Below are 57127 nucleotides of genomic sequence, written 5' to 3' on the forward strand. Positions count from 1 at the left end.
CACCGGCACCTCACAACCTGCGAGCCAGCCAACCCCGGCCCTCGCAACCGAGTAGGAACAAAACCTGGGGTACTTCACCCAGCCCATGACGGTCTCCTCGACCCAGGTCAAGACCGCACACTGACCACCCCACCCCCCACCCGCCGGCCCCACCAGGGCCGGCGGGTTTATTCGTCCCGGATAAAGGGCCTCACGACCCTCGTCGGCTTCGAGGCGGATGCGAGCACTGCTGAGGAAGCGAAGAGCCGCATAGCGGGAACGCCTGCAGAGCGGCGCCGCTGGGACTTCCGCGGCGTGTTTGCCTCCATGGCCGCGAAGAATCTGCCAAGGTCGCAAGTCTGTACCAATACGCGCGCCAGGCGGTACCCGACGGGAGATCACGTGACCGACACTCGAAGCGCCCGCTACCGACGCGGTGCCCTCGCCTTGTCATCCGTCGCAGTAACGACGGCCATGTGGCTGGGTGCCGTACCGCCCGCTTTGGCCGATCCGTACGACGATGGCGACTCCCCTGAGATCGTCGATGACTCCGGCTCCTACGCCGAACCTGTCGAAGAACCGGCCCCGGTGGACCCAGGCGAGCCGGTCGACGAGGCTCCCGAACCGGAGGCACCGGCGCCCGTAGAGGAACCCGCACCCGAGGCGCCCGACGAACCGGGGCCGGCCGAAGCAACCGACGAACCGGGGCCGGCCGAAGCACCCGACGAGCCGGAACCGGGCGAGGCGCCGGGTGATCCGGGCGATCCGGGCGACCCGGACACGAACATCGCCGACCCGGCCATCGATGCCGACACCGCCGACCCCGACATCGCCGAGGTGTCGCAGGGGGACTTCGACGAGGCTCACGGCGCCGATGCGGTGGACGTCGAGTCGGAGTCCGCGTCGGAGACGGAGGTCACCGAACTCACCGAATCGCTGGAGTCGTTCACCAGCACCACAACCACCACCTCCACTACGTCCTCGACGTGGAGCAGCCCGGTGACGCAATGGAATTCGAGGTGGACCGGCTATGACCGCTGGTACCGGCCCGTCTTCACCAATCCGTACAAAACGCCGATGCAGATCATCTACCCGTACAACAACACCACCCGCGTCGTCGACGTCCCGCCAAGTGGTCGCGCCGTACTCACGGTGCCCAATCCCGGCGTGTACAGCTTCACGGCGGTGAACCGGGATCCCTCCGGCAAGCCGGTCACGGTGTCCACTGGAAGCTTTTCCGGTGGCGGCTATCAGCCGGCCCCCGGTCAGCCGCCCCCGCCAAAACCCAAGCCGCCGACGACCTTCAAGAACGTGCTCGTGCAGCTCAAGTACAAGGACGGAGAGTCGAAGCCGTTCCGGGTCAAGACGCTGGCCGATCTCGGCGATGATCCGTCGGTCGGTGGCCACCGCGTGCTACTCGACGAGGAGACCACCGCGTGGGGGCGCTGGACCAAGACCGGAGGCGGTGAGCGCTTGTTCGAGATCACCAGCACGCAGCAACTACCGGGACTGGTCGCGCCGTCACAAGGCCCCCTCCCCGGGTACCAGGTTCAGTTGACCAACAACGAAACTGCGGCGCCGGCCCAAGATAGGTGGGTGAAGCCGGTGGCCATCGGCGCGGCCATCGCCGGCGCGCTGGCGATCGGCGCGGTGGTGTACTTCCTCCTGTCAGGCCGTCGGCGCAAGCCGGCGCCGTAACGGCCGAACGCGTCGAAGGTCTCGATTCAGCGACATGACGGACACAACCGGGTATTACCGTGTCCCGTCACCGTGAAATGGCCTGACGGAACCGTAGATTCCTGAGTCACTATGACAAAGGCCTTGCACACGTTGGCAATCGCGGTCGCCCTACCGGCTATCGCATGCGTTGCACTCGCCGGGACGGCGTCCGCCGATCCTCCGCTGCTCAACGGGTCCTACACCGAAGTGGACGGCGACTCCATTCTGGTGTTGACCTTCGCGACCAGCTGCGGTCCTGCCGGTTGTACCGGCACGGTCGCGAGTAACCAGGGATGGCGCACACCTGCCACGTTCTCCGGCGGCCGCTGGAACTTCACCGTCTCCAAGCCCGGCGGTCTCACCTGCGAAGACGGCAGCTACGAACCGGCCGTGGTGTCGATGTCGGTCGATCCCACAACGCTCGGTGGCGTGCTCTCCTCGGACTCCAATTACGGCTGCGCGGGCGGCGTCGTGACTCAAAGCCCGTTCCAGCTGCGAAAAGTCGGCTGACCCACAGCTTGAAGTAGCTGCACGGCAAGCACTTTCACGCTGCCGTCCGGAGGGGCGGCGGGAATCGGCTCCCTTACTTCTTCATGGTGAACTGGTTGACGTCGATATAGCCGTCTCGAAAAGCCTTGGCACAGCCTGTGAGATACCGCATGTATCGCTGATAGACCTCTTCGGACTGGATCTCGACGGCTTCAGTGTGGTGCGCCTCAAGCGCCGTGGCCCAGTGGTCAAGGGTCCTGGCGTAGTGCAGTTGCAGCGATTGCCTGCGAGTCACGGTGAAGCCCATTTTCGCGGCGTGGAACTCCACCATTTCGATCGCGGGCAGCTGGCCGCCCGGGAATATCTCCCTGCCGATGAACTCGTTGAAGCTCGCCTGCTCGTCGGACAGCGACAGCCCGTGTTCGACGATCTGCTCAGCGGTCAACATGGTGATCGTGTGCAGCAGCATCACCCCGTCATCGGGCATGACGCGGTGGGCCATGGCGAAGAAGTCGTCGTAGCGGTCGTACCCGAAATGTTCGAAGGCCCCGATGGAGACGATCCTGTCGACGGGCTCGTCGAACTCCTCCCAACCGTGCAGCAACACCCGCGTGGTGCGCTCGGTGTCCAGTGCGTCGAACATATTCTGCACGTGCGCGGCCTGATGGGCCGACAACGTCAGGCCGACCACATTCACGTCGTACTTCTCGATGGCCCGACGCATCGTGCTCCCCCACCCGCAGCCGACGTCCAACAGCGTCATCCCCGGCCTCAGACCCAACTTGCCGAGGGACAGGTCCATTTTCGCGAGCTGTGCCTGCTCGAGTGGAATGTCGCGCTGGCGGTCGAAGTACGCGCAGCTGTAAGTCATGGTGGGATCGAGGAAGAGTCGAAAGAAGTCGTCGGACAGGTCGTAGTGGGCCTGCACCTCTTCGAAGTGCGGTGTGAGGTTCTCAGCCATAGCCGGTATCCGCCTCTCCGGGGGCGAGCTGGATTCGCTGGGGACTTCCCGGATGAAATCCAATGAAACTCCTGGACCAAGCTCAGCACAAGGTCCGTCATGCTTTGTTCACGCGTGCGCGTCAATTCCATGAATTCATCGGCACATTGGCGATAGTCTCGCCTCAGCCTCGCAGTGAGCGCCTCGAATTAGCCAAGGTTTCCTGCCGAGGCTGTCGAAGGAGGTGCCTGATGTCCGAACTCTCAAAACCTATTAGCCGATGCGCCGGTGCGGTGATTCTCGGATGCGCGCTCGCCGCGGTTCCCGTTGTCATTGCGCTGAGCGATGCGCCTGCACAGTCGGTCGGCGAACCGGCATGCAGCGGAAGTGAATCCATTGTCGATGGCACTCCGACGTGCGTTCCGGCGCCCACCGCCCCTGCCGCACCCGACGCCGCTCCGGCACCGGTTGACAGCCAACAGCCCGACGGCGGGCATCACTGACGTGACGATAGGCAGCGACACCCTTCAGCGCAGGTAGGTTTCGTCCCCGGTCGGGTAACCGCCGCCGCGGGTCGTGATGTGCACATGGTCGTAATGGCCGTAGCCGCCTCGCTGTGCGCCATCTGGCGTGTAGTAGACACCGCGCCAGATCGCATCCTGCAACCCGAAGCGCTTCGCGTTGCGCAGAACGTAGGAGACGATCTCGTCGCCGAGGGCGATCCCCTCGGCGCTGCCGGGATTGGGGATCATCACGTCGAGCGCCAGGCCGTTGGGATGCCATCTCAGCGAATCGGGTCGCACGCCACCGATATTGCTGATCTCGGGGAAGGCCTCGCTGATTGCCCGCGACGCCAGGATCGTCTTCACCTGCAGACCGCCCTCGGGTGCGATGCCGACCGGCAGAGATCGATCGACGGTGCGGTAGCGCGCCGCCGCAACCATGGCGTCGGGCGCAATGCCGGGACTGACGTGACCGATGGCGGCCGCGGGTGCTATCGGCGGGGCCGCAACGATCTCCAAACAGCACGGTTGGCTGTCGGCAACCTCTTCGACGACGGGCTTGCTCTCGGGCGCCGGACGAGCTTGAAGGTGGACGTCTCCCCCGACCGCGAAGAAGACGGCGGCCGGGCCGAGCACTGCGGCCACGCCCATTGGTGACGTGCGCCGCTTCTTGGCTACGGAGTGCCGACCCACGCAGGGTTGTATACCAAATCGTTACATTTGCCGCAATCCGGGACGATCCACTGGGCCGGCGCTCGACCAGGGTGGATCATCTCCAAGCGTGGCGGGACTGCTCGAAGAAAAGGTCATCATCATCGCCGGCCTCGGCGGCATCGGAAACGGGCTGGCGCGCAGGTTCACCGACGAGGGAGCCCGTCTGGTGCTCGGCGATATCAACGCTGAGCTGGTAAAACACGTCACCGACGAGATCGACCCGGCGGGAGAGCGGAGCCGCGGCACGCATCTCGACGGCTCCGATGAGCAGTCCGTCATCGCGGCGGTCGCACTGGCTGTCGACACCTTCGGTCGCCTCGACGGCATGCATGTGAACTTCACCAATGCCGCGGACGCCTATCTGCCCGGTGGGGTCGTCGAGCTTCCGCTCGAAGCGTTCGACGAGGTGATGCGCGTCAACACCCGCGGGTTCGTGATCTGCGCCAAGCACGCCATCCCCGCGATGGTCGACAGCGGCGGCGGTTCGCTCGTCTTCACCGCTTCCATCGACGCCTATAACGGCGCAGGCACCCGTGTGTCGTACGCCATGAGCAAGGCGGCCGAGTTGGCGCTGATGCGACACATCGCGCGTCGGTACGGACCCAAGGGCATCCGATGCAATGCGATCGCGCCCGGGTTGATCTGGCACTACAAGTTCGACGAGCAGCCGATGCCCGACGGCGTCGTCGAACAGGCCCGCGCACGGCAGATGATCAAGTCCCGGTTCGGGACGCCGAACGACGTCGCCGCATTAGCCGCGCTACTGCTCTCCGACGACGGCAGCTTCATCACCGCGCAGACGATCAGCGTCGACGGCGGTGTGACGTTCCGCCCGTAGATCCTCGGTTGTTCGGGGACGGACTGATTGGGTAATGCCACCTGCGGGCGGAGTAGCCTCAGAGCCTGATTCACCGCAAGAACGGGGACACGATATGGACCTCGTGCTCGGCCTGTCGATGACGTCCAGCACGGTTCGGTGGGTGCTCGTCGAAGGCACCACCGGCGAAGGAGCCACCGTCGACCGCGGATCGTTCGACCTCGACGCGGAGGTCGATCCCGACGATCTGCTCAACGTGGCGCTCGCCGATGTCGCCGACGGCTCGATCCACTCCATCGGTGTCACCTGGACCAACGAGGCCGAAGCCGTGGCGTCCGATGTGCTCGACGCACTTGCCGCCCGCGGATACGGCAACGCGATCGCGGTCTCCGAATTGGAAGCGGGCGATGTACTTGCGGCGGGCATCGCCGAGATCGCCGACTACGACGACGTCGCGGTGTGCATCGTGGAACCCGACGCCGCGGTGGTCGCGATGGTCGACCGCGACGGCGTGACCGTCGACCGCATCGCACGACCTCTTGACGGCGCGGACGTCGTCGAGCTTCCCAGCAGCGTGATCGCGATGCTCGAGCTCAACGAATGGCGGCCGCAGGCCATTTTCGTGGTCGGGTCGGCCCGTGATGTCGAGCTGATCACCTCCACGCTCGGCGACGTGACGGATTCCCCGGTGTACTCCGCCGCCGAAGCCGACCTGGCGTTGGCACGCGGAGCGGCGCTGGCGTCCGCGCGTGCGGTGAACAGGCTGGACGCCCCGGCGACCAAAGCACCGTCGCGGGTCGGGGCGTTGGCATCGGTTCTCGCCGCCGCCGTGGTGACGTTCGTGGTGTCGACCTCGACAGCAGTCGGCCTGACCCTGACGGGCGACAGCGCGTCCACGCGCCAGGACAGGCACGCCGCCGACGAGGAAGCCGTGGCCGTCGCGGACGAGGCGCCGCGGCCCATCGAGAACGAGATCCACAGCAAGAAGGTCACGACGCCCGCCGAAGCGAAGCCGGTCGTCGCGCAGACCATCGCGGTGGCCGCCCCTCCACCGCCGCCCGCCGCTCCCCCAGCCGAACCGGTCTACGAACCACCGGCCTACGTACCACCCGCCCCGGCGTACACCGCGCCCACCACGACGATCTCTTCCGCCACGGCGACCACCACGCCGATGACGACGACCTATCTGACCGTGCCGTTCGTGCCGGTGCCGATTCCGATCCAGGTGCCGCAGAACCCTTACCAGCCGGTGCCCTAGCCCCAGCTGTCGGATAATGCGGCGATGAACCGGTTACATTCCGTCGCGGCGGCCCTGATGATCACGGCGACGATGGCAGCGCCGTCGGCGGCCGCCACACCCGCAGAGGGCGACATCGAGCGCACCGACCTGGCGAAGGGCACGACGGATGCGCCCATCGCAATCGTCTCCGTGGGCCAGCCGACCACCCTCTACGTGCAGAACCTCGTGCTCGCACCGGAGTCGAGCAGCGGCTGGCACACCCACCCGGGCCCGGAGTACTCGGTGATCAACGGCGGCGAGGTGAGTCTGCAGACGGCCGGCGGCTGCGTACCTGCGGTCTTCGGCGCCGGGCAGGCCATCTTCGTCCCTGCCGGCGTCCCACATGTGGTGTCCAACAAGGGCTTTGAGCACGCAGAGGCGACGGTCACCTACACGTTGCCTGCCGACCGTGCGGTGCGGGACGACGCACCGGCCGCCTGCCCCTAGCGCCTAACGTCCGTACGTGTACTCCGGCTCGTGGAACCGGTTGATGATCGGGATCCGCTCGATGATGCGGTCGCGTAACCGCGGTTTCGGAGGCGGTACATAAGCAGGCGCAGGCGGCGGCGCTTCGGTGGTCACCGGCGGAGGGGGCGGGGCGTTGGTCAGCGTGACGGTCTCGACGGGAGGCGGCGGCGCCTCGGGTGCGGCCGGTTCGGGCGGCGGTGCCGACGGCGGCGGAACCGGCGCGGTCCGCGGCGCCTCAGTCACGCCGGTACTGCCGGTCGCGCTGGTCAGGGCGATCGCCACCCCGCCGACGGCGACCACCGCGATGGCCGCCGCAACGCCCATCACCACCCCCGGCAGCCGCTGCCAGATCCGGGGTTCGTCGATCGGCCCCGTCGTCGCGGCCACGTATTGCACGGGCGGCGGGCGCATCGGCCCGGAGTCATACGGGGTCTCGTAGGGACCCGAGCCGGTGTACGGCACGGGGTCGTCCGCCGCGTCGTCCTGCGACCAGGCCAGCGCGCCGACCGTCGATGTCCCCGGCGACTCGGTCTCCGTCGGCGGCACCGGCGCCAGACCCGTCGGGGCGTCCGCGGCAATCACGGGCGCCAAGCCGGTGCGCGCCTCGGCGGCCGAAGTGTACGCGCCGATCAACGCGGCACCCTTGGCGGCGTCGAGCCCCGGTTGCGCGGTGGCGAACACCGGCATGCCGGAGTGCTCGGCCAGCCGCCGCCGAATCAACGGCATGCCTGCGCCACCGCCGACCACGATCAGCGCGGCGACGTCTTTCCAGCCAATTCTGTTGCGCTGCAACGTGTCATCGATCGCGGCCAAGACACCTTCGAGCGGTGTCGCGACCAATGCCTCGAGCTCGTCTCGGGTCACCCGAACCGCCGAGTGATGGTTCGGCAACTGCACATCGACGTCGGTCGCTTCGTGCGTCGACAACCGTTCCTTGGCGTTGCGGCACTCTTCCCGCAGGAGCGACAGCGCCCCCACGGCGGCCGTGCTCGTGGGGTCGTCTCCGCCCGAAGGCAGCCCTGCCAGGACGTGGCTGAGCAGCGCCTGATCGACAAGGTCACCGGAGAACTCCGTATGACGAGTCGTCTCGTCGATCGGTTCGAACGCGTCGCCCGCATCGGCCAGCGTGATGCCGGTCGCGCCCCCGCCGAAGTCCACCAGTGCCACCACACCCTGTGTCGGGATTCCGAGATCGATCTGTAGCGCGGTCAGCGACGCTTTGGCATCCGAAACGAGTCGGGTGGTCCCGCCCGCGGCCCCGAAAACGGGATGGCCCCTCAGCGCGCTGCGCAGAGTCCGCAGGGTGGCCGGCCCCCAGTGCGCGGGGACGGCGAGCGTGACGTCGGACGGCGACGCACCGCTACCTTCGACGAGATCGGCGAGCGCGGCGACCAACAGCCGGTCGGCCGAGTGTGACGATCCGTCGGCGGCGACCAGTGGCACGTCGTCGCCGACCCGCTCGACGAATCCGGACATCAAGGTGCCGTCCGGCACGGTGAATACCGAACGACGGAGCACGGGCTGATCGGCTCGATTGTCGATGCGTACCGCGACCAAGTTCGTCGTCCCGATCGACAACCCCAACGGGTCGCTCATAACGGACCACACGATAGTCCCCCGACCTCCGGGAACCGGTCAGACACTCCGTGCGAACCCCGTTCGGCCGCCACGGTTTTGGGGTGAGCCAAACGGGTACCTGCAATGCCATGACATCTCTGTGGCTAGCAAACCGCGTCGAGCGGCCGGTACCGCCCGACCCGCTGGTCGAATCGGACCGGTCGGCCGACGTCGTCGTGGTCGGCGCAGGCATCACCGGCCTCATCACCGCGGTGCTCCTGGCGCGGGCCGGCAAGGATGTGTTGGTGCTCGAAGCACAACGCGTCGGGGCCGGCGCCACCGGTAACACCACCGCCAAAATCAGCCTGCTGCAGAGCACCAAACTGTCGAAGATCGTCTCCAAACACGGTGCCGGCACCGCCAAGCAGTACGTCGAGGGCAACCGCGAGGGCCTGGAGTGGCTGGTCCAGCACTGTGAGGCGCACGGGCTGTCGGTGCAACGCGAGGACGCCTACACCTATGCACAATCCGAGAAGGGTGTGTCCTCTGTGCGCCAGGAGCTCGAGGCGTGCGAGGCCGCGGGCCTGGATGTCGACTGGGTCGACGACGCCGACGTGCCGTTCCCGTTCCACGGTGCTGTCCGGTTGGCCGACCAGGCACAGTTCGACCCGATGCCGTTGCTCGACAGCCTGGTCGTTGAGCTCGACGAACGGGGCGGACGGCTGGCGCAAGGCGTTCGGGTGCAGAAGGTTTCGAACGAGGGCGACAAACTGGCCCTGAATATGCGCACCACCGCAGGTGACGAATTCGACGTGCACGCCAAGCAATGTGTCCTCGCGACGGGCATCCCCATCCTGGACCGTGGCGGCTTCTTCGCTCGCCTCAAACCGCAACGCTCCTACTGCATGGCCTACAAGGTGCCCGGCAACATCACACGGGGCATGTACATCTCGGCCGATTCGCCGACCAGGTCGCTGCGTTATGCGCCGACGCCGGACGGCGATCGGTTGATCGCCGGTGGGGCGGGGCATCCCGTCGGCCACGAGAAGAGCCCGGCCTCGTCGGTGCAGGAGCTCGACCAGTGGACGAAGCTGCACTTCCCCGGCGCGATGCAGACCCATTACTGGTCCGCACAGGACTACTCACCCATCGACGAATTGCCCTACGTGGGCCCGATCCTGCCCGGCAACGACAAGATCTTCGTGGCAACGGGTTTCGACAAGTGGGGTATGACCAACGGAACCGCTGCCGCACTGGCGCTGTCGAGCCGCATCCTCGGGGGCCGGATGGACTGGGCGCAGGCCTTCGACAGCTGGAGTCCGCACGAGTTGTCGGGCATCCCCAAGGCGATGCAGACCAACGCGCAAGTGGCGCTCTATCTGACGCGCGGGTGGATCACTCCGGTCACCAGGATCCTCAACCGCACCCCAGAGGAGGGCGGCGTGGTCAGCGGCCCGCCATGGGACCTGGAGGCGCGAAGCGTGGTCGACGGCCGCGAGTACCGCGTGTCGCCGGTGTGCCCACACCTTGGCGGCATCGTCAACTGGAACGATGCCGACGAATCGTGGGAGTGCCCGCTGCACGGCTCACGCTTCGCACCCGACGGAACCCTGCTCGAGGGGCCCGCAACCCGTAATCTCACTGCGGCGCAGTAGATATCGGCTTCTCCGGCAATAGGCGCCGAACAGCGATCGACCCGACGATACCGACCGCAATCAGCGCGATCGCGACGGTGTCGGACGTCGAGTCCGACACCCAGCCGACGATTCCGGTGACGGTGAGAAACGGTGGCAGCCAGTCGATGGCACCCGACCACGAGTTCGACTCTCCGGTCGCGTAGTCGGGATAGAACTCGGTGAACGACGCGGCGAAGACAAGTGCCCCGATGGGGATGATCCAAGCGGTCCAGAAGTTGTCGTTGTCACCCAGGACGGCATCACCGATCCCACCCGAGATCGCCGACACCACGAACGCTGCGGCCCATGCGCCGGTGATCGCGAAGTTGATACGCCGGAACGGTGCGGTGTCCCAATGCTCACGAGGTGTCGTGTCCTTCGCGTAGGCCATGGTGAAGGGGCGGCGCACGATCAGCGTGCCGACGGCGAATACCGCCAGCACGATGTTGCTGAGTTCGCCGGCCCACAGCTGTAGCCAGTCGATCACCCCATCCGGCGCGAGCAGCCCGAGCACGGCGAGCACACCGAAATAAGCGATGGTCAGCGCCTCGAGGGAATGGACCGGCACGCCGCGGCGCGTGCCGACCCACAGCGTCAGCAAGCTGAGGCCGAGCGCCGACGAGGCAGCCTCCTCGAACCGGCCGGGACCTGCCACGACCGCCATGAGGATCCACGGCGCCAGCCCCGCGAACGGAGAGCGGACGTAGGCGTCAAGAAATTTCATGAGCGGAATGTACGCGTTCCGGGGCGGTTGTGCTGCAATGTCGGGCATGGGTGACATCGACGAGATCCAGCAAGTGAAGTACCGCTACCTGCGCGCACTTGATACCAAACACTGGGACGAGTTCGCCGACACCCTCACCGAGGATGTGGTCGGCAAGTACGGCGAATCGATCGGCGAGGAGCATCACTTCACCAACCGCGACGAGTTGGTCACGTTCATGCGGAACTCCCTGGGCCCCGAGATCATCACCGAACATCGCGTCACCCATCCCGAGATCACCGTCGACGGCGACGAAGCGACGGGCACGTGGTACCTGCAGGACCGGGTGATCGCGCCGGACTTCAATTTCATGTTGATCGGTGCGGGTTTCTACCACGACCGGTACCGGCGCACGAGCGACGGGTGGCGGATCAGCGAGACAGGGTACGACCGCACTTACGACGCGTCGATGTCACTCGAGGCGCTGAACTTCAAGGTGAAACCCGGTCGTGCACTGAACATCTGACTCACTGGGCAATCGCGATCAGCGCCCCCGGCCGAAGCCACCGCATGATCTCGACCAGCTTGCCGTCGTCGATCGCCACGCATCCGGCCGTCGGCCCGCCGTCGGTGGCGTGCAGGAAGAACGCGCCTCCATTGCCAGGTACCCGCGCCTTGTTGACCCCCATGACGACCGCGTGCACATACTGAGGGATCTGGAGGTTCTCGGTGCCGCTGGCGGGGTCGGTGTCGAACGGGCACTGCGCCTTCTTGCAGACCTGCATGGTGTTGTAGGTCGGGCTCTTCATGTCACCGTCCCACCAGTGGTCCGGCCCGACCTGCACGTACGGCAGACCTCCGCCGGGGTTGGGTGCGGTGCCGAAGGCGAAGTCCAGCGTGAAAACGCCCATCGGCGTTTTCATTTCGCCGTCATGGCTCTGCGGAGTCAGGCCGTTGGCGCCGATCCAGGCCGGTATGCCCGCGGCGACCGGCTGCCAACCCGCACCGGTCCGCTGATAGACATCCATCTTGGCTTTCGAACCACCCACGCCGACAACGGAAATCACCTGGGTGGCCGAACCCACCGATTTCGCGAACCACGGCACCGTCTGCGCCCGGCCAAGGGGCGCCGCCGCAAGGGCCAGCAGGCTCACGCAGAACAGGGTCAGCAGTCGGCGCACCGACACATGCTAAGTCGCGGTGTCCCGCCCTTCGAGTAAGCCACGCAGCCACGACGACCATTTGTCGTGTTCTTTCTTTGCGATCGCGGCGGCGTCGTCGCCGTAGAGGAAGATGCTGGCCATGGCGCTCGTCTGCCCGGCCAGCGTGCAGGTGCCGAGAACCGCGACGCCTCGCCCGGGTTCGTCGATGCGCAATATCAGGTCACGAACGGTGTTGTCCTGGTGTACGCGTTGGACAACACCGGCGAGACGTGGCGCGTCGAGCGGAGATTCACGATGTTCGCCGACGTTCACGCCCGCGAGGTTCAGCGCCCCTGTGAGTTTCGTCCACGCCTGCGACTCGCCACCCGAATGAACCGACATGACCCGGACACTCGACGCTGGCACGCCCGCGAAATCCGAGAGGTAGATTTTGAGCACTTCGAAGGCGCCTGGCCAACCGGATTCGAAGCTCTCCATCTCGTCGTCCCAGTCGTCTCGATCGGTGAACAGGCTGTGCACCATCCGGACGACGCAGCGGTCCCCGGAGCGGCTGGTGACCGTCACTTCGGTGGCAAGCGGCGGCGCGTCGCCGCTCCAGTCGTGCTCCTCGTAAGCGAAGCGATGTGGAGGCTCCCAGGCGGTCACCTTCCCGCCCGAGGCCTCCGTACCGCAGCTCTCGTCGCCGAAGTCGAATCTGATGGCGCCGCCGACGTGTTCCTCGACCGTCGTCGGCGTGAACCAGGCACCCATGCCGGCGCCGGTGGCAATGGCATGCCAGACCTGCTCCGGCGTTCCGGGCACGAGCACTTCCAACGCTACCCGACGCATACCGGAATCGTCTCTGTACAAAACCATTTCAGTCCTCCTGCGGGGCGGGATAGGCGGCGACCAGCAACCGGTAGCCGCGCGCCCGCGGATCAGATACGTCGTGATAGCGCGCGACCAGCGAGGTGATCGCGTCGGAGAGCTCGCGGGTGAACTCCGCCCGGTCGGACGGTGAGCGGAAGTGGACCGCGGTGTCGATCGACAAGGTTGCCAGCCGCTTGTTCTTCTCACGTGCGACCGCCCAGAGCTCACCCACCTCCCGAACAGCGCGGGCGGCCAGGGCGATCAAGTAGCTGGCAGACAGACGGTCGTTGGTGCGGCCGGGGTCGGCGGCGACGGGTCCCATCGCGCCTGGCGACACGACGTAGGACGCGGCGGTCGCGACCAGCAAGCGCTCGCGCAGGCCACCCCACCGGCGTTCGCCGGCTTCGGCGACGAGCCGGTGCTCCTCGAGTGCGCGCAGGTGATAGTTCACCTTCTGCCTCGATATCCCGACCCGCGTGGCGAGCGCCGCCGCGGAGGCCGGTTCGGTGAGCTCGGCGAGCAGTCGGCCGCGGATCGGGTCCAGCGCACTGACCGCGGCCGCGGGATCGTCGATCACTTCCACGTCGAGCATGACGCCACGATGCGCTTGACAAGATTATTTGTCAATGGTCGTGGATACGTTGGGGAGATGGATGTTGCGCAGGTGGTCGGCCGACCCGCAGGTCTACGGCGAATCACTCACGGTCTCGGCGCGCTCGACCGAGAGATCTTCGAGGCGATCGCCGAGTCACCGACCCCGCTGCTCGACACCGTGATGCCGCCGCTGACCCGCGCGGCCGACCACTCCAAACTGTGGTTCGCGATCGCGGCTGCCCTGGCTGCCACGGGCAACCCGAGCGCGCGGCGTGGCGCGGTGCGCGGGGTGCTCACGCTCGCGGCGACGAGCTTGATCACCAACCAGGGCGCCAAGCGCATCCGGCGACGGCCGCGCCCGCTGTTCGATTCCGTCCCACTGGTGCGCCGCACGCGGCGTCGCCCCACGTCCAACTCGCTTCCGTCCGGGCACTCCGCCAGCGCCGCCGCCTTCGCGGTCGCTGTCGGACTGGAGAGCGCGTCGCTCGGGCTCCCCCTGGCGCTGCTGGCGGGGCTCGTCGGGTTGTCACGCGTCGCCGTCGGCGCGCATTACCCCGGGGACGTGATCGCCGGATTCGGCCTAGGCGCGGCGATCGCGGTGCTGGGCGGGCGGGTGGTGCCTCCAGCGGTGCCGACGAGGCTTCCGACAGCCGACCCGCTGCGCGTGGAGACCCCGCCACGTCCGGAGGGGGCCGGTGTGGTGCTGGTCGTCAATCCGGCATCGGGCAGCGGGACCGGGGCAGACATCGTCGAAGAGGTTCGAGATGCGTTGCCGCGCGCGGAGATAGTCGAGCTCTCCGATGACGATGACTTCGACGCCGCGTTGCGCTCGGCGGCTCAGCGCGCCGAGGTTCTGGCGATCGGCGGCGGAGATGGAACGGTGTCGTGCGCCGCGGCGGCCGCCATCGAGGCGGGCGTGCCGCTGGCGGTGTTCCCCGGGGGAACGTTCAACCACTTCGCGAAGGACATCGGTTGCGACACTGTGGGAAAGACCGTCGACGCGATCCGGCAAGGCAGCGTCGCGTGCGTCGACATGGTGTGTTTGAACGAGAAGCAGATGGTGGTCAACACCGCGAGTATCGGGGCGTATCCGGCGTTCGTGCGCACGCGAGAGAAGTACGAGCGCAAGATCGGCAAGCCGCTGGCCGGGCTCTACGCGATGTATCACACGTTGCGGCACGAGGATCCGGTCCGCATCCGTTACGACAACAAGACGTTGCAGACGTTTCTGTTCTTCCTCGGCAATTCGGCTTATCTGCCTTCAGGATTCGCGCCGTCGCGGCGGGACCGGATGGACGACGGGCTGATGGACGTCCGGATCCTCGAGACCGGTCACCGGTTCAGCAAGCTGCGCATCCTGGTCGACGTCGCGCTCGGCCGGCTGGTACGCAGCCCGTTCTATCACGAGATGCGAGTACCGGAGTTCGAGTTCACCGCAGTCGACGGTCCGACGCTGTTGGCGCACGACGGTGAGATCGGAACCGAGTGCGAAACCGCCAGCTTCAGTGTGCGATACCGGGCGCTTCCGGTGTTTCGTCCGCTTCCGTGATCGGCCGCGACGGCCGCACGAGCAGGAGGCACAGCACGAAATAGGCGTAGCCCAAAGCCCATCCGGCCAGGACGTCGGTCGGGTGGTGGACGTTGAGCACCACACGGCCGATGCCGATGAGGGTGACGATGGCGATGCCCGCGGCGATGAGCCAAGCGCGTGCGGCCGGACGCACGGCGGGCAGAGCGACGGTCAGCAGGGCGAAGACCGCGACGAGCACCCCGAGGGCGTGGCCGGAGGGAAACGATGTTCCCAGCGCGGTGACGAACGCGGTGTCCGGGCGGGGGCGGTCGGCGGCTCCCTTCGCGATCTCGGTGACGAGTCCGGCCAGTTCAACGGTGACGATCAGGAATATCGCGGTGCGAATCCGGCGGCGCACGAACGCGACGACGATGAGAGCAATGGTCACCACGCGGAACATGCCCGGCCCCAGAGCGAGGCAGAAAATATCCCATCCGAGCACCCATCCCGGATGGTCTGCGCCGATCGGGTAGAAGGCGTCGAGCGCTGCGAAATCGATGTCGGCCAACCACGTCCACTGCTGTGCGACACCGATCCACAGCAGGGCATACACCGTGAGCGCGGCCAGTGCCGATACCACCAGCCGCGGTGTGTGTGATGCCATCGTCCACCTCTACCACGTGGGTCATCGGGCCGTTAGGGTGGCTGCTCATGGCGGTGTTCCTGCGCAAGCTGTTCCGTATCGGCGGTCTACCCGACGATATGCGGGCCGAGGTGGAAACCGAGGGTGTGCTCTTCCTCGCCGAGTACATCGCGGTCACCCGACGCTTCAGCGGCAAGATCCCGGGACGGCGCGCGAAGGGGAACGTCACGAGTTACGCGGGATCGCTCGCCCTGACCAACCAGCGCGTCCTCGCCACGATGTCGACGGTGCCGAAACTGGCGGGCCGCACCATCGACCAGCGTTGGAACGGCCCGCAGTCCGGGACCGTCACCGCCGAGCTCGCCACCACCGGCATGCATCTCAACGTCGACATCGCTGCCGTCGATTCGCGCTTCAGCGGCGAACTTTCGATGCATTACAAGGTCTCCATTCCCGAGGACGTTCTCTTGCGCCTCCCCCGGCGATCGCTGTCCTTCGATGTCCCGCCGGAATACGTGTTCCGCGCCGTAGGAGTGCCGTACCACCCCTAGAGAGCCGTTCGGCTAGGCGTTCGTCGGTGATGGCTTTGTCGCGGGCTTGGGTGCGGGTTTGTTTGCGGCGCGGCATTTTCAGGGTGCGCGCCTCGTCGGTGGCGCAGATGGGGGAACAGCACTCGGCTGCGGGGGTGGGTGGTGTAGGTCTGGCCGTGTCGGGAGGTCCACTCGATTCGGCTGCCGGGGTATTGGGTATCGCGCCAGCCGGCGAAGGTCTTCAGCAGCTGGTGGCAGCGACTGGCGGAAGTAGCCCTCAGCGGTCCCGGTTTCAGCTGCACGAACGTGCGTAAGCGCGCTTCTTCGGGAACTACACTTCTGCAATCCTGATTTTCTTCGACCAGCCGGGCACCGGAGCATCCGATCCCGTCACGCCGGACGCGCTGCCGACCTTGGAGCAATGGGGCGACAGCATCACCGCGGTCCTCGACGACCTCGGAAGTGATGAAGCGGTCCTGCTGCCAGGCCCGGGTGCATTCCCGACAGCTGCGCTATTCGCGGCGACAATATCGGCAGGATCGCCGTACACATCGGATCGCGTGTGAGCGCACTGGCGGGACCGAACGAGGTGTTGGTGTCCAGCACGCTGCGCGACCTGGTGATCGGATCAGGGCTCGAGTTCGAGGACCGTGGTGCGCATCGACTCAAAGGCGTGCCCGGGGAATGGCGGCTGTCCGCAGTCGCATCCGCGTAAGAACGTTAGAACGGCGGCGGGTCGTCGTCGTCTGGTGGTCGCGGTCGGGACGGAAAATAGTCCTCACCACAGGCGGTTTCGGACCCCGCACCCTGTTTCCGCGCGTGTGCGCGTTGCTCTGCTTCGGCTTGCAGGACGGCCTCGTTGTGTTGGCGTTCGTCGGTGATGGCTTTGTCGCGGGCTTGGGTGCGGGTTTGTTTGCGGCGCGGCATTTTCAGGGTGCGCGCCTGGTCGGCGACGCTGTCGTGCTCGGTGTCGAGGGTGTGGTCGATGACCGCCGGTGCGGTGGGTCGGCACAGTTGGGGAAACAGCAGTCGGCTGCCGGGGTGGGTGGTGTAGGTCTGTCCTTCGCGTGAGGTCCACTCGATTCGGCCGTCGGGGTATTGCTTGTCGCGCCAGCCGGCGAAGGTTTTCAACAAGTGATGTTGGCGGCACAAACATTTGAGGTTGGCGGCCTGGGTGGGCCCGGCGGGATAGGCCACGGTGTGGTCGATATCGCAGTCGGTGGCCGCCACGTCACAGCCGGGGAACCGACACGTTATGTCGCGGCAGCGCACAAACCACGCCAACTTGGCTGAAGGGCGGTAGCGCGGTTCGGGGCCCGCCTGCCCGGGATGGATGACGGGTTGGAGGGTGGCGGTGGCGGCCAGCTTGCTGGCCAACAGTGGGGCCGGTATCAGGCCCTTGCCCATCAGGTAGCCCGGATCGGTCGCGGCCGGCCCGGCCGGCGGCTGCTCTTGGCTGCAGAGCACATGCCCGTCCAATTGAGCCGGGGTGTCATCGCCCAGCGACTCCTCGCGGGCGATCAGGTGGACGAGCACCGCGCTGGCGGTGGGCGCGGCCGCGTCGCAGTCAGCTCGCCCGCACGCGCAGGCCAGGCGGTCGGCGCCGTGGCCGATGGCGCCCAGGGCATCGGAGCGGCGTTGTTCGGCGGTGCGCGGATCGTGGGCACACACCGCGGCCGCCATGGCGTCCAGGCGTGTGTCGAGGGCGTCGGCGTCGGTGGCCAACAGCGTTCCTTCGATGGTGGCGGTGCCCGATCCGTCGCCTGGATCGTGGATATCGATATGGCGTCCACGCGCGGCGTATTCGGTGCGCCGGACCGCGGCGGGGTCATAGCGGTCCACGCAGATGTCGATGGCGGCGTGCAGCTTCTCAGTGGACAGGGTGCCCCACTGAGTGAGGTGGGTGGCTAGGTCGGTGTCGAGTTTGGCCAGGGCGCCCGCATCGCGCACCAAGCGGCTGCGATGGGCCACTGCGGCCACCGTGCGGTAGGTGATGGCCCCGGTGGCAAACACCTCGGCCACGCGCGGTAGGCGCCGGCGTAGGTCGTCGGCGAGCAGCAGCTGGTGCGAGGCCACCCCCAAAGACACGCCTTGGGCGGCGGCGACCTCGGCGGCCGCAATCGTCCAGTTGTCGATGCACCACTGTTCGCGATCGACGGCCCCGGCTTCGGTGATCAGGCGCTCGAGCACCTCGGCGGCCGCGGCCAGCCGGCGCGCGCAGGCGGCGTTTTCCACCCGCGCCCACGCCCCGATCGCACCCGCACTCCGGGCGCCATCGGCCGCTGCCATCAACTCATCGAACACATTTCGAAGCTATCGACCCGCACGTCACGCAAACAGCGGTCATGCCCCATCTGTGGATGAATCTCGACTTGGGGATAACCCGCCCATCGCCAACTGGACGCTTGTGGATAACGTGCCGATCGAGTCGAAGGCTTGCCCGATCGGCCCCCACACGTTGAAGTGGGGACGTCGACGACGAAAGGACGGGACGTGACAGACCGGCGCCGAGACAACGTGCTGATCGTTCACTGGCACGACCTCGGCCGCTATCTCGGTGCCTACGGCCACCAGGACGTGTCGAGTCCGCGTCTCGACGAATTCGCCGCCGAGAGCATTCTGTTCACCCGCGCGCACGCGACTGCGCCGCTCTGCTCCCCATCGCGGGGTTCCCTGTTCACGGGCCGCTACCCCCAGAGCAACGGTCTCGTCGGCCTTGCCCACCACGGCTGGGAATACCGCGCGGGTGTCCGTACGCTGCCGCAGATTCTGTCCGAATCCGGTTGGCACACCGCCTTGTTCGGTATGCAGCACGAAACCTCGTATCCGGCGAAGCTCGGTTTCGATGAGTACGACGTCTCGAACTCCTACTGTGAATACGTCGTCGAACAGGCGACACGATGGCTCACCGGCCCGCCCGAGAAGCCATTCCTGTTGACGGCGGGCTTCTTCGAGACGCATCGACCGTACCCGCGCGACCGGTACGAACCGGCCGATGCCACCGGCGTCGACGTCCCCGAGTATCTGCCCGACACTGCGGAGGTCCGGCAGGATCTCGCCGAGTTCTACGGGTCGATCACGGTGGCCGATGCCGCCGTCGGCCGTATGCTCGACACCCTTTCGGCGACCGGCCTCGACCGCACCACATGGGTGGTGTTCATGACCGACCACGGCCCAGCACTTCCCCGCGCCAAATCGACGCTGTACGACGCGGGCACCGGCATCGCGATGATGCTGCGTCCGCCGCGCGACGCGAACATCCAGCCGAAGGTCTACGACGAGTTGTTCAGCGGCGTGGACCTGCTTCCCACACTGCTCGAACTCCTCGGTGTCGAGGTACCCGCCGACGTCGAGGGACTCTCGCACAAGGCCGGTCTGCTGGCCTCCCCCGAGGCGCCCGTTCGCACCGAGGTGTACACCACGAAGACCTACCACGACTCGTTCGACCCGATCCGCGCGATCCGCACCAAGGAATACAGCTACATCGAGAATTACGCGGCGCGCCCGCTGCTCGATCTACCGTTGGATATCGCAGACAGTGCGCCCGGGCGCATCGTCGCGCCCCTCACCCGGTCGGAGCGACCGCAACGAGAACTCTACGACCTGCGCGCCGATCCCAACGAGTCGAACAACCTTCTTGGCCAGGACGGCTCGGCCGATGCGGAGTCGATCGCCGATGATCTCGCCCTGCTGCTCAACGACTGGCGGGTCAAGACCAACGATGTGATCCCGTCGGAGTTCGCAGGCACCCGGATATCGGAGCGCTATACCGAAACATATCTGCGTATCAAAGGTCAGCTGCCGAGCCGCTCCGCAATCGCGGCCGAACGCGGCGTCACTGACGAAGACAGCGACCAATAATTACGCTCAGCGTGAGCGAAACCGCATGTGGTGTCGGATGTTTGCCGTGTGGGTAAGCTGCGCGCATGTCAGCCCCGACGGCCTATCTCGTCCTGGCCTCTCAGCGCAGCGGCAGCACGCTGCTGGTGGAATCCCTGCGCGCGACGGGTGTCGCCGGAGAACCCGGCGAGTTCTTTCAGTACCTGCCGAGCACCAGCCAGTCGCCACAGCCCAGGCAGTGGTTCGAGGGTGTGACCGACGAGTCGATTCTCCGCCTCCTCGACCCGCTCGACGAAGGCAAACCCGACCTCGCTCCCCCAGAGATCTGGCGCGACTACATCCGCACGGTCGGCCGTACCCCCAACGGAATCTGGGGCGGCAAGCTGATGTGGAACCAGACTCCGCTGCTGCTCGACCGGGCCAGTGGACTGCCCTACCGCTCAGGTACCGGCCTGCTGTCGGCGATCCGGGACGTCATCGGTAGCGAACCGCTCCTCATCCATGTGTTCCGTCCTGACGTGGTCTCCCAAGCGGTTTCGTTCTGGCGTGCGGTGCAGACCCGGGTATGGCGAGGCCGGCCCGATCCGACACGCGACGCCAGGGCCGAATACCACGCCGGCGCCATCGCCCATGTCGTGACGATGCTGCGCGCCCAGGAAGAAGGCTGGCGCAACTGGTTCGCCGAGGAAGGGGTAGCGCCGATGGAAGTGCCCTACCCGGTGTTGTGGCGCAATCTTTCCCAGATTGTTGGCGACGTCCTCGAAGCACTCGGACAGGACCGCCGGCTCGCGCCGGAACCGGTTCTCGAGCGGCAGGCCGATCAACGTTCCGACGCGTGGGTCGACCGCTACCGGGCGGATGCCGAAAAAGAAGGGCTTCCCACATGACGGCGGACACCGTGCCCGTCGACGCGCTGACAAACGGGACGCTCAGTTCACCTGAGCCACCACAAAAATACGCCGAAACGGGAAGAACGTCGTGCCATCCCTCCGCTTCGGATAAGCCGCGTCCAGCAGCGGGGTCAACTCCTTGCGGAACTCGTCCCACTCGGTGTCGGTGAGCGTACTGCGCACCGGGCGTAGCGCCGTTCCCGCGATCCAGTTCAGCACCGGATCCTCACCGGTCAACACGTGCACGTAGGTGGTCTCCCACGCGTCCACCGTGCAACCGGCGTCAGCGAGCAGGTCTGCGTATTCGACCGGATCCTTCACCGGCGACTCCCGAAACGGAAAGTGGTGCAGTCGTTCTGCCCAGCGGTCCCGCCGGACGAGTTCTCCTACCGTGCGATGTGACGGCGCCTCGAAGTTACCCGGTACCTGCATCGCGATCCACGACCGTGCTGGCAGCTGTCCGGCCCACCTCACGAGTAGGCGTGCGTGGTCGGGCACCCAGTGCAGGGTGGCATTGCTGATCACGACGTCGGTATCGGGTTTCGGCACCCAATCGCCGACGTCACCGACGTTCGCGTTGATTCCTCTGTCCCGCGCGGCCCGCACCATTTCCGGCGAGCTGTCTAACGCCTCTATCCGTGCCTGCGGCCAACGCTGGGCCAACGATGCCGTCAGATTGCCCGGCCCACAACCTAGATCCGCAACCCGCCGCGGGGCGTCGGCTGCGACCCGCGACAACAGGTCGAAGTATGGACGCCCGCGCTCGTCGGCGAACGCCAGATATGCGTCGGGGTCCCACATGCTGACAGTTTGACACCGCCCAATCGGGATACCATGCGGAAGTGAGCCAAACGGAGGCCAACCCGGTCGATCCGCCGATTCCCGTTCCCGATGTCCCCGGTGCAGATGCCAGCACAGGGCTGCCACGACGCGCCGACCTGACGCTGCGCCAGCGGTTCATCGTCGACTCGTCAGCCGTGGCCGATCTCGCATTGCGTACTGCAATCGCATCCCTGCTCGCGACGACGATGCTGCCGACGCTGGCCGGCGGCTTGAGCCGGTCTCAGTCACGCGCCGAACGCGAACAGCTGCAGTTCTACGCCGAACTGGCCTCGGCCAAGGATCCCGCGCAATCGTTTCCCGCGCCCACTTCGCCGCCCCGGGTCGCATCGCGAGCAGCCAACCCGCTGGCCGAATGGATCGCGAAGGGTCAGGTTCAGAACATCCGTTTCGACAGCAGCTTCGAGGCGATCAACCCTGACTTGCGCACCCAGTGCCGCGGATTCGAACGCAACAACGTCGTACACGCCCAGCACTGGCGACACGATGACGGGCCGCACCCCACCCTGTGCCTGATCCATGGATTCATGGGTTCGCCGTATCTGTTCAACGGCTTGTTCTTCTCGCTGCCGTGGTTCTTCCGGTCGGGTTACGACGTCCTGCTGTACACGATGCCCTTTCACGGTCCGCGTGCCGAGAAGGGCTCCCCGTTCAGCGGCTACGGGTTCTTCGCCAACGGGTTCTCGGGCTTCGCCGAGGCGATGGCCCAGGCGGTGCACGACTTCCGTTCGGTCCTCGACTATCTGGAGTTCACCGGCGTCGACCGCATCGCGCTGACCGGCATGTCGCTCGGCGGGTACACGTCAGCGCTCATCGCAGCGGTCGACGACCGGATCCAGGCCGTGATCCCCAATGTACCTGTTGTCGCCCCCGATCAGACGGTGGACGAATGGTTCCCCGCCAACAAAGTCGTGGGACTGCGCAACCTACTGACGGGCACCGACGCGGAACTCACCGGCGGCGCCACCCTGTTCTCCTCACCGCTGAACTACGCCCCGCTGGTTCCCAAGGACCGCCGGTTGATCATCACGGGTCTCGGTGACCGGCTGGCGCCACCGGAACAGGCCGGGATGCTGTGGGAGCACTGGGACCGCTGCGCGTTCCACTGGTTCCCGGGCAACCACATCCTGCACGTCAGCCAGCCCGACTACCTGCGCAGGATGACCCGCTTCATGAAGGGATTCATGTTCGACTGAGTTCGGCCTGATATCCGGCCGGCCAGTCGATGCGCGCCAGCAGATCGACGGCAACCGGCTTAGCCGGAACGTCCAGCCTGCCAACGGCCTTGGGATCCAACGCCGTGAGCAACGGTCCCTGGACTCCGCCATGCGGTGTCAGACCCGACACGGGCGCCCCGCGTACGGGATCGGGCGTGCGAAACGCACACACCGCCGCGACGGTCGGCTGCGCGGCCGAACCACTGAACTCGAGGGCCGTCCATGTCTCAGAGGGTTGAGACCACACCTCGTCGAGGCGCTCACCCAACCGGTCGTCGACGGGAATCCCGAAGGCCGACACGAATCCGCCTTCGTCTTGGACACCGCGCCACTTCTCGCGACCCTTTCCGATCAACGGCGCATCCGCATCGTTGACGGGCACCGCATCGAGGCCCGCCTCCCGTAGGTGATCGGCGAGGCGACGGCCGGCGATCTCGGCAGTCTCGCGCAGCGGCAGCTCAGGTGAACGTGCCTGCAGAGCAACCAGATTCGACTCAGCATCCAGGGTCATGCTGATCCACGTGGTACGAACACCAGCGGAATCGCGGTTCGTCACGCGAACCTTCTCGCTACGGACGCCGAACCTTTCGACGTAGCCCGCCACCAGTGGCAGCGGCACACCGAATCCCGACGGGTCGTCGACCCGCAACACCACCTTGGCCTGCTTCGGACTCTGCGGCTTCGGCTTGGAGTGGTTGCGGCGAAGTACCGCCAACCGCCGGCCGATCATGGTTGTGACGAACTGGCCCCGCCACCATGCGAACACGACGACGACCACGGCGAGCGCGATCCCGAAGATCCACCAATCCGTGGTCGTCTCCCACGGGTATGCCATCGCCGCCAGGACGACGGCCAACGACGCCAGCGCAATTCGAACGGTCACGATGCCTCCGCTTGGTTGTCTAGGTTCCTTCGCCGGTGGACCGCGACCGCGGCCGTGACGGCAGCGATCAGCGCCAGCACACCGGTTCCCACGAACGCGACCACCTTCGGGGTCTCGTCGGGGGCGGCCGGTCGCGGCGGTGCGGCGACGGGCTGGGGCTCCGGCTCACCGTTCCCGGCGACGGCCGCTGTCACATCCCACGTCAGCGCGGCGACCGGATCGACGAGTCCGGCACCGGTCAGGTTCGACGGTGCTCGCGCCGCACCCTGTGCACCGGCCGTGAGCCGGTCCCTGATCTGTTCGGCGGTCAGCTCGGGAAAACGACTGCGTACCAGGGCCGCAACGCCGGATACATATGCGGCCGCGAAACTCGTACCGTTCAGCGGATACAACCGGCCCCGCTCGTCGGGTAGCCCGTTGGCGAGTGCGCCGCCTTCGCCGTTACCCACCGAGACGATGTCCTGCCCGGGCGCGGCTATCCCCACCCACGGTCCCGCCATCGTGAAATCCGATGGACGCCCGGCGCTGTCGAGTGAACCGACCGAAAGCACATAGGGCTGCCAGGACGACGGTATCGACACCGACGTCACACCTGCCCAGTTACGAGGGTCCTCCGGGCGGCTGGGATCCGACAGCGGGTTGGACGGACATGCCGACCCCGGGTTCAACCCCATCTTGTTGTTGCCCGCGGCAGCGACGATCACCGCGTCCTTTTCCACGGCGGCGTAGCGCAGCGCGGCACCGAGTTCGTTCTGGTCGACGTTCTCCGTTGCGGGCAGACAGGTGACGGCGGAGATGTTGATGACTCTCGCACCCAGGTCAGCCGCGCGGACAACCGCACGGGCCAGGGTCGCCACGTCGAGTGCGACCTGTGCCGTCGCCGGATTCTCGCCGATCTCGCGCGGGGAGAACCGCGACGACGTCGACCGGATCGCGAGCACGCGAGCACCTGGCGCCACCCCGGAGAATCCGTCGGCCACCGGCTGTCCCGCGATCAGCCCTGCCACCAGCGTTCCGTGGCCATCGCAGTCACTGAGCCCATCAGTCGACTCGACGAAATCCCCGCCGGGTTCCACGTTCGGCAGCCGAGGTCCTGGTGTGACGCCGGTGTCGATGACCGCCACGAGTTGGCCGTCGCCGCGGCTGTACTCCCATGCGCCATCGAGGTTGAGCAACGTCTGATTGGAGCTCGGCACACCGGGGTCGCTACCGGGCAACACACCAGCGCTGACGCACGGCCCGCGTTGCGACTGTGGTTGCACGGGCCCGGCGGCGCCCGACGGAGGCCGCACAGCAGGATCCACCTGGGGTGGCGTCATCGCCTGCGCGACCGGAGAACTCACCGCCACGACGGCTATCGCCGCCGTGGCCGCGACCACAGTGCGCAACCGGTCGCGCATCACCGATGCCTCATCGGTTGAGCACCCAGGCGAACAGTCCGACGAGATAGGCCAGCACCGGGATCAGCGACGCGTCGATACCGGAGGCCAGGAACCCGACGATGCGACGCATCGGTAGCGAGTAGGTGTCCGGCGAGGCGACCCGCGGGAACGTCGCGACGATCACCCAGACCACCGCCAAGCCGGCGAGCGCCAGCAGCGCCCACCATGCCGATCCGATGCGGTCGTCGACGCTGAACACGACCATGAACGAGATCGCCAGCAGGAACGGCTGGCTCAGCAGCCACGCCTTGCACGGCGCCGAGTCCCACACGCGGGCCCGCAGCACCGATCCGAGCGCCACCGCGGCCACGACGTACCATGCCCACGGCGAAACTCCTTGCGGTGCAGCCAGTGTCAACGCCCCGGCGGTGGACAGCAGTACACCGCCTGCGATGAAGCCGGTTTGGTGCGAATCGCTGATCCGTACGCGGCGCGGCAGATCGGCGAGCACCTTCATCGGATGCGGCGCCGGGGTCGGGTCACCGGGAGCGGGGATGACCGGCATCGGCAGCCGCGCCCATAGGGCGGAGAGTTGGGCCGCCTGGACGGTGACCACGAGCGCGAGCACCACGAGCAGGGATCCGACGACGAGGTGGTTCAGGTGCCAGATCGTCGCGGCGCCCGCAGTGATCAGTGCACCGGTACCGAGGACGGTGGACGTTGTGAAGACCGCGATGGCCCGTTGGGCAACAACGATGCTGACGATCGACCAGGCCGTCACGCCAGCGGCGGCGAGCAGCACGTGTGACGGCCCGAAGTCGCCGGGCACTCCGAGCGCGAGAGCCACGGCGATCGGCCCAAGCGCCGTCACGGCCAACGCCGTGCCGAGCCGGGGTGAACGGCCCCAGGTGAGCAGGGCGGCCAGCACCGTGAGCGCCGCCGCACCGCTGGCCACGGCGAGACCGGCGAAGCCGCCGACGATTTCGTTGTGCGCCGCGGCAAAGGCGGTGGCGATCACGATCAGCGCGATCACCGCCCCGGCCGCGCCCCGCGCGATATGTGCCGCACCCCACGGCTTCTCGCGGGCGGCGGAGAAGATGACGGCCGCGTCGCCGATGTCCTCGACGATCCGCGGCGCAGCTGGACCGGCCGGAAGCGGTTGCAGCGCCAGGAGATCACCGTCGACGACACCGACGGTGTCCAGTGTCGCGTCGAGGCTGAACGGCGCACCGCCGACCGGCGCCAGCGACAGCACCACCGGGGTGGCGTCGCCGTACTCCTCGTCGGCGGGCATCGCCATCCGTCGTACTGCGGGCAGGATCTCGCGCAGTGGGAGCTCGGTCGGCAACGCCATGTCCGTGACTCGACCGCCCGCCTCGCCCGCGGCGAGCACTGCGACGCGAACGATCGGCATCGACCGGGACGGGGCCGGGTCCGCCAAAGACGCTGCCGCGCCGCTCAAACTGTCTGCCATTGGTGTTCCGTTCTCTGGTTGGAGTCGAAGTCTCGGGTCAATTTCAGGTCGGGGAACCACGCCCCGTCGGGCAGCGTCGCGGTGAGCCGCTCGACCGCGGTGGCGATCGCCATCGGCGTGCCTGGCGTGAACGTCGAGACCCATTCGCCGTCGAACGCCTTCGCTGGATGGACGAGCACCCTGCCCTCACGGGTGTCGACGACGCTGACGCCGACATCGGTGCTCACGCGGTGACCGTCGCGGTGGTCGCCGGCCACGATCTCCACATAGCTGCGGTCGGTCGCGTAGGCCGCTTCGACGACTGCGCGTGCGCTCGGCGGGATGCCGAGGAAGTCGATCACGTCGTCCAGCGTCGCGCCGTTTCGCAGCTGTTCATCGGCGCGCGCGCCGATGCGCGCGGGTATCGCGAACTCGTCGAACCTGGCCGGCGGGCGCCCCGACAGGCCGGCGGTCAGGATGGGAACCAACGCCTGCGGATGGTCCACTTCCAACGCGCTGAGCGTCACGAGGCCGCCGCCGCGCAGCGCGACGACGGTGTCCTCGTCGCGGCGCGCAACATGCCCGCGCAGCATCTTGCCCGAGCCGCGCACGAACCGGAGTTCGAGCCAGCGCCTTGCCCGGCATGTCGTCGTGACCCATTGCCGGACATGGGGTTCGACGACACCGTCGGCGGTCATCACACCCATCCCGACCAGCTCGGCCGACAGCCTGGCTTCGAACTCCGCCCGCTCAGCGTGGTCGCTGTAGGGCGGGGTGATTGCCAGCACCCAGGGGTAGTTGCCGGCCCCCGACGCGTCGGCGACAAACCAGGCCTGCTCCGCGGTCAGCTCGACTGCGTTAACTGCCACCGTCGGTTAGCCACCCCATTTGGCGCCTTCGGCCTGGTCCCGGGCGCTCATCGTCATGGTGTTCTGCTCGTGGGTGGCGGCCATCGCACGGTATGCGCGCACCAGTTCCTCGAGGGCAAGGTTCCACTGCGCCTGCCACGCCTGATAGGTCGTACCGGTGTCGCCCTGCCAGGCCCCGGCCAAAGCCGCCTGCTCGCTGGCGATGTCAGCGCCGACGGCATGCAGTGCGCCCGAATATCCGGCCATCTCACCCGAATGGGCCAGCATCGCCGGGTAGTTGTACATGATCTGAGACATCTGGTTCTCCCTTGTCGGTCTAGGTCAGTTCGAAGTTCAGATACCGGTGTAAGTGCTGGCCGCCGCGGCGTCCTGCGCCACGTAGGTGCCCGCCGCGTCGCCCAGGTTGGCCTGCGCGATGTCGAGCAGCATGTTGACCTTCGCGGAGACCTCGAGGAAGCGCGCGTGCGCTGCCTGGAAGGCCGCGGAGGACTCGCCCATGTGGAATGCCTGGGCCGACTGCGCTGCCTGCTCGGCCTGCGCCATGGTGCTACGCATGAGGGCTGCCTTCGCCGAAAACGCGGCCTCGGATGACACGAGCTGCGGGATGTGAGCGTCCAGGAGGCTCATGGATGTTCCTTTCGGATTGTGGTTCTGCGGAATGAGTTTCGGTCAGTTCGGTTCAGTCGTTCTCTCCCCCCTTGTGCTCCCAGTCGCTGGGCAACATGGGTTCGGTGGGTCCACCGCCGAAGGAGTCGCCGGCGAGTTCGGTCAGCCCGCTCGCCTCCTCGGCTTCCGACTTGGTCGCAGCGCCGGTGAAACCCACTGCGCCCGCACCTTTTTCCGATGCGGCGACATGCGGACGCCGGACCGTCTCGCGCGGCGGGGCCGTGTCCTCGGGCTCGTCGGGTTCGTAATCCATGTAGGCGTCGGCGTACTGGCGTTGGTGGATCGGCTGCGGCCGCTTGCGGCGCGCCTTGCGTTTGGCCAGCGACGATGCGGCGGCAGCGGCGGCGGCCGACGCGGCCATGTCAGATGCGGGCGCCTTCAAGCCGGTGCCCTCGCGGAACGTCGGGGAGACACCATCTTCGGGGTCTGGACCGGCAACCGCATACGGCACCACCGGAGCCGCAGCCGCAGCTGGGGCGGCACCCGCAGGCGCCGCACCGGCGGCCACCGACGCCGCGGGAGCGGCCGGAGCCGCCGGAACGGTCGGCGCCACGGTGGCGACCGGCGGAAGCGATTCGGCTCGCGGCTCGGCGACGGACCGGATGGGTGCAGGCGCGGGAGCAGGCGCAGGCTCGGGTGCGGCGGCCGGAACCGGCTCCGGGGTCTGCGACTGGACGATCAGGCCGATCAACAGCGGCAGCCAGATCGGAGCGCTGAAGATCAATGACCACGTGGTCCATCCGAGCGGCTGCGTGATCGCCTGGTAGAGGACGAACAACAGGATCAGTCCCGACGACGGGTTGAAGAGCCATCCGAAGAAGCCGTTCAGGAAGTCGCTGAGGACATCCAGGACGTTGCCGAAAAACTGACGCGCGAAGTTCAGGATCGATTCGAAGAAGTCCTCGAAGAACCTCATGATCTCGCGCAGCAGATCGGCGATGGAGTCGGCGATGTTCCGTGCCCCGCCGGAGTCGGCGGCGGTGGCCGCCGCCCCGGCCTGCATGACGTCGGCCGCGGCGGCTCCCGCCTCGCCCACGCCCGGCGCCAGCAACAGCGGCGCGGGAGGCGTGACCGGCGTGGCCGCCACCGCGGCACCCGACACCGCCTGATAAGTGCCCATTGTCGTCGCGGCCTGGATCCACATCCGGACGTAGTCAGCCTCGTTCAACGCGATCGGAATCGTGTTGATGCCCAGGAAGTTCGTGGCGAGCAGTACGGCGTGGGTGGACTTGTTGAGCGCCAACTCGGCCATCGTCGGCATCGTCGCCACCGCGGTGGTGTACGCCGCAGCCGCGGTCCCGTGCTGCGCAGCGGCGGCCGCGCTGTTCGCGCTGGCCTGTGCCAGCCAGGCGAGGTACGGCGTATGCGCGGCCGCATACTGGGCGGCGCTCGGCCCTTCCCACGCACCGCCCTGCACCGTACCGAGGACAGCGGTCAACTCTGCTGCCGCAGAGGAGTATTCAGCCGCCAACGCCTGCCACGCCCCCGCCGCCGCCAGCAGCGAACCGGGACCGGGCCCGCTGCTCAGCATGGCCGAGTGGACCTCCGGTGGGAGGGCCATCCAGATGGGAGCCGTCACGGTCAGCCTCCGGCGACCAGGTAGCTCGCCGCGGCGGCAGCGTCACCGGTGGCATAGCTGATACCGGACTGGCCGACGCCGAGACCGGAGCGGCCCAGTTCCTCCACCCCGAGGGCGGCCATCGAATTGTGCTGTGCTCCATGGGCGCTCAGGCTGACGGCGGTCTGGATCGACACCGCGTCGACGGCGGGCGGAATCACGGCGGTGACCGCGGGGGCGGCGGCGGCGTGTGCCGCTGCCAACCGGGCCGTCAACGCCTCGACGGCGGACGCCGCCGCGGCGAGGCCTTCGGGAACGACGCGAAGAGTCATCAGTTGAACTCCCTTCCACTGTTGCCGTTGTTACCTGTGCGTCCTGCCACCGCGTCTGCGAACGGGTTGACCAGTTGCAGGAAGGTGGGGGCATCGCCATCGTCCAGCAGCATCGCCCGGCCCGCAGGCAGACGCCGGAACCGATGTCCCCGAATCTTTCCGCTGTCCTGCGGGTTGCCCGACAGCATCAGGATCGCCGCCTGCAGCTCGTTGAGCCTGCGCAGCAGGGGTGCTGTCATCAGGGCGTGTGCCGAACCGGTGGCCCGTGCGGTCACGATGACGCGAAGGCCCAGCTCGCTTGCCTGCGACAGCAATCCGATGATGCCGGTCCACGGCCGCTGCCCGACGAACGGCCCGCTGACCGCCGGCGCATCCGGGATCTGGTCGACGTCGTCGATGATCAGGTAGTGGGTGTGGCCGTCCTCGCCGGACTGGTACTTCCACCTGCTCAGCTCCTGCGGTGACAGGCCCGCAGGCGGTCGGCGCTTCTCCAGCAGGGCGGTGAGCCCGAGCATCGCCGGAGTGATCCGGTCGATGTTCGGGGTGTACTCGTTGTCCGGGAACAGCGGCTCGTCCACCAGATGCAGACGCCGGTCGATCACCGTGAACGCGACGCGGTCCGGGGTGGAGTTCTCCCGGATGGTGCGAATCACGTGACGCAGCAACGTTGTCTTGCCCGACTTGGCGTCGCCGAACACCATCAACAACGGGTTCTGGTCGAACGCCATCGCCACGGACGCGAGGTCCTCCTCGCGTTGGCCGATGACGACCTGTTCCGGCGCCGGATACAGCGGGGCCACGACACCGGGTGCGAGATCGTGCGGCAACAACCGCACCGGCGGCGCGGTGACACCCCGGTGGCGGGCGTTGATCACCCTGATGTCGCGCAGCGCCGGCTCGGCGAACAGGAAGTGCTCGGCGGCCATGGTCAGGCCGCGGCCCGGCTGCTCGGCGGGCACCGCTTCGGCGGGCCGGCGCAGCGCACCGGTGACCCGCACATTGCTGTCGCGCGGATCCGACAGCTTCAGTTCGAGGCGCAGGCCCAGACCGTCGCGCATGGCCAACGGAACCTCGAGCCAGTTCGGTGTCGTGATGACGACGTGGATGCCGTAGGACATACCGGTGTTCACCAGCTCGGTGACCTTCGACAGCAACGGGTTTCGAGTGTTGAAGGTGTCGGTGTTGTCCCGGCTGAACGCGTAGAGGTTGTCGATAACCAGAAAGACCTCGCCATACTCGTCGCGCTGGCCGTTACCCGAGTGCCCCCGCGCCTGGCGGGCACGCAGCAACTGCTCGAGCTCACCGAAGGTGCGCCGGATGCGTTCGGGCTCCAGCGGAGAGGCGACGCTGCCGACGTGGGCCAGGTCTTCGAGCGACCGCAACTGACCGCCGCCGTAGTCCAGGCAGTAGAACGTCACATCGCGCGGCGAGTGCAGGGCTGCCGCCGACAGCATGAAGGTCTGCAGCGCCGTGGTCTTGCCCGACTTCGGCCCACCGTGGATCAGCAGGTTGGCACCGGCGGACCTGGCGTCGAAGATCAACGGATCGCGCCGCATCGAGAACGGGCGGTCGATCTCGCCAAGCGGCCAACGCCATTCGCGCTCGGCCACGTCCGCGCGGGCGAGCAGTTCGTCGAGCGGAATGGGCTCGTCCAGCGGAGGCAGCCACAGCGGAGGCGCCTTAGGACCGTAGTGGGCCAGCTGATCGCCGATGGTGGCGACGAGTTTGCGCGGCGGACGCTCCTCGTGAGCGGCGGGATCGGACACTACGACCGTGTCGGCAGGCGCTTCGACGTGCCCCGCGGTGAACGGCTGCGGCACCGGAACCGACTGCACCACGACGGACCTCTCCGCTCGCGGCGGATCGTAGATGCCGTCGACGTAGGTGCTGCGGAACTTGACCGGCATCGCACCCGGCGCAGGCACCAGGAATCCTTCGCCCTTGTGCTCGGGGCCGGCCTCGATGTGGAACGCGTCCTCCACACCGATGATCTGGCGGCTGATGGCCGGGCTGGCCACCTTGAGCCCGATGCGGTACGAGGTGTTCTTGTCGATGTCCTTGATCCGGCCGACATCCAGCGTCTGCGAGGCGAACAGGATGTGGATGCGGAACGAACGGCCCTTGCGCGCAACGTAGTCGAACAGGTCGGCGTACTCGGGATGGTCGGAGAGCATCAGCGAGAACTCGTCGGCGACGACGAGCAGCGTAGGCAGCGGCGGCAAGTCGTGACCGGCCGCGATGGCCGCCTCGTACTCGAGCACCGAGTTGAACGCACTGCCCTGCACCCGGCGGCCGGCCTCCATAAGAAGTTGCTCGCGTCGTGCCACCTCACCGCGCAGCGTGTCGGCGAACCGGTCGGCGAGCGAACGCTTCTCGGCCATGTTCGAGATGACGGCGACCACCTGAGGGAAGTCCCGGAAGATATCGGCTCCGGCCTCACCCTTGAAGTCGGCGTAGATCACGATCAGCCGGTCGGCGGAGTGGGTTGTCAACAGCGACAACAGGATCGACATCAACGTCTGGGACTTGCCCGAGCCGGTCATGCCGATCATCAGGCCGTGCGGACCCATACCGCCTTCGGCCTCGTCCTTGAGGTCGAAGATCAGCGGCTCACCGGTGGCGGTGACGCCGATGGGCACCCGCAGTTCGTCGGCGCGCGCCCGCGGCGCCCACAGGCTCGCCACGTCCAGCGCCGCGGCGTCCGGAATGCCGAGCAGCGTGGAGAAGGTCGCGACGCCGGTGCTGCCGGTGCGCGCGTGGCTCGGGTTCGAGTCCCACTTCGACAACCGGCGGGCGATATGCCGGGCGGTGGCGACATCGAGTTGATCGGCGGCGTCGACGTACGGTTGCCAGCCTGCCGACTGCCAGCGCTGCAGTTTCCCATCGGTCAACTGCAGGATCGGCCGCTCCGGATCGGGGTATTGCTCGCGGTGCGGCGGCTCGGCGACGCGTTGCACCAGGGTCACACCGGCCAAACCACCGCGCGGGACCAGCGCCGTGGTGTCGACGTCGGGATCGTCGACGATGATGAGCAGGTGCTTGACCTCGGCTTCGTCGTCGCTGCCGAAAGGGGCTCGGTCATCGAGCGCGGAGGCGAGCTGCGAGCGCAGTTCAAGAATGTCCGACGACAGGTAGCGGGCGGGGCCTGCCCCGTCGACGGCATTGGGAATATCGTTGTGCGGCAGCCACTTCAGCCATGACCAGTCGTCGCTCTCGATGTCCGGTGCGAGCAGTGCGACGCCGAGCACCGCGGGGTCGTGCCAGGTGACGGCCTGGGCGATCCAGGCGCGGAGCGCCCCGCGAACCTCGTCGGGCTCGCCGAGGACCGTGATACGCGAGACCTTGCCGAGGTCGATTCCGGTCGGGGCGGCCCGCACCGTCCGCTGTACATCGAGCAGCGCGCGTAACGCGCTGTGCGACACCGGTTCCAGGTCGACCTCGTCGGCGCTGTCCTTCACCCGCAGCGAGGCGTTCAGCGGCGCGTCGTGCAGTCCGGTGCGCACCACAAGGAAGTCGGGGTCGTGCGGATCGCGCTCCCACTGCCTGCGGGTGCCGGGCACGTCGATGAGCAGGCCCGGATCCGGATGCGACCACTCCAGCGCCGCACGCTGCTCGGCGGCATGCGCGCGCACGTTGTCGCGGACCACCGACAGGTAGCGCAGATAGTCGGCCCGCTCGGCGTCGACCTCCTCGGTGCGCATCTTGTTGTCGGTGCCGCGATAGAGCGCGGTCGCGGCCAGCAGCAGGACGAACGGGAAGAACAACGTCGTCGGCGAGATCAGGCGCATTCCCGTGGCGAACAGCGCCACGATCATGCCGACGATCAGGATGACGATCAGGAAGGGCAGCACCCGCCGCAGCAGCGACGGCGGAATCACCCGCGGCAGCTCGGGCGGCGGTTCGATCGTGATGGTGCCTTTGCGCGTCGTCGGCACCGGGATGCGGCGGCGCGCCTCGAATATGAGCCGACTCATTACGGCGTCTCCCTCACGACAGCGGGGCGGGGGTCGGCGGCCAGCGCGTCGTGGGCCAGCAACGCGTCGCCTCGCGACAGCGTCGGGCCGGGCGCGAACTGGCTCAGCATCGACCACGGAATCGGTAGGGCAGGCGGGGTGAGGCCCAGCGCGGCGATGGCGTTCTCGTCACCGTCGGTGTCGAGGCCGTAGCGGACCCCGACATCGCTGAGCCAGAAGGTTGCGCCGCCAACGGGTGAGGTCGACGCGCCCCCGCCGTCCTGCCCGACCGTCTGGACCAGGTAGCCGCGCCCGGGATTCAGCACCACCTGGTTTGCGGTCGTTCCCGAGCCCGCTCCGACCAGCGGCACGGGACGCAGCTGATCGGAGACCGGCAACGTGACACCGGAACGCAGGTTCAGTGTCGCGCTCGTGGCATCGGCGGGGCGCTTCCACTGCGCGCATGTCAACGGCGCATCGGCGGAGTCGACGAGCGAAATCGGTTCGGCGGGATAGGCATCGGTGTCGATGACGTCCGCGACGGGCAGACGCGCGATGTCGTCGGCGCCCAACCGCGGCGGCTGGTCGAGTCCGTACGAGTTCGCATTACGCATGATTGCGGCGATGACCGGTGAAATCGGTTGCAGCCCTTCGCCGAGCACCGCGTAGTGACGCAGGGTGTTGTCGGTGGCGTAGGCCGTGACCACCGCACCGACCGGCGCGGGCACCGGCAACGGGTACCGCGGCGGTTCACCGGCGCCAGGAATGACCGGCGGAATCAACGCGGGAGCTTCGGGCACCGCGTTGAACAAGCCGGGCGCGACGGGCCGCGTGTCGGCGCCTGCGGTACCCAGCCCCAGTGCGCTGGTGACCGCGCGGTCGTTCATGTCGATCGCGCTTCGGCGGCCGTTCCACAGCAGCCAGGTACCCGCATTGGGACCGCTCGGGGTGGAGACCAGGATCGCCTTGTCGTCGGACAGCTGTTTCGCGCGCTCGCCGCCGTCGGTCAGCGGGCCTGCGATCATCGTGACACCGACGGCCGGTCCCGAAACTCCGTCGCACACCGTCCAATCGGCGTCACTGGTGGTGTTCTGCACCATGCGTTCGGGGGCACCGGGGATACCGATCAGATTGCCGCGGGGGAACTGGTCGATCTCGCTGGTCTTGACCTGCGAGGGGTTGTCCGGCCGGCCCGCGATCAGGCGCGCGGACGTCAGGTTCAGCACCGGGTGCAGCTGCTCGCCGAGGCGAACGTAGAGGGCCGAGGTGGTGCGATCGGCAAGGATCGCGTCGTTGCCCGCGACGCCGCCGGGCCGGATCAGCGAGAACACGAAACACCCAGCCATGACGGTGATCAGCACCAGCGCGCCGACGAGCACCGAACGGGCTTGGGTACGAAGCGGGTCAACGAGCATGCGTGTGTCGTGTAGCGCGACACCGGATGCGATGCGCCGCATGATGAATCGCCATCCGCTCACCTGATGACGGGTGACAAACCCGCGGCGGTACACGACCCGGTCGGGGTTCTCGTTGTCCGGGGTGCGCGAGGCAAACGCCCGGCGATCCGAATTGTCCGGAGTGCTCATTCGGGCACCGTCAAACCGAGGCCACGCAGCAGCGGAATGGCGGATTTGGTGACGTCTTCATCGGTAATGGTCATCAGCTCGTCATCTGTGAAGTCTTCGCTATCGGAATGATCGAGTCGGTACTCGCGCTCCTCCTCGGAACGTTCGACCAGGTTGCGGACGAAACGGCCGTTACCGGCGATGTCGAGGTTGCGCCTCTCCACGCCGGTGGCGTCCGGCGTCGTCGCCGCCGCCAATTGCCCGAACAGCGTTTCCATGTGGGCGAGCGCCGCCGGTTCGAAGATACTGTCGCGCTTCTCGGCCATGCGCACCGCGATCTCGACGAGTTCATGCGGTGTGTACGAGGGGAATTCGATGCTGCGAGTGAAGCGGGACCGCAGACCCTCGTTGGTGTCGAGGAACGCGTCGAGATCCTTGCGGTAACCGGCAACGATGACGACCAACCGCTCGCGGTCGTTTTCCATGCGCGCCAGCAGCGTATCGATCGCCACCAGGCCGAAGTCGTTCTTGGCGCCGGTCGACACCAGCGCATAGGCCTCGTCGAGGAACAACACACCGTCGAGCGCGCTGTCGATGATCGCGTTGGTCTTGGCCTCGGTCTCGCCGATGTGCTGACCGATCAGGTCGGCTCGGTGCACCTCGCGGACGGTCTCCTTCTTGAGAATGCCCAGACCGCAATAGATTTTGGCCACGACGCGCGCGATGGTCGTTTTGCCGGTACCGGGAGGGCCCGCGAACACCAGGTGGTTGGTGCGCTGCGCCACGGTCAGGCCGCGCTCCTGGCGGCGGATCGCCATCGCGACCGAACTTTTCAGCCGCGCAACCTGATACTTGACCTCTTCCAGGCCGATGAACTCGGCGAGCTCGGCCTCGGCCTCGAGCAGCAGGTGCGCCTTGCGCTCCTTGGCGCCGGGGTCGACGAACTCGGACTCGCTCGGCTCGGTGGCGGGATCCCACGGATCGGAGCGGCCCTCGATGCGCGCGGCCGTGGTCGTCAGGATGCCGTAGGAGGTGTCCGACAGCGCGATCTCGACCTGCTCGTTTTCGGGGTTCGCGGCGTAGAGCTCGGCGAGCACGTCGGCCGCGTCGAGCTCCTCGCCCTGCGCGCGTAGGCAGAGCGCCTTGACGAGCGTGCCGTCCACCGCGGCGACATCGACTGGGCCGGAGGGGTCCTCGAGGTATGACAGCGCGGGTGCGTACATGCCCAGGCGGGCGAGCGACGTGCCGAGCGCGACGCGTGCCGCGTGTGCGTAGGTCTCGTCCAGCCGCGTGTCGTTGACGATCGGAGTGATCAGCCGGACCACATCCGACCAGCGCTCGGCGCGGTAGTACATCGCGATCCGCACCCACCGCGCGTCCAGCCAGCTGGGGCGTCGGGTGATCAACGGCTCGACGAGTTCGTCGGCGCCTACGTAGTCACCCGCATCGCACAGCGTGACCGCGTAGGCCAGTTGGAAGTCGTCGGGTGTCGACGCCGAAAACTTGAGGTAGAGCCCGGTGTCGTAGGTGAATGCCAGGTCGCCCTCGGCGAGCTGTACGTGGCGCTGCAGCACACCGGCCGTGGCGACCGTCTGCCAGATGGCCTCGAGCACCCGGGCGCTGGTATCCCCCGCCGCGGCCAGACCCGTCCACGCATCGCACTGTTCGCGAGCGATGCGGGTGAGTTCGGTGAAACCGGATCGGGCCGCGACCGGATCCGGCGGGCGTCGACGGTCGTGCACCGATAGCCCGAGGGCTCGGCAACACGTGGCGAACCGACTCACCACGTCGTGGTCGACGCGCGAAGTCGCAGCAAAATCGGTCTGTAGCGGCACGCGCCGTGATCTCCCCGTAGTTATGGCAGGCTAACTTTCCGCCCGAAGTTAGCATTGACTAAGCTAACTTGTACAGACGCACGGGGTCCGCTCAGCGGGTGAACAAGCTCACGCCTTGACAGCGCTCACCAGGCTTATAGTCCCAGTCATCGTCGCGGCCTCCGACCCCTCCTCGGGCACCGGCCGGCCGTGCTCAGACAACCAGTCCTCGAGGCGTGTGGCCTCGGCACGCCACCCGCGGGCACCGAACCACTGCGCGGCGGGTTCATGCTGTTCGTTGTAGACGAGGGTGAAGAACGTGTCCTCCTCTCCGGCGGACCGCTCCTCTTCCCTTTTGGCCTCGAAGGCCCCCGCGTCCATCGGCGCGGCCTCCTCCACCGCGGCGTGACTGCCGGCCGCGGCCAGCGAGTCGATCCCGGTGAACAGCTCGCGTTGCGCGCCGGCCGGCAGATAGATCAGTAGGCCCTCGGCGATCCAGGCCGATGGTTCGTCAGGGTCGAACCCTTCGTCACGCAGCGCGTGGGCCCAGTCGTCGCGCAGATCGACCGGGACCTCACGGCGTTCGGCCCGCGGGGTGTGCGCTTCGAGGACCTGCCGTTTGAACTCGAGCACCCGCGGCTGGTCCAACTCGAACACCACGGTGCCGTCGGGCCAGTCCAGGCGGTACGCGCGCGAATCCAAGCCGGCCGCAAGCAGCACGATCTGCCGAAGTCCCGCGTCAGCGGCCGCGCGGAAGTAGTCGTCGAAGTACTTGGTGCGGACGGCTTGGAAGTCTACGAAAGCGGCGCCGAAGTCATCGGTGGTGAGCGCGTGTCCGGGCGCCCGGCCGTCGAGCAGGTCCGCCCACTCACCACCCACCGCCCGGCAGAACGTCTCGGCGAAGGGGTCGACAGCGATCGGGTCCGGCTTCTGCGCCTCCAGCGCACGGGCGGCCGCAACGAACAACGCGGTCGAGCCGACGCTCGTGGTGATGTCCCACGTGTCGTCATCGGTACGCATGTACCTCTTTGTACGCCGCGATTCTGACAGCGGGCTGAGCAGCCGGGTGCCACCATATTGACGTGGCCGACGGGCGCGTGCACTACGCACGTAACGGCGATGTGCGCCTCGCATACCGGGTCTTCGGAGACTCGGGACCGGTGCTGGTCTGGTCCGCGGGGTGGGCCGTCTCCAATGTGGACACCTTCGATGAGCCCGGCAGCCCCTACAAACCGCTTGTCGACATCGTCGCCGGTTCGTGCCAGTTCGTCATGTGGGACCGACGGGGCACCGGGTTGTCGGATCCGGCCGGCGACATGCTGACCTTCGACGAGAGGGTCGACGATCTGCGAGCTGTCATCGACGCGGTGGGGGTCGACCGACCCGCTCTCGTCGGGTCTAGTGAAGGCGGTTCGATCAGCATTCTCTTCGCGGCGCGTTATCCGGAACGCGTCAGCCACCTCGCGCTCTACGCCACCGCGGCTCGATTCTCCCAGGATTGTCCGGACTTCCCGTGGGGTTTCACTCCGGCGCAGATCGAAGCGCAGCTCGACGAGATCGACAGATGTTGGGGTGAGGGAGCGCTCGCGGACCTGTTCTATGGGCCGATGGCCGACGCACCGGGCGTTCGGCAGATGTTCGGCAAGATGCAGCGTTCGATCGCCAGCCCGGCCATGGCGAAGCTGCGCTGGCGCGCATTCGTGGACATTGACGTGCGCGGTGTCCTTGGCTCGGTGCGCGCGCCCACGTTGGTGGTCGCACGACCCCACGACCGGTTCGTGGCCATCGAGGCCGCGCAGGCGCTGGCGGCCGGCATCCCCAATGCGCGGTTCCATCCGCTGCCGGCCGGCTCGCACGGCGGATTCGATGTCCTGGAGGAACTATGCGAGGTCGTGCTCACGTTCGTCGGCAGGAGTCCCAGCGGCCCCGCCGACGAACGGCTGCTGAAAACCGTGATGTTCACCGACATCGTCGGTTCGACGGAAACGCTGAGCCGACAAGGTGATACACATTGGCGGCACCGACTCGACGCTCACGACGCGGTGACCGACCACGTCGCCGCTCTGCACGGCGGTGTCCGCGCAAACCACACCGGAGACGGAGTGTTTCTCCTCTTCGACTCGCCGTCGAGGGCGGCACGCTGTGCTCTGGAACTCGTTCCGGCGCTGGCTTCGCGCAGCATCCCGATCAGGGTCGGACTTCACACCGGCGAGTGCGAACGCCGCGGACGGGAATGGACCGGTCTCGCCGTGCACACCGGTGCACGCATCGAAGCGATGGCGACGGCTGGCGAGATCCTCGCCAGCCGTACGGTCCGTGACCTGTCCGCGGGTTCCGGGCTGAGATTCGAATCCCTCGGCCTGCACCGGCTCAAGGGCTTACCCGAGGACACCGAAGTCTTTCGGGTATCGCCGCCGGACTGACTACACCAGCGGACGGCCGGTGCGCACGCGCCAGTCCAGATCCTTGAGCAGGACGTTGAACGGAAACTGGCGGACGAATCGCGGCATCACATTGTTGATGCGGCCCAGCATGGCCATCACCCGATTGAACCTGCGCTGTTTCTTCGCATCCCACGGCAGTCGCATTTCGTCACGGAACCGCTGAGGCAGGAAGCCGGTCGTGATGAAGAGGCTGAACGCATCCGTGCGCTTCTGCAGCCATGCCGGAGCCTTGAGCTCGCCGAGCCGGCCCGCGGCGATCGGCCACAGGTACTCCCGCACCGCGTCGTCGATGTGGACCTTGTCCAGCGACTCCTGCCAGTACTCGTCGAAGGCCTTGCGGTCGGCGGGCCACATCTCTTCTGGAACCTGCAGCGTGGTGCCCAGCGCCGCACCGTCGCGGTAGTGGCGGTCGGCCGATTCGTCATCCATCTCGCCGACGAAGACCCGGTATACGTCGACGAAGCCCTTGTACAGGCAAGCCGCCACCCACAGCTGAAGATCCTTGTTGAACGCGTTGTACTCGACCGGGCTGTCCGGCAGCGAGTACACCTCGGCGTGCGACCGGTTGACCGCACGCCGGTACGTGGCCTTCTGCTCATCGGTGCCCGCCAGCGCGACGGCGAGATAGGTGAACGTCGTCCGCGCCCGCTTGATCGGGTGCCGGTCCGCGCGGCCACTCTCGACGCGGCTGTCTTTGACGCCGTATCCGACGCCCGGCCGCGAGAGTTCCATGATCACGTTGGCCGGACCCGACAGCAGGCCGATCCCGAGCATGGCGTCCCCTGGCGCGACGTTGCGACGCAGCTTGCGCCCGGGCAGCGGCGCGTCGTTGACCGGTCTTCCGACGTGGTCGATCGGCTGGGAAACCATCGGGGGACCCCTATCGTAAATGTGAGAACACGTGTTTCCTGATATTGCCTCCGCTCGGTACCGGGTGTCAAGATGGCGGTCATGGCACAGGTACGGCCCTATCGGGGCGTCGCCGCGGTCCAGCGCCTCGCGCAGCGCCGGCTGCGCCTGCTCGACGCCGGCCTCGAGCTGCTCGGCGCGGGTGCGGAAGATCTCGCCGAGTTGACGGTGCGGGCGATCTGCGCCAAGGCCGGCCTGGGTGTGCGCTACTTCTATGAAACGTTCCACGACAAGGACGACTTCGCCGGGCAGGTCTACGACTGGGTGATCGCCGATATCGCGGCGACAACCCAGGCGGCCGTCGTGGCCGCGCCGCCCCGCGAGCAGCCGCGCGCGGCGATGGCGAACATCGTGCACACCATCGCCGCAGATCAGCGCGTGGGTCGCCTGGTGTTCAGCGTTGAATTGTCGAACACGGTGATCATGCGCAAACGCGTCGAGTCGACAGCCCTGTTCGCGCAGTTGCTGCTGCAGCACGCGGGCGCGGTCGGCCCGTACGAGAACGAACTCGACGAAGCGACGGCGCATTTCGCGGTCGGCGGGGTGGGCCAGACGATCAGCACGTGGCTGGCGGGGCGCCTAGATCTAGACGCCGACCAACTCATCGACCGGCTCGCGGCGAACATCAACGCGATCTCGGGTGTGCCGACGAACGACGTCTGACCGACTCAGGCGGTCACCCTCGGGCGTCGGTCCGCGGCGGTCCTCGGCGTCGCCTTCGCGTCGCTCTCGCCGAACTCCTTGGTCCAGCAGGCGAATTCGAGCGTAATGCCGTCGGGGTCGAGGAAGTAGAACGACCTGACGTAAACACCGGGGTGCACCGTCGGCGAGACCTGGGCCTCGCTGTCGTCATGATTGAGCACCGGACCGACCCGCACGCCCTTGGCCTTGAGCCGCTGCCGATATTCGTCGAACTTCTCGGCAGGCACGTGAAATGCCAGATGGTTCATCGTGCTGACGGCGCTGACGATATCCCCGATCCCCGGGATGGCCTCAGGCGAGGAAACACCGGGAACCCGGTCCGGCGCGTCGGCGAACCAGAAGAACGCGACACAGTCGCCGTTACCGGCGTCGAAGAAGAAGTGCTGCCCCATGCCTCCCGGCAGATCGAGCGACTTGATCAACGGCATACCGAGGACGTTGCTGTAGAAGTCGACGGTTTTCGCCATATCCGAGCACACCAGCGCGACATGGTTGATGCCGCCGAGTTCGAACTCGGTGTTGGGATTGTCGGGCCTGATCACTGGCGCCTCCTAGCGCGAATCTCTGGCCAGAAACGCAAATCGAATTTAGCATCAGGGGCAATCACGAGCAATGACGAACGGACCAGCACCGTTATGACGATCGTCCCGCGCGTCCCACCGCCGGTCAGACCGATCATCAAGATCGTTGAACAGCCTGTAGCCCTTGCTTTTTGGCCCGGCAGGGGGCGGTCCGGATGACCAAAACGCCGTCGAGCACCGCAACGCCGGGTGTCATCCGTGAGTTCGTCGGTCTTGATTCCCCGACCGCCAGGCGGGCGGGTGCGGGTGGGCATCCGTGCCAGGGCCTCTATCACCGCGGGGTGGGCCGCAAACCGAAGGTCGCGATGATCGCCACGCACTACCAGATCGATTTCTCCGAGCACTATCTCGCCGATTACATGGCCACCCGCGGCATCGGTTTCCTGGGCTGGAACACCCGCTATCGCGGGTTCGAGAGCAGCTTCCTGCTCGATCATGCACTCGTCGACATCGGCGTCGGGGTGCGATGGCTGCGCGAGGTCCAGGGCGTGGAAACAATTGTGCTGCTGGGAAACTCCGGTGGCGGTTCGCTGATGGCGGCCTACCAGGCACAGGCCGTCGACCCACATGTGACACCGCTTCCGGGAATGCGTCCCGCAACGGGCCTGACCGACCTGCCCGCCGCCGACGGGTACGTCTCGACCGCGGCGCATCCCGGCCGCCCCGATGTGCTCACCGCCTGGATGGACGCGGCGGTCGTCGACGAAACTGACGCGGTCGCAAGCGATCCCGGCCTCGATCTCTTTGACGAGAGTAACGGACCGCCATTTTCGGCTGAGTTCGTCGAGCGGTACCGTGCCGCCCAGATCGCACGAAACGACGCGATCACCGACTGGGCCGAGGCCGAACTCGAGCATGTGCGGGCGGCCGGTTTCTCCGACCGCCCATTCACGGTGTTGCGGACATGGGCGGACCCGCGCATGGTCGATCCTGCCCTGGAGCCGACGAAGCGACCCCCGAACATGTGTTATGCCGGAGTACCGATGCAGGCCAACAGATCTGCACGCGGTATCGCTGCGGCCTGCACATTGCGCAACTGGATCGGCATGTGGAGCCTTCGACACGCCCAGACTCGCGCCGAACCGCACCTCAACCGGATCACGTGCCCGGCTCTGGTGATCAACGCCGACCAGGACACAGGCGTGTTCCCGTCGGACGCCCAGCACATCTTCGAGGCGCTTGCCAGCTCGGACAAGACGCAGTCGTCCATCGACACCGATCATTACTTCACCACTCCCGGAGCGCGCAGCGAACAGGCCGATACCATCGCCAAGTGGATCGTGAAGCGGTGGCATTAGACGCCGACCCGTCGCGCGAACGCTCGCCGCTGAGGGTCCTCGCTCATTTCACTCCCGGTGCGAAGGCCATCGATTTCGTTGCACCGCAGTGCGATTGGCTCGACATCCGCTACTGCGCCGAGGACGACGACACCGCCTTCTACCGGGAGCTTCCCGAGGCCGAGGTGATCTGGCATGTGCTTCGGCCGATTTCGGGAGACGATCTCGCCAAAGCGCGACGCTGCCTGCTCGTGCACAAGATGGGCGCCGGAGTCAACACCATCGACGTGGACGCCGCGACCGCCCTGGGCATCGCGGTCGCCAACATGCCGGGGGCCAACGCACCGTCGGTAGCCGAGGGTGCCGTGTTGCTGATGCTGGCCGCCTTGCGGAGGGTGACCGAACTCGACCGCGCCACCCGTGAGGGACGGGGTTGGCCGTCCGACCCGAGCCTGGGCGAAACCGTGCGCGACATCGGGGGCTGCACCGTCGGTTTGGTCGGTTACGGCAACGTCGCCACCAGGGTCGAGCGAATCGTTCAGGCGATGGATGCCGAGGTCCTGCACACCAGCACGCGCGACGACGGCCATCCGAGCTGGCGTGCGCTACCCGACCTGCTGGCCGCCAGCGACATCGTCTCCCTGCATCTTCCACTGACCGACGCGACAGCGGGCATGATCGACCGCGCAGCGCTGGACCGGATGAAGCCCGGCGCTGTCCTGATCAACACCAGCCGCGGACCCATCGTCGACGAGCCCGCCCTCGTCGACGCGCTGCGGTCTGGAAAGTTGGCCGGCGCGGGACTCGACGTCTTCGCCACCGAGCCCGTAGAGGCCGACAACCCGCTGCTCGGGCTCGACAACGTCGTGCTCACCCCACACGTCACCTGGTACACCGCCGACACGATGCGCAGGTATCTGGAACACGGTCTGGACAACTGCCGGCGGCTGTGGGACGGCCGTGAACTGGCGAACGCCGTGAACGGTATCGTGTCTCCCAACCGACCGGTTAATAGGGACGGTCCGTCACAGTGAGGTGCAGGTATGCCCATCGCCATCAACCCTGAGCACAGCGACCTGGCCGACTCGGTGCGGTCCTTCGTCGCTCGGGTGGCGCCCTCCGAGGTGCTCCACGAAGCGCTGGAGACGCCGATTCCCAATCCGCCGCCCTACTGGAAGGGCGCGGCCGATCAAGGTCTGCAAGGTGTGCACCTGTCCGAAGACGTTGGCGGGCAGGGCTTCGGGATACTCGAGTTGGCCATCGTCGCCGCCGAGTTCGGCTACGGCGCGGTACCGGGGCCGTTCGTTCCGTCGGCCATCGCCAGCGCGCTGATCGCCGCACACGACCCCAACGCCCCACAACTGGGCGACCTGGCCTCCGGCGCGACGATCGCGACCTACGCCATCGACTCGAGCCTGACCGCCACCCGGCACGGCGAAGGCGTTGCCGCCGGTCTGGTCATCCGCGGGGAAGTGCGTGCCGTGCCAGGCGCCGCAGAGGCGTCGCTGCTGGTGCTGCCGGTCGCCATCGAGAGCGGCGAGGAGTGGGTGATCCTCGATGCCGACCAACTGGAGATCGAACCCGTCAAGAGCCTCGATCCGCTGCGCCCGTTGGCACACGTGCGGGCGAACGCCATCGAAGTGAGCGACGACCGGGTGCTGAGCAACCTGAGCCGGCCGCTGGCGCGCGCGCTGATCTCCACGCTGCTGTCGGCGGAGTGCATCGGCGTGGCGCGGTGGGCCACCGACACCGCCGCGGCGTACGCCAAGATTCGCGAACAGTTCGGCAGGCCCATCGGACAATTTCAGGCCATCAAGCACAAGTGCGCTTCGATGATCGCCGACACCGAGCGGGCCACCGCCGCCGTCTGGGATGCGGCCCGCGCCATCGACGAGTTCACCGCGCACGTGCGCAGCGGAGAAGACCCCGAAACCGGCTCTGCCGAAATCGCATTCGAGTTCGCCGCTGCCGTGGCGGCCACCCTGGCACCCGAGGCAGCCCAGCACTGCGCTCAGGACTGCATCCAGGTGCACGGCGGCATCGGGTTCACCTGGGAGCACGACACCAACGTGTACTACCGGCGTGCGCTGGTGCTGGCGGCCGGTTTCGGCAGGCACGCAGACTACCCGCAGCAGGTCGTCGACGCCGCTACCAGCACGGGGATGCGCAAACTCAACATCGATCTCGATCCCGAGACCGAGAAGCTGCGTGACGAGATCCGCGCGGAAGTGGCTGCGCTGAAAGCCATCTCACGCGAAGAGCGCAATGTCGCGATCGCCGAGGGCGGTTGGGTGCAACCGCATCTGCCCAAGCCGTGGGGACGCGCGGCCGGCCCCGTCGAGCAGATCATCATTGCCCAGGAGTTCGACACCGGCAGGGTCAAGCGCCCGCAGATGGGCATCGCGGCCTGGATCATCCCCTCGATCGTCGCGTTCGGCACCGACGAACAGCAACAGCGTTTCCTACCGCCCACCTTCCGCGGCGAAATGATCTGGTGTCAGCTGTTTTCCGAGCCCGGTGCGGGTTCGGACCTGGCCAGCCTGACGACCAAGGCCACCAAGGTCGACGGCGGCTGGCGGATCACCGGGCAGAAGATCTGGACCACCGGTGCGCAGTACTCGCAGTGGGGCGCGCTGTTGGCAAGAACGGAGCCAAGCGCTCCAAAACACAATGGGATCACCTACTTCCTGCTCGACATGGCCAGCGAGGGCGTCGAGGTTAAGCCGCTTCGCGAGCTGACCGGCAACGCGATGTTCAACACGGTCTTCATCGACGACGTGTTCGTGCCCGACGAGATGGTGCTCGGTGAGGTGAACCGCGGCTGGGAGGTCAGCAGGAACACGCTGACCAACGAACGGGTTTCGATCGGCAGCAGTGAGCCGCCGTTCCTGGCCAGCCTGGCCGACTTCATCACGTTCCTTCAGGACGGGCAGTTCGACCAGATCGAGCAGAACCACGCGGGCAGGCTCATCGCCGAAGGGCATGCCGCCAAGGTGCTCAACATGCGCTCGACGCTGCTCACACTCGCTGGTGCCGATCCGATGCCGTCGGCGGCGATCTCCAAACTGCTGTCGATGAAAACCGGCCAGGGCTACGCGGAGTTCGCGGTGTCCTCGTTCGGCACCGACGGCGCGGTCGGCGACCCGGAGCAGGAGCCCGGCCGGTGGGCGGAGTACCTGCTCGGCAGCAGGGCAACCACGATCTACGGCGGCACGACCGAAGTGCAGCTCAACATCATCGCCGAACGCCTGTTGGGACTGCCGCGCGATCCGTAAAGGCGCTTGCTGAAACGGCGTAGCCTGAGATCTGCGGTTGCGTCCAATGGTTGGCGGTAGTCATGAGCGGTCTCGGTGTCCGTAGCGCCCGCGTCGTCGCCGGCACGGCGGCGATGACAGGGCTGTTTCTGGCGCCGACGGTCCTTGCCGACGATCCGACGCCACACGAACAGTCCGCGCCCTGCTATCCCGGCATCATCCCCGGGAACCCCTGGGCGAAGTCGTGCAACTTCGGGCCTCGACCGCCGCGAGTACGTGGTGGCCCGCCCGACCAGACGGCGGTAATCGCCTGCCGCGACATCCCCGGATGCCTGTCCGCGTTCGTCAACAATCCCTGACGAGCGTTTCAATGAACGTACCGACGGCAACATTTCTGTTATGACCAACGACGTCGAGAAACGCTGGGACCGGCCGAAAGCGTTTCGGGCCGCTGCCACCTATGCCGCGGTGGTGGTCGCGGTGGCCGCCGTCGCCTTCGTCATCTACGCCCTTGTGTCGAAGACCTCGGTCGTCGCCGCCTCGACCGTGCCCACAATCCTGTTGCTCGGCGGTATCGGCGCGTTCATCAAGACCTACCGCGAGTGGAGGGCGCAGGGCACCTGGGTCCAGTGGCAGGGCGCCGGATGGTTCCTGCTCCTGCTGATGCTGGTGTGCCTGTCGATTCCCGGCGCGGCCGCGATGGCCGATTAGGGCGCGGCCTGACTATTCCGGCTGGTTGGCTTCCGCCTTCTCGTCGGCCTTCCCGTCCGACTGCTCGTCGGCCTTCTTCTCGCCGCCTCCGTCGGCTTTCGCTTTCTCGCCGCCTCCGTCGACGTCCATCTCCCGGAGCTCACGCTTCAAGATCTTGCCGGTCGGATTGCGCGGCAACTCGTCGAGGAAGACGACCTCGCGCGGCACCTTGTAGCGCGCCAGATGCTCACGGACATAACCCTTGATGTCGTCCTCCCCGATCGAGGCGCCGTCGGTCTTGACCACGAAGGCCCGCAGCCGGTGACCCCATTCCTTGTCCTCGACGCCCACCGCGGTGGCCTCGACAACCTCCGGGTGTCCGCTGATCAGGTCCTCCACCTCGGCGGGGAACACGTTCTCGCCCCCGGACACGATCATCTCGTCGTCGCGGCCACTGACGTAGAGCAGACCGTTCTCGTCGAAATAGCCGACGTCGCCCGACGACATCAGCCCGTCGATGATCTGCTTGTGTCCGCCCCCGGTGTAGCCCTCGAACGGGAAGAAGTTGCCGACGAAGATCCGCCCGACCTCGCCCTGGGGCAGTTCGTTGCCGTCGTCGTCCAAAATCTTGACCTTGACGCCCTTCACGACCGGTCCGACGGTGGCCGGGTTCTTCTCCAGATCCTGGGGTCGCGCGATCGTGGCGAACGCGATCTCGGTCGACCCGTAGAGGTTGTAGATCACGGGTCCGAGCATCTTGAGCCCGCGCTGCGCCATCTCGGCGCCCAGCTGCGACCCCGATACGAACACGATCCGCAACGACGACAAGTCGGGCTTGCGATCCATGTCGTCAAGCGCATCGAGCATGCGCGACAACATCACCGGAACGACCACCACCGCGGTCACTTTGTGCTCCTCGATGTCCTCGAGGACCTTCTGGGCCTTGAACCGCCTGCGCAGCAACAGCGTCGTGCCCAACATCATCGAGATCGTCGCGTGCAGGAAGCCCAACGCGTGGAACATCGGCGCCGGAAGCGCGGTGATCTCGCCACCCTTGAACGGCACATGCGAGAGCACGCCGCCGATGGGAGCGAGGGTGGGCGGTGTACTTCTGTTGGCGCCCTTGGGTGTTCCCGTCGTCCCACTGGTCAGGATGATCACCGACGAGTGCTTGGTCGCCTTGGGCGCCGACTTACCGGAGTGGCGGGAGACGAAGTCCTCGAGCGTCTCGTCGGTGCTGTCCGACGGTTCGTCCTTATCGGGATTTACGCCGAGCGCGCGCAACTTGCCCAGCGGCGGATCCGCCTTGGACACGGCCTGGCAGTACTCGTCGTCGTAGATGATCAGCTTGGCGCCCTCACGTTCGGACACCTCCTTGACCTGGGGTCCGGAGAACTCGCTGTTGAGCAGGATGATCCGCGCGCCGGTGCGGGCGGCGCCGTACAGCGCGACGAGGAACCACCGGTGGTTGCGGGCCAGGATCGCGACCCCGTCACCGCCCTTGACGCCCTTTTCGAGCAGGCCGTTGGCCACTGAATGTGCGGCGTCGTCGAGTTCTTTGAACGTCATCTCGCCGAAGTCGTCGATGATCGCGGTGCGATCGGGCGTGCGGCGGGCGTTCAGGGCCGGGATCATCCCGAACTCGCCCCAACGCCGGATGTCGGCGAGCATTCCGGCGACGTTCTGCGGGGGTTCGATCTTGAACGCGCCCGCTCCGAACATCTTGGTGGCGTAGTGCAGCTCGGCCGACCCGCGTTCGACGAGTTGCTGAGCCTTGGCGAGCGCTTGCGACGGGAGCTCGGAGAGTCTTGCCATGTCCCCACCATATGTGACCCGCGTCGCAGTACGGCCGGGAAACTAGCATGACGCTATGGCCGCACCCCGGTACCTTGAGGTCGAGGGTCACCAGGTGCCCATCAGCCACCCCGACAAGGTGGTCTTCCCCGATATCGGCGTCACCAAGTCGGACTTGATGCACTACTACCTCAGCGTCGCCGACGGCGCCCTGCGCGGTGTGCGTGACCGGCCGATGATCCTCAAGCGGTTCGTCAAGGGCATCACCGAGGAGGCGGTGTTCCAGAAACGCGCCCCGAAGAAGCGGCCTGACTTCATCGACGTCGCCGAGTTGAAGTACGCGTCAGGGACGTCGGCGGCCGAAGCGGTGCTGCGCGATGCGGCCGGCCTGGTGTGGGCGGTCAACCTCGGATGCGTCGACCTCAACCCGCACCCGGTTCGGTCAGACGATCTCGCGCATCCCGACGAGCTGCGCGTCGACCTGGACCCGATGCCGGGTGTCGAGTGGCCCCAGATCATCGACGTCGCGATGGTCGCCCGCGATGTGCTCGAGGACCACGGGCTGACGGCATGGCCCAAGACATCGGGATCGCGGGGCTTCCACATCTACGCCCGCATCCAGCGGCGGTGGCCGTTCAAGTTCGTCCGGCTCGCTGCGCAGGCGGTGGCGCGCGAGGTCGAGCGGCGAGCGCCCGAGATCGCCACCGCGCGCTGGTGGAAGGAAGAGCGCGAGGGCGTTTTCGTCGATTTCAACCAGAACGCGTTCGACCGGACGGTCGCCTCGGCCTATTCGGTGCGCGCGACCCCTGACGCCAGGGTGTCGACGCCGCTGCTCTGGAGCGAGGTGCCCGGATGCCTGCCGGAGACGTTCACGATCGCGACGGTGCCACAACGGTTCGCCGAACACGGTGACCCCTGGGAGGGCATAGACGATTCAGCGGGCTCGCTGGACGCGCTGCTGGACCTCGCCGACCGGCTCGGTCCGGCGGAAAGGGCACCACGCGGGGCCAAACGTTCGAGCGCAGGAACCGGTCGGCGGGTCTCCTCGAAGCCGCTCATCGAGATCGCCCGCACAAAGACCAAGGACGAAGCGATGGCGGCGTTGGACGAATGGCGACGACGGCACCCGACCGCAGCCGAAAAGTTGGAACCGGCAGACATTCTGGTCGACGGTATGCGGGGTCCCAGCTCGATCTGGTACCGCATCCGGATCAACCTTCAGCACGTGCCCGAAGACGAGCGCCCCGCCCAGGAGGAGTTGCTGGCCGACTACAGCCCGTGGGAGAACTACTCCGGACCCCAGTGGATGCGCGATAGTTGACGATTCAAGGCTCTTTCGCTTCTTACGAAAGTATTAGCCGCTGCTCCCGGTGGCCTTAAGTTGGCCGCTTACCTTGAGTACCAAGGTCGAGTTGAGGTGCTACAGGAGGCAGTGATGTACGGAAATCCGTCATTCGAATGCGCCGGCGCCCAGCTTCATGCGGTGTGCCGCCAGCTGGCGACTGTCGTGACCATCGATGGGATCATCGATGAAACCAACATCGAACGGATCACCGCATTCGCGCGCCGGTTCGTCCTCGCGGAAAAGCCGTTCGTCCTTAACCTCAGCGGTGTGAGTTCGTGTGCGCGACAGGTTGTTTCGTTGATGTACGACATCGACGAGTGCTGCTTCGACACCGATGTGGAATGGACTGTCATCCCCAGCAACGCCGTCGAACGCGTGCTGTGCGCTTCCGGAGTGAGTGTGCCGGTCGCCGATTCGGTCCCCGATGCGCTTGCGCAGTTCGCAAGCGACCTCAACCAACGGCGTCGCCCATTGCCGCTGTTGACCCAGAAGACCGCATAGCGGAAGGCGACCAGGTGCTTCTCGATATTCGCTGGCTCGGTTACCTGCTTGGCCGTCGGCATCCGACGGCCAAGCAGACCGGCCACGCCTTCTGAACCCGCTTCACCGTCGACCGACGCCGGTCCTCGACACGCGATGCGGTGGATCGTCGACGGTATGAACGTGATCGGTTCGCGCCCCGACGGCTGGTGGCGTGATCGTCATCGCGCCATGGTGACGCTGGTCAAGCGGTTGGAATCCTGGCGTGCTCACGGCGATGACGTCACCGTGGTGTTCGAACGCCCACCCCAGCCTCCGATCGACTCGTCGGCCGTCACCGTGGCCTATGCTCCGCGCCCGGCGCCCAATTCGGCCGATGACGAGATCGTCCGCCTGGTCCTCGCCGACGACCGGCCTGCCGATATCAGCGTGGCCACGTCCGACCGCACCCTTGCCGAGCGGGTACGCGAGGCCGGCGCGTCCGTCGTCCCGGCGGAGAGGTTGCGCGATCTCATCGATCCGCGGTGACGCCTGCGGGCCGCCAATCGGGCGATCGGCCCAAGTGGCGCAGCACCCGATCCAGGTCGCTCGCCCCGGCCTGAGGTTCCACGGCACGCGCGAACGGTGAGTTGTCCGCGTCTCGAATTTCACCGTCAGGTACCCCCATCGCCAGTGGCACGACGGCCGCAACGACGTCGTCGGGCAATCCGAACGGCACACCGATGCTGCGGGCGACGTCCCACCCGTGCACGACGTAATCGACGAAGTGAAAACCGATCGCCATCGCACCCGGAACCGTGGCGTCCTCGCCGAACTCCGGTAGCACGAACGTCGCCTCCAGCACCCCCTCGCCAGCGAACGCGGCCACCACCTCCGCGGCCGCGGCGGCATAGGCGCCGCCAGGGTTGGCGCGGACCGCGTCCGCGACGGTCAGGGGCCTCCACACCCCGAGATCGCCACCCGCTCCGCGAGCGGAGGCGGCAAACCCCTTGTGCTGCACGGTCATATGAGTCAACAGGTCGCCGAGGTCCCACCCGCCACACGGCGTCGGACGATCGAGGTCATCGACCGTCACTCGCGAGACGATGTCGACGCTGGCGTTGATCGCTGTTCGATGGAACGGTCGGAGATCGGTAATAGTAGACATACGCTTACGATATGCCTCTGCTTATCATTGGTCAACGCTTAATATTCCTGCATGCCGTCCAAGCCGCGACGACGAGACCTCGCGGCGATGCTCGCCCCGCTGATGCGCCGGCTGATCGCCCTGGAGACCCCCGTGCTCGCCGAACACGGCGTTTCGATGTGGGGTTACGCCGTGCTGTCAGCGCTCGACGAGTCCCCGGTGCGCAGCCAAGCCGCACTCGCCGAAGCCATCGGCGCCGACAAGACCCGGATCATCCCCACGCTCGACGAACTTCAGGAGCGCGGCTACATCGAGCGCGTACCCGACCCGGCCGACCGGCGCGTGCGTCTGCTGGAGATCACCGAAGCCGGCCGTGCTCTTAAAGATTCGGTGCAGACGGAGATCCAGCGCGGCGAGGAGCGGTGGCTTTCGGCGCTCTCCCCCGCCGACCGGCGAGCGTTCCTGCGGGCCCTGCACGAGATGACGGGTGTCGAGGACACCCCATAGGGTCTGAGAAATGAACCGCCTCGACCGCTTCTTCGAGATCTCGGCGCGCGGCACGACGGTCGGCGCGGAGGCCCGCGGCGGGCTGGTCACGTTCATCGCGATGGCCTACATCATCGTCCTGAACCCGATCATCCTGTCCAGTTCCACCGACGTCACCGGCGATCGGCTGCGATTCGCCGAGGTTTCGGCGGTCACTGCGCTGGCTGCGGGCGTGATGACGATCCTGTTCGGCCTCATCGCGCGGATGCCGTTCGCGTTCGCCGCCGGTCTCGGCATCAACTCGTTCGTGGCGACGACGCTCGTCGGCTCCCTCACCTGGGCCGAAGCCATGGGACTGGTGGTGATCAACGGGCTCATCATCGTCGTACTGGCGGCGACCGGATTGCGGCGGCTGGTCTTCGATGCCGTACCGATGCAGCTGAAGCTGGCCATCACGGCCGGCATCGGGCTGTTCATCCTGTTCATCGGCCTCGTCGACGCGGGGTTCATCGGTTCGACGGGCGTCGCGTCACCGCCGGTCGGCCTCGGCGGCAACGGCAGCGGCTCCATCAGCACCGTACCCACCGTCGTCTTCGCCTTCACGCTGCTGCTGACGGGCATCCTGGTGGCCCGAAAAGTGCGGGGCGGCATCCTGATCGGACTCGTCGCGGGCACCGTCGTTGCGGTAGTGACCGAGTCGATCTGGCACCTCGGCTCTGCCGCGGACAAGCCCGGAGGCTGGAGCCTGTCGGTCCCGACCCTGTCGGGCTCACCGTTCGCGCTTCCCGACCTCTCGCTCGTCGGCGCCTTCAGCATGGACAGCTTCGGTCGCATCGGCGTGATCGCCGCGACCATGTTCGTGTTCACGCTCGTGTTCGCGAACTTCTTCGACGCAATGGGCACGTTCACGGGCCTGTCCCGCGAGGCCGGGCTCGCCGACGAGAAGGGCACCTTCCCGCGCCTGCGGGCGGCCCTGATCGTCGAAGGCGCGGGCGCCGTGGTCGGCGGCGCATCCTCGGCCTCGTCGAACACGGTGTTCGTCGAATCGGGTGCGGGCATCGGCGAGGGCGCCAGGACCGGGCTGGCCAACATCGTGACCGGCGTCCTGTTCCTCGCCGCGATGTTCATCTCTCCGCTGGCGTCGGTGGTACCCACGGAGGTGGCCGCCGCCGCGCTGGTGATCGTCGGGTCGATGATGGTATCGCACCTGCGACACATTGACATCTCCGAGTTCTCCGTCGCGCTGCCCGTAGTGCTGACGGTGGCCACGATGCCGTTCTCGTACTCGATCGCCAACGGCATCGGCGTCGGCTTCATCGCGTGGGTGGTGCTGCGGTCGGCAGCAGGAAAAGCCCGCGAGATCAGCCCACTGTTGTGGGTGGTCGCCGCGGGCTTCCTGCTGTACTTCGCGCGAGGTTGGATCGAGTCGCTGCTCGGGATCTGACCCCCCCTCAGCGGTCGGCTTGTCGCTTTTCCTTCTCGGCGTCGGCGAGGTCGTCGATCTTGTCGGCCTGCGCACGCGTCGTGGCCGCATCGACGCGCTTGTCCTGCGCGTCGGCCATCTTGGCGCTGGCCACCTTCGCGACGGTGCGCTCGGCCGCGTCGATCTGCTCTTCTTCGCGGCGCTTGGCGGTCTCGACGTTCTTCTTGCGCTGTTCGGCGATCTCGTCAGCCTTCTTCTTGTCCTCGGCGATCTTCTTCTCGGCGTTCTCAACCGCCGCGCGCTTGCGCTCCTGCGCATCGGTGCGCGCCTGGCGGGCTTCGGCCTCGGTCTCCTCGAACGTCTTCTGCTTGTCCTGCAGCGCCTTCTCGCGGGTCACCTTCAGCTCTCGGCCCGCCTGCTTGACGTTCTCGTCGGCGGCCGCGTCGAGTTCTGCCGCGCGGCGCAACGCGTCGCTGCGCTCGACGAGGGTGGCGCCGCGCTTCTGGAGCTCGTGATCACCGAGCGCCGTGCCCACCGCGGTGTCGAGCATCCCCAGGGAACGCTCGTAGAACAGCCGGGCCGGCGCTTCGTCGTCCATCCGGGCGACGAAGCGGTCGTCGATCAACTGCAGCGGCACACGGGCCACCTGGTACTGAAACTTCAGCACCGCCTTCGGAATAGCGGTGAGGCTCATCGGTTCAAGCTCCTTCTACGCCCTGCTCAGGCGTCGTCGTTGAGGTTTTCGGCCTGCCGCCGGATACGGGCGGCCTCCGCTTTCGCGCTTGCCGACTCCTCGACGGCTTCGCGGTGGTCTTCGAGCGCGCCGGCGAGCTGGGTGTCGGCGTCGTGCACCCCCGCCCGCTGCTCGGCCCTGGCTTCGCGCGCCTTGCGCTCGGCGTCGATTTCGGCCTGGGTGCGCTCGCGCTCGAGCTGCTGATGGGCGGCGGCTTCGGCGGCACGCTTCTGGGCGGCCTTCTGGTTCTCCACCGCGCCCTTTTCGGCGGCCGCTTCGGCGTTCGCCGCGGTGCGCTCCTTGGCGCCCTCGCGCTTGGCCTCCACCACATCGCTGCGGGCCTCCCGCGCCTCCGCGTCGGCGACCGCGTCGATCGTGTTGGCTTCTTTACGGCGTTCGGCCTCGGCCTGCTGCAGTTGGCCTTCGGCGGTCAGCGAGTCGTTTCCGGTGATGGCGCCAAACATCTCTTTGGCCTTGCCTTTCACCGAGTCGATCAGGCCTTCGCGTGCCTGGCCGGCCTTGTCGTGGTCCGTCATTCGGGCCTCCTCTCAAGGGTCAAGGTTCCACATGCTGTGGGGTCCGAAACCCTCTGTGGGCGGATGCACAGCAATGGCTCAATCGCGTAGGAGATCGGGCGCGTCACCGGCGCGGCCCAGCAGCAGACCCAGCACCGACACGTTGAACACACCGAGAAGCTGGGCACCCGAGTGGTGACCCGCGAACGTGAGGGCGTCGTAGTCCGTGGTCACACCGGGGATGAAACCCAGCACTCCGGCGAGCAGTAAAACCGCCCCGACGGCCACCGCCGCCCGCTACACGGGGGGCGCCGCGCTGTCGGCGCCGCTTTGGGTGAGCCCTGAGATCCTGGAACAGCCATCGCCCGGCGGGATAGCCGTTCGCACCCGATCGAAACGCTGCGATCATGTGTCGCGTGACAGCGACCACGATTCCGGCCATCGCTCTGACCGGCTACCTCGGCGCGGGTAAGACCACGCTGCTCAACCACGTGCTGCGCCAGCCGGGTGCCCGCGTCGGTGTCATCATCAACGACTTCGGCGAACTCAACGTCGACGCGGCACTGGTCACCGGGCAGGTCGACGAGCCGGCCTCGATCGCCGGGGGCTGCATCTGCTGCCTTCCCGACGAGGGCGGGCTCGACGACGCGCTGGCCAGGCTCGCCGACCCGAAACTCGGCCTGGACGCAATCATCATCGAGGCCAGCGGACTGGCCGACCCGATAGCGGTGTCGCGGATGATCCGATTCAGCGGGGTGGAGCGGGTGCGGCCCGGCGGCATCGTCGATGTCATCGACGCCGCCGCGCATTTCGACACCGTCGACGACCACGCGACCCCGCCTGCGCGATACGGCGCGGCCACGCTCGTGGTGGTCAACAAACTCGACCAGATCTCCGAGGACGCCCGCGACGAGACGCTCGGGCGAATCGAAAAACGCGTGCGCGAACGGAATCCGGACGCACACGTCGTGGGTGCCACGGCCGGACGTGTCGACCCGGCTCTGCTGTACGACGTGTCCGCATCCGTCGACGTCGGCGAGCAGCTCTCCCTGCGCGAATTGCTCGTCGACACCGAAGACGCCCATGACCACCCGCACGTGCACGCCGATTCGGTCACCGTGACCAGCAACGGTTGCGTCGATCCCGCGGCGCTGATCGACCTGCTCGAAACGCCACCCCCGGGCGTGTACCGGCTCAAGGGCACGGTCGCGGTCCGGTACCGAGAGCGCACGCGCCGCTATGTCGTCAATGTGGTCGGCACGTCTGTACACATCGCGAACGCGCGGTCTACGGCGGTCGCCAACGGACTCGTCGCGATTGGCACCCATCTCGACGTCGACGACGTCCGCGCGCGCATCACGGCGGCGCTGGCACCGCACCACGGCGTGGTCTCGGCCGCGGGGGTTCGGCGGCTGCAGCGCTATCGCCGGCTCAGCGTCTGACACGCGCCTAGGGTGAGGACATGAGCGCCGCCGAGCAGCGCGCCGGGGTCGACCTGACCAACCTCGATCAACCGTTGAGCCCGGACGCCGATGCCACCAAGCGCGATCTGATCAATTACCTCGACGCGGTATCCGATCGAATCCTTCCCGGCCTCGAGGGACGTCCCCTGACGGTGTTGCGGGTGCTGCGCGGGCGGGCGCCGTTCATGCAGAAGAACGTGCCGAAGTACACCCCGGACTGGGTGAAGACCGTCTCGATGTGGGCCGAGTCCTCCCACCGCGAGGTCCGCTATGCCCTATGCGACGATCGGCGCACGTTGCTGTGGATGGCCAACCAGCGCGCCGTCGAGTATCACCCCACGCTCGGGTTGGCAGAAAACATCTACCGCCCAACGCATCTGGTGCTTGACCTCGACCCGCCGGAGGGAAGCGACTTCGCGGCCGTCGTCGCCGCGGCTCACCTCGTGCGGCAGGCGCTCTCGGACTGTGGTCTGGCCGGAGCGGTGAAGACGAGCGGCGCAAAGGGAGTGC

Annotated in this window: 54 protein-coding genes and 2 pseudogenes (1 of these 56 cut by a window edge); 27 read left to right on the forward strand and 29 right to left on the reverse strand. The window is 67.0% G+C overall.

From position 1 onward, the window contains the following. The first annotated feature begins 381 nt into the window (after positions 1–381). Positions 382–1677: an ICP22 family protein gene (locus AU192_RS11030; RefSeq protein ID WP_064395997.1), complete on the forward strand. Its 1296-nt coding sequence runs from the start codon at positions 382–384 to the stop codon at positions 1675–1677. Positions 1678–1788: 111 nt separating this feature from the next. Next, the gene (locus tag AU192_RS11035) at positions 1789–2208 is read left to right on the forward strand and encodes a hypothetical protein (protein WP_064395999.1); all 420 of its coding nucleotides are present in this window, start codon (positions 1789–1791) and stop codon (positions 2206–2208) included. Between the two features lie 73 nt (positions 2209–2281). On the opposite strand, the gene AU192_RS11040 is transcribed toward AU192_RS11035, so the two are convergent. Both AU192_RS11040 and AU192_RS11045 read right to left on the reverse strand, forming a co-directional pair. Then, the gene (locus AU192_RS11040; RefSeq protein WP_064396001.1) at positions 2282–3148 is read right to left on the reverse strand and encodes a cyclopropane mycolic acid synthase family methyltransferase; all 867 of its coding nucleotides are present in this window, start codon (positions 3146–3148) and stop codon (positions 2282–2284) included. Positions 3149–3654: 506 nt separating this feature from the next. Then, a complete protein-coding gene (locus AU192_RS11045) occupies positions 3655–4323 on the reverse strand; it encodes a VldE C-terminal domain-containing protein (RefSeq protein ID WP_207544931.1) in 669 nt (222 codons plus the stop codon). Positions 4324–4411: 88 nt separating this feature from the next. On the opposite strand from AU192_RS11045, the gene AU192_RS11050 reads away from it, so the two are divergent. The 3 genes from AU192_RS11050 (at position 4412) to AU192_RS11060 (ending at position 6887) form a co-directional block, all read left to right on the forward strand. Further along, positions 4412–5182: an SDR family NAD(P)-dependent oxidoreductase gene (locus tag AU192_RS11050; RefSeq protein ID WP_064396005.1), complete on the forward strand. Its 771-nt coding sequence runs from the start codon at positions 4412–4414 to the stop codon at positions 5180–5182. A 94-nt stretch (positions 5183–5276) separates the two neighbouring features. Further along, positions 5277–6419 (forward strand): DUF7159 family protein, encoded by a 1143-nt coding sequence (locus AU192_RS11055; RefSeq protein WP_207544932.1) that lies wholly within the window; start codon positions 5277–5279, stop codon positions 6417–6419. Positions 6420–6443: 24 nt separating this feature from the next. Next, positions 6444–6887: a cupin domain-containing protein gene (locus AU192_RS11060; protein WP_064396007.1), complete on the forward strand. Its 444-nt coding sequence runs from the start codon at positions 6444–6446 to the stop codon at positions 6885–6887. Between the two features lie 3 nt (positions 6888–6890). Here the strand turns inward: AU192_RS11060 and AU192_RS11065 are convergent, their stop codons facing one another. Then, positions 6891–8504: an Hsp70 family protein gene (locus tag AU192_RS11065; RefSeq protein ID WP_064396010.1), complete on the reverse strand. Its 1614-nt coding sequence runs from the start codon at positions 8502–8504 to the stop codon at positions 6891–6893. A 110-nt stretch (positions 8505–8614) separates the two neighbouring features. On the opposite strand from AU192_RS11065, the gene AU192_RS11070 reads away from it, so the two are divergent. Continuing rightward, positions 8615–10120 (forward strand): FAD-dependent oxidoreductase, encoded by a 1506-nt coding sequence (locus tag AU192_RS11070; RefSeq protein ID WP_064396011.1) that lies wholly within the window; start codon positions 8615–8617, stop codon positions 10118–10120. Here the strand turns inward: AU192_RS11070 and AU192_RS11075 are convergent. Continuing rightward, positions 10104–10865, reverse strand: a complete 762-nt coding sequence (locus AU192_RS11075; RefSeq protein ID WP_120275588.1) for a DUF3159 domain-containing protein — start codon at positions 10863–10865, stop codon at positions 10104–10106. The genes AU192_RS11070 and AU192_RS11075 overlap by 17 nt on opposite strands. Positions 10866–10911: 46 nt before the next feature. Between AU192_RS11075 and AU192_RS11080 the strand changes: the two genes are divergently transcribed. Beyond that, positions 10912–11370 carry a nuclear transport factor 2 family protein gene (locus AU192_RS11080; protein WP_064396012.1) on the forward strand — a complete coding sequence of 153 codons (459 nt, stop codon included), beginning with the start codon at positions 10912–10914 and terminating at the stop codon, positions 11368–11370. Position 11371: 1 nt separating this feature from the next. On the opposite strand, the gene AU192_RS11085 is transcribed toward AU192_RS11080, so the two are convergent. From AU192_RS11085 to AU192_RS11095, 3 genes are read right to left on the reverse strand one after another with little or no spacing between them, the layout of a single operon-like run. Continuing rightward, positions 11372–12025, reverse strand: coding sequence for a L,D-transpeptidase family protein (locus AU192_RS11085; protein ID WP_064396109.1), 654 nt, complete (start codon positions 12023–12025; stop codon positions 11372–11374). A gap of 9 nt (positions 12026–12034) precedes the next feature. After that, positions 12035–12862 (reverse strand): SRPBCC family protein, encoded by an 828-nt coding sequence (locus AU192_RS11090; protein WP_207544933.1) that lies wholly within the window; start codon positions 12860–12862, stop codon positions 12035–12037. A gap of 1 nt (position 12863) precedes the next feature. Beyond that, on the reverse strand, positions 12864–13448 hold the full coding sequence (locus AU192_RS11095) for an ArsR/SmtB family transcription factor (protein WP_064396014.1): 585 nt from the start codon (positions 13446–13448) through the stop codon (positions 12864–12866). A gap of 57 nt (positions 13449–13505) precedes the next feature. Between AU192_RS11095 and AU192_RS11100 the strand changes: the two genes are divergently transcribed. Next, positions 13506–14999: a bifunctional phosphatase PAP2/diacylglycerol kinase family protein gene (locus AU192_RS11100; RefSeq protein WP_064396015.1), complete on the forward strand. Its 1494-nt coding sequence runs from the start codon at positions 13506–13508 to the stop codon at positions 14997–14999. Here AU192_RS11100 and AU192_RS11105 read toward each other — a convergent pair. Beyond that, on the reverse strand, positions 14953–15624 hold the full coding sequence (locus AU192_RS11105) for a phosphatase PAP2 family protein (protein ID WP_064396017.1): 672 nt from the start codon (positions 15622–15624) through the stop codon (positions 14953–14955). The two genes, AU192_RS11100 and AU192_RS11105, sit on opposite strands and share 47 nt — an antisense overlap. 47 nt (positions 15625–15671) lie before the next feature. Between AU192_RS11105 and AU192_RS11110 the strand changes: the two genes are divergently transcribed. Together AU192_RS11110 and AU192_RS26270 are read left to right on the forward strand one after the other, a co-directional pair. Then, entirely contained in the window at positions 15672–16154 is a 483-nt protein-coding gene (locus tag AU192_RS11110; protein WP_064396020.1) for a hypothetical protein, read from the forward strand. Positions 16155–16641: 487 nt separating this feature from the next. After that, positions 16642–16848, forward strand: a pseudogene (locus tag AU192_RS26270) (adenylate/guanylate cyclase domain-containing protein); the annotation flags it as partial. 5 nt (positions 16849–16853) lie between these two features. Here AU192_RS26270 and AU192_RS11115 read toward each other — a convergent pair. Continuing rightward, a complete protein-coding gene (locus tag AU192_RS11115) occupies positions 16854–18437 on the reverse strand; it encodes an HNH endonuclease signature motif containing protein (protein ID WP_064396023.1) in 1584 nt (527 codons plus the stop codon). Between the two features lie 189 nt (positions 18438–18626). Between AU192_RS11115 and AU192_RS11120 the strand changes: the two genes are divergently transcribed. Then, entirely contained in the window at positions 18627–19994 is a 1368-nt protein-coding gene (locus AU192_RS11120) for a sulfatase family protein (protein WP_064396025.1), read from the forward strand. 65 nt (positions 19995–20059) lie between these two features. After that, on the forward strand, positions 20060–20860 hold the full coding sequence (gene stf0, locus AU192_RS11125) for a trehalose 2-sulfotransferase (protein WP_064396026.1): 801 nt from the start codon (positions 20060–20062) through the stop codon (positions 20858–20860). Between the two features lie 42 nt (positions 20861–20902). On the opposite strand, the gene AU192_RS11130 is transcribed toward stf0, so the two are convergent. Continuing rightward, the gene (locus AU192_RS11130) at positions 20903–21664 is read right to left on the reverse strand and encodes a trans-aconitate 2-methyltransferase (RefSeq protein ID WP_064396028.1); all 762 of its coding nucleotides are present in this window, start codon (positions 21662–21664) and stop codon (positions 20903–20905) included. Positions 21665–21705: 41 nt separating this feature from the next. On the opposite strand from AU192_RS11130, the gene AU192_RS11135 reads away from it, so the two are divergent. After that, entirely contained in the window at positions 21706–22899 is a 1194-nt protein-coding gene (locus AU192_RS11135; RefSeq protein WP_064396031.1) for an alpha/beta hydrolase family protein, read from the forward strand. Here AU192_RS11135 and eccE read toward each other — a convergent pair. The 12 genes from eccE to AU192_RS11195 form a co-directional block, all read right to left on the reverse strand. Next, a complete protein-coding gene (eccE, locus tag AU192_RS11140; protein WP_064396034.1) occupies positions 22886–23803 on the reverse strand; it encodes a type VII secretion protein EccE in 918 nt (305 codons plus the stop codon). The two genes, AU192_RS11135 and eccE, sit on opposite strands and share 14 nt — an antisense overlap. Continuing rightward, a complete protein-coding gene (gene mycP / locus AU192_RS11145) occupies positions 23800–25203 on the reverse strand; it encodes a type VII secretion-associated serine protease mycosin (protein WP_064396036.1) in 1404 nt (467 codons plus the stop codon). Before mycP ends, eccE begins: the two co-directional genes overlap by 4 nt. A gap of 10 nt (positions 25204–25213) precedes the next feature. Then, the gene (gene eccD / locus AU192_RS11150; protein ID WP_278183957.1) at positions 25214–26659 is read right to left on the reverse strand and encodes a type VII secretion integral membrane protein EccD; all 1446 of its coding nucleotides are present in this window, start codon (positions 26657–26659) and stop codon (positions 25214–25216) included. Next, on the reverse strand, positions 26644–27507 hold the full coding sequence (locus AU192_RS11155) for an ESX secretion-associated protein EspG (RefSeq protein WP_064396039.1): 864 nt from the start codon (positions 27505–27507) through the stop codon (positions 26644–26646). The genes eccD and AU192_RS11155 overlap by 16 nt, the downstream gene beginning before the upstream one ends. Before the next feature lie 6 nt (positions 27508–27513). Further along, positions 27514–27804 (reverse strand): WXG100 family type VII secretion target, encoded by a 291-nt coding sequence (locus AU192_RS11160; RefSeq protein WP_064396041.1) that lies wholly within the window; start codon positions 27802–27804, stop codon positions 27514–27516. A 36-nt stretch (positions 27805–27840) separates the two neighbouring features. Then, entirely contained in the window at positions 27841–28134 is a 294-nt protein-coding gene (gene esxG / locus AU192_RS11165; RefSeq protein WP_064346865.1) for a type VII secretion system protein EsxG, read from the reverse strand. A 52-nt stretch (positions 28135–28186) separates the two neighbouring features. After that, positions 28187–29752 carry a PPE family protein gene (locus AU192_RS11170; protein ID WP_064396043.1) on the reverse strand — a complete coding sequence of 522 codons (1566 nt, stop codon included), beginning with the start codon at positions 29750–29752 and terminating at the stop codon, positions 28187–28189. A 2-nt stretch (positions 29753–29754) separates the two neighbouring features. Beyond that, positions 29755–30063 carry a PE family protein gene (locus AU192_RS11175; RefSeq protein WP_064396045.1) on the reverse strand — a complete coding sequence of 103 codons (309 nt, stop codon included), beginning with the start codon at positions 30061–30063 and terminating at the stop codon, positions 29755–29757. Beyond that, entirely contained in the window at positions 30063–34037 is a 3975-nt protein-coding gene (gene eccCa, locus AU192_RS11180) for a type VII secretion protein EccCa (RefSeq protein ID WP_064396048.1), read from the reverse strand. Before eccCa ends, AU192_RS11175 begins: the two co-directional genes overlap by 1 nt. Further along, positions 34037–35602 carry a type VII secretion protein EccB gene (eccB, locus tag AU192_RS11185; RefSeq protein WP_064396050.1) on the reverse strand — a complete coding sequence of 522 codons (1566 nt, stop codon included), beginning with the start codon at positions 35600–35602 and terminating at the stop codon, positions 34037–34039. Before eccB ends, eccCa begins: the two co-directional genes overlap by 1 nt. Further along, positions 35599–37416, reverse strand: coding sequence for a type VII secretion AAA-ATPase EccA (gene eccA / locus AU192_RS11190; protein ID WP_278183958.1), 1818 nt, complete (start codon positions 37414–37416; stop codon positions 35599–35601). Before eccA ends, eccB begins: the two co-directional genes overlap by 4 nt. Positions 37417–37524: 108 nt before the next feature. Next, positions 37525–38415, reverse strand: a complete 891-nt coding sequence (locus AU192_RS11195) for a class I SAM-dependent methyltransferase (protein ID WP_064396054.1) — start codon at positions 38413–38415, stop codon at positions 37525–37527. A gap of 62 nt (positions 38416–38477) precedes the next feature. Here AU192_RS11195 and AU192_RS11200 point away from each other — a divergent pair, with 62 nt between their 5' ends. Beyond that, complete coding sequence (locus AU192_RS11200; protein WP_064396056.1) at positions 38478–39818, forward strand: adenylate/guanylate cyclase domain-containing protein; 1341 nt, start codon at positions 38478–38480, stop codon at positions 39816–39818. On the opposite strand, the gene AU192_RS11205 is transcribed toward AU192_RS11200, so the two are convergent. Further along, positions 39819–40709 (reverse strand): oxygenase MpaB family protein, encoded by an 891-nt coding sequence (locus AU192_RS11205; RefSeq protein ID WP_064396059.1) that lies wholly within the window; start codon positions 40707–40709, stop codon positions 39819–39821. It abuts the gene before it with no gap. 81 nt (positions 40710–40790) lie between these two features. Between AU192_RS11205 and AU192_RS11210 the strand changes: the two genes are divergently transcribed. Further along, complete coding sequence (locus AU192_RS11210) at positions 40791–41411, forward strand: TetR/AcrR family transcriptional regulator (RefSeq protein WP_064396114.1); 621 nt, start codon at positions 40791–40793, stop codon at positions 41409–41411. Positions 41412–41416: 5 nt separating this feature from the next. Here the strand turns inward: AU192_RS11210 and AU192_RS11215 are convergent, their stop codons facing one another. Next, complete coding sequence (locus AU192_RS11215; RefSeq protein WP_064396061.1) at positions 41417–41992, reverse strand: VOC family protein; 576 nt, start codon at positions 41990–41992, stop codon at positions 41417–41419. A gap of 194 nt (positions 41993–42186) precedes the next feature. Between AU192_RS11215 and AU192_RS11220 the strand changes: the two genes are divergently transcribed. The 5 genes from AU192_RS11220 (at position 42187) to AU192_RS11240 (ending at position 47273) form a co-directional block, all read left to right on the forward strand. Next, on the forward strand, positions 42187–43329 hold the full coding sequence (locus tag AU192_RS11220) for an alpha/beta hydrolase (RefSeq protein ID WP_064396063.1): 1143 nt from the start codon (positions 42187–42189) through the stop codon (positions 43327–43329). After that, positions 43305–44342 (forward strand): 2-hydroxyacid dehydrogenase, encoded by a 1038-nt coding sequence (locus tag AU192_RS11225; RefSeq protein WP_242656938.1) that lies wholly within the window; start codon positions 43305–43307, stop codon positions 44340–44342. The genes AU192_RS11220 and AU192_RS11225 overlap by 25 nt, the downstream gene beginning before the upstream one ends. A gap of 9 nt (positions 44343–44351) precedes the next feature. Next, positions 44352–46583 (forward strand): acyl-CoA dehydrogenase family protein, encoded by a 2232-nt coding sequence (locus AU192_RS11230; RefSeq protein WP_064396065.1) that lies wholly within the window; start codon positions 44352–44354, stop codon positions 46581–46583. A 62-nt stretch (positions 46584–46645) separates the two neighbouring features. Beyond that, positions 46646–46921 (forward strand): hypothetical protein, encoded by a 276-nt coding sequence (locus AU192_RS11235; RefSeq protein ID WP_109395597.1) that lies wholly within the window; start codon positions 46646–46648, stop codon positions 46919–46921. Between the two features lie 40 nt (positions 46922–46961). Then, positions 46962–47273, forward strand: coding sequence for a hypothetical protein (locus AU192_RS11240; protein ID WP_064396067.1), 312 nt, complete (start codon positions 46962–46964; stop codon positions 47271–47273). Positions 47274–47285: 12 nt separating this feature from the next. Here AU192_RS11240 and fadD2 read toward each other — a convergent pair whose 3' ends face one another. After that, the gene (fadD2, locus tag AU192_RS11245) at positions 47286–49067 is read right to left on the reverse strand and encodes a long-chain-fatty-acid--CoA ligase FadD2 (RefSeq protein ID WP_064396069.1); all 1782 of its coding nucleotides are present in this window, start codon (positions 49065–49067) and stop codon (positions 47286–47288) included. Positions 49068–49122: 55 nt separating this feature from the next. Here fadD2 and AU192_RS11250 point away from each other — a divergent pair, with 55 nt between their 5' ends. The 3 genes from AU192_RS11250 to AU192_RS11260 all read left to right on the forward strand — a co-directional run bounded on the left by AU192_RS11250 (position 49123) and on the right by AU192_RS11260 (position 51399). Then, positions 49123–50367, forward strand: a complete 1245-nt coding sequence (locus AU192_RS11250; protein WP_064396071.1) for a DNA polymerase domain-containing protein — start codon at positions 49123–49125, stop codon at positions 50365–50367. Positions 50368–50553: 186 nt separating this feature from the next. Further along, positions 50554–50892, forward strand: coding sequence for an anti-anti-sigma factor (locus tag AU192_RS11255; RefSeq protein ID WP_332888884.1), 339 nt, complete (start codon positions 50554–50556; stop codon positions 50890–50892). Positions 50893–51027: 135 nt separating this feature from the next. Further along, positions 51028–51399 (forward strand): NYN domain-containing protein, encoded by a 372-nt coding sequence (locus AU192_RS11260; protein WP_064396075.1) that lies wholly within the window; start codon positions 51028–51030, stop codon positions 51397–51399. On the opposite strand, the gene AU192_RS11265 is transcribed toward AU192_RS11260, so the two are convergent. Next, positions 51383–52018 carry a TIGR03086 family metal-binding protein gene (locus AU192_RS11265; protein ID WP_064396078.1) on the reverse strand — a complete coding sequence of 212 codons (636 nt, stop codon included), beginning with the start codon at positions 52016–52018 and terminating at the stop codon, positions 51383–51385. The two genes, AU192_RS11260 and AU192_RS11265, sit on opposite strands and share 17 nt — an antisense overlap. Before the next feature lie 51 nt (positions 52019–52069). On the opposite strand from AU192_RS11265, the gene AU192_RS11270 reads away from it, so the two are divergent. After that, a complete protein-coding gene (locus AU192_RS11270; protein WP_064396079.1) occupies positions 52070–52504 on the forward strand; it encodes a MarR family winged helix-turn-helix transcriptional regulator in 435 nt (144 codons plus the stop codon). A gap of 10 nt (positions 52505–52514) precedes the next feature. Further along, positions 52515–53927: an NCS2 family permease gene (locus AU192_RS11275; protein WP_064396081.1), complete on the forward strand. Its 1413-nt coding sequence runs from the start codon at positions 52515–52517 to the stop codon at positions 53925–53927. Between the two features lie 7 nt (positions 53928–53934). Here the strand turns inward: AU192_RS11275 and AU192_RS11280 are convergent, their stop codons facing one another. From AU192_RS11280 to AU192_RS11290, 3 genes and pseudogenes are all read right to left on the reverse strand, one after another. Beyond that, positions 53935–54600: a hypothetical protein gene (locus tag AU192_RS11280; RefSeq protein WP_064396083.1), complete on the reverse strand. Its 666-nt coding sequence runs from the start codon at positions 54598–54600 to the stop codon at positions 53935–53937. A gap of 26 nt (positions 54601–54626) precedes the next feature. Then, complete coding sequence (locus AU192_RS11285) at positions 54627–55175, reverse strand: CsbD family protein (RefSeq protein WP_064396085.1); 549 nt, start codon at positions 55173–55175, stop codon at positions 54627–54629. 99 nt (positions 55176–55274) lie between these two features. Further along, positions 55275–55442: pseudogene (locus AU192_RS11290) on the reverse strand (DUF4383 domain-containing protein); the annotation flags it as partial. Positions 55443–55561: 119 nt separating this feature from the next. Between AU192_RS11290 and AU192_RS11295 the strand changes: the two are divergent. Next, entirely contained in the window at positions 55562–56596 is a 1035-nt protein-coding gene (locus tag AU192_RS11295) for a CobW family GTP-binding protein (protein WP_064396087.1), read from the forward strand. Between the two features lie 20 nt (positions 56597–56616). Beyond that, positions 56617–57127, forward strand: the 5' portion of a protein-coding gene (ligD, locus tag AU192_RS11300; protein ID WP_064396089.1) for a non-homologous end-joining DNA ligase. It continues 449 nt past the right edge of the window; the window shows 511 of its 960 coding nt (coding positions 1–511); it begins with the start codon at positions 56617–56619; its stop codon lies beyond the right edge, outside the window.

It is taken from the genome of Mycobacterium lehmannii (genome assembly GCF_001499925.1).
In the GTDB taxonomy this organism is placed as follows: domain Bacteria; phylum Actinomycetota; class Actinomycetes; order Mycobacteriales; family Mycobacteriaceae; genus Mycobacterium; species Mycobacterium lehmannii.

Coding starts and splice junctions, on each gene's coding strand:
- stf0 (WP_064396026.1), top strand. CDS start 20,060: ATGTCAGCCCCGACGGCCTATCTCGTCCTGGCCTCTCAGCGCAGCGGC.
- AU192_RS11080 (WP_064396012.1), top strand. CDS start 10,912: ATGGGTGACATCGACGAGATCCAGCAAGTGAAGTACCGCTACCTGCGC.
- AU192_RS11295 (WP_064396087.1), top strand. CDS start 55,562: ATGTGTCGCGTGACAGCGACCACGATTCCGGCCATCGCTCTGACCGGC.
- AU192_RS11095 (WP_064396014.1), bottom strand. CDS start 13,448: ATGCTCGACGTGGAAGTGATCGACGATCCCGCGGCCGCGGTCAGTGCG.
- AU192_RS11090 (WP_207544933.1), bottom strand. CDS start 12,862: ATGGTTTTGTACAGAGACGATTCCGGTATGCGTCGGGTAGCGTTGGAA.
- AU192_RS11070 (WP_064396011.1), top strand. CDS start 8,615: ATGACATCTCTGTGGCTAGCAAACCGCGTCGAGCGGCCGGTACCGCCC.
- esxG (WP_064346865.1), bottom strand. CDS start 28,134: ATGAGCCTCCTGGACGCTCACATCCCGCAGCTCGTGTCATCCGAGGCC.
- fadD2 (WP_064396069.1), bottom strand. CDS start 49,067: ATGGCAAGACTCTCCGAGCTCCCGTCGCAAGCGCTCGCCAAGGCTCAG.
- eccB (WP_064396050.1), bottom strand. CDS start 35,602: ATGAGCACTCCGGACAATTCGGATCGCCGGGCGTTTGCCTCGCGCACC.
- AU192_RS11280 (WP_064396083.1), bottom strand. CDS start 54,600: ATGAGCCTCACCGCTATTCCGAAGGCGGTGCTGAAGTTTCAGTACCAG.
- AU192_RS11035 (WP_064395999.1), top strand. CDS start 1,789: ATGACAAAGGCCTTGCACACGTTGGCAATCGCGGTCGCCCTACCGGCT.
- AU192_RS11105 (WP_064396017.1), bottom strand. CDS start 15,624: ATGGCATCACACACACCGCGGCTGGTGGTATCGGCACTGGCCGCGCTC.
- AU192_RS11175 (WP_064396045.1), bottom strand. CDS start 30,063: ATGACTCTTCGCGTCGTTCCCGAAGGCCTCGCCGCGGCGGCGTCCGCC.
- AU192_RS11235 (WP_109395597.1), top strand. CDS start 46,646: ATGAGCGGTCTCGGTGTCCGTAGCGCCCGCGTCGTCGCCGGCACGGCG.
- AU192_RS11075 (WP_120275588.1), bottom strand. CDS start 10,865: ATGAAATTTCTTGACGCCTACGTCCGCTCTCCGTTCGCGGGGCTGGCG.
- AU192_RS11195 (WP_064396054.1), bottom strand. CDS start 38,415: ATGCGTACCGATGACGACACGTGGGACATCACCACGAGCGTCGGCTCG.
- AU192_RS11240 (WP_064396067.1), top strand. CDS start 46,962: ATGACCAACGACGTCGAGAAACGCTGGGACCGGCCGAAAGCGTTTCGG.
- eccCa (WP_064396048.1), bottom strand. CDS start 34,037: ATGAGTCGGCTCATATTCGAGGCGCGCCGCCGCATCCCGGTGCCGACG.
- AU192_RS11065 (WP_064396010.1), bottom strand. CDS start 8,504: ATGAGCGACCCGTTGGGGTTGTCGATCGGGACGACGAACTTGGTCGCG.
- AU192_RS11220 (WP_064396063.1), top strand. CDS start 42,187: ATGACCAAAACGCCGTCGAGCACCGCAACGCCGGGTGTCATCCGTGAG.
- mycP (WP_064396036.1), bottom strand. CDS start 25,203: ATGCGCGACCGGTTGCGCACTGTGGTCGCGGCCACGGCGGCGATAGCC.
- AU192_RS11275 (WP_064396081.1), top strand. CDS start 52,515: ATGAACCGCCTCGACCGCTTCTTCGAGATCTCGGCGCGCGGCACGACG.
- AU192_RS11060 (WP_064396007.1), top strand. CDS start 6,444: ATGAACCGGTTACATTCCGTCGCGGCGGCCCTGATGATCACGGCGACG.
- AU192_RS11210 (WP_064396114.1), top strand. CDS start 40,791: ATGGCACAGGTACGGCCCTATCGGGGCGTCGCCGCGGTCCAGCGCCTC.
- AU192_RS11265 (WP_064396078.1), bottom strand. CDS start 52,018: ATGTCTACTATTACCGATCTCCGACCGTTCCATCGAACAGCGATCAAC.
- AU192_RS11205 (WP_064396059.1), bottom strand. CDS start 40,709: ATGGTTTCCCAGCCGATCGACCACGTCGGAAGACCGGTCAACGACGCG.
- AU192_RS11285 (WP_064396085.1), bottom strand. CDS start 55,175: ATGACGGACCACGACAAGGCCGGCCAGGCACGCGAAGGCCTGATCGAC.
- AU192_RS11270 (WP_064396079.1), top strand. CDS start 52,070: ATGCCGTCCAAGCCGCGACGACGAGACCTCGCGGCGATGCTCGCCCCG.
- AU192_RS11260 (WP_064396075.1), top strand. CDS start 51,028: ATGCGGTGGATCGTCGACGGTATGAACGTGATCGGTTCGCGCCCCGAC.
- AU192_RS11160 (WP_064396041.1), bottom strand. CDS start 27,804: ATGTCTCAGATCATGTACAACTACCCGGCGATGCTGGCCCATTCGGGT.
- AU192_RS11100 (WP_064396015.1), top strand. CDS start 13,506: ATGGATGTTGCGCAGGTGGTCGGCCGACCCGCAGGTCTACGGCGAATC.
- AU192_RS11250 (WP_064396071.1), top strand. CDS start 49,123: ATGGCCGCACCCCGGTACCTTGAGGTCGAGGGTCACCAGGTGCCCATC.
- eccD (WP_278183957.1), bottom strand. CDS start 26,659: ATGGCAGACAGTTTGAGCGGCGCGGCAGCGTCTTTGGCGGACCCGGCC.
- AU192_RS11130 (WP_064396028.1), bottom strand. CDS start 21,664: ATGTGGGACCCCGACGCATATCTGGCGTTCGCCGACGAGCGCGGGCGT.
- AU192_RS11040 (WP_064396001.1), bottom strand. CDS start 3,148: ATGGCTGAGAACCTCACACCGCACTTCGAAGAGGTGCAGGCCCACTAC.
- AU192_RS11055 (WP_207544932.1), top strand. CDS start 5,277: ATGGACCTCGTGCTCGGCCTGTCGATGACGTCCAGCACGGTTCGGTGG.
- AU192_RS11110 (WP_064396020.1), top strand. CDS start 15,672: ATGGCGGTGTTCCTGCGCAAGCTGTTCCGTATCGGCGGTCTACCCGAC.
- AU192_RS11230 (WP_064396065.1), top strand. CDS start 44,352: ATGCCCATCGCCATCAACCCTGAGCACAGCGACCTGGCCGACTCGGTG.